We start from the raw sequence: 51,063 nt of genomic DNA, 5'->3' as shown, positions 1-51,063 counted from the left end.
CAGGAAATTCATATCAAAGTGATCCACATCTTGATTCAGCTGATTGAAAAAGAGATGGTTAAAGCTTAAGACGTCGTACGGGGGCACGGCCCCCGATGAGCTGTGGAGGTGTTGTATGTGCGAACTGCTCGGGATGAGCGCCAATGTGCCTACGGATATTTGCTTTAGTTTTACCGGGCTGGTTCAGCGCGGTGGAGGAACCGGGCCACATAAAGACGGCTGGGGTATCACCTTTTACGAAGGCAAAGGCTGTCGCACGTTCAAAGATCCGCAGCCCAGCTACAACTCACCGATAGCGAAACTGGTTCAGGATTACCCGATCAAATCCTGCTCGGTAGTGGCGCATATTCGCCAGGCTAATCGGGGAGAAGTATCGCTGGAGAATACGCATCCCTTCACCCGCGAGCTGTGGGGACGCAACTGGACCTACGCCCATAACGGCCAGCTGACAGGCTACAAATCGCTGGAGACCGGCAATTTCCGTCCGGTTGGCGAGACCGACAGCGAGAAGGCGTTTTGCTGGCTTCTGCATAAGCTCACCGCACGCTATCCGCGCACGCCGGGCAATATGGCGGCGGTGTTTAAGTACATTGCGACGCTGGCAGGGGAGCTGCGTGAGAAGGGCGTGTTCAACATGCTGCTGTCGGATGGGCGCTATGTGATGGCGTTCTGCTCGACCAACCTGTTCTGGATCACCCGCCGCGCGCCGTTTGGCGTGGCCAAGCTGCTGGACCAGGACGTTGAGATCGACTTCCAAAAAGAGACCACGCCTAATGACGTGGTCTCGGTGATCGCTACCCAGCCGCTTACCGGCAATGAAACCTGGCACAAAATCATGCCAGGGGAGTGGGTGCTATTTTGCCTCGGGGAGCGTGTAGTTTGATGCCAGCTGAGGCTGGATCGCGCCGTTGCTCTTAAGCGGCTTGCTCACCACGTAACGCCCGTTCACCACCGAGACCACCGGCGGCTGGTGAAGGGTATTGAAGTAGTCATAGCCGGGCTTCAGCTGATTCCAGAAGTCTGCATAGTACGAGTTCTTATGGCGCGCCATGTTGGCGTCGGTCATGCGGAACGGATAGATGCTAACCTGCACGCCCGGCTGACCAAAGACCAGCGCACCGGTCACAAACTGGAAGATCTCATCGATGCCGGAGTCGGTCATGGCGTAGCAGCCCACCGAGACGCATGCGCCGTGGATCATCAGATACTTACCTTCATAGCCGTGCGAGCGATCGTAGGCGTTAGGGAAGCCGATGTTGATCGCCTTATAGAACCGGCTGTCCGGTTTAAGCTGGCTGCGCTGAACGGTATAGAACCCTTCCGGGCTTTTGAAGTCGCCCTGGCGCTGTTTCGGACCGAGACCGCCGGAGTAGTTACAGATCCTGTAGCTATCCATCAGCTGATACTGCTCGCCCATCTTGACGTACAGCTCAAGCGTGCGCTCTTCCTTGAAGATCTGGATATAGACCGGGGAACCCATTAACTGCTGCTTATATTCTTTACTCACGGGCGTTGTTGAGCTATTGCTGCTGAGCAGGCCGGCAAACGAGACGCACGGTATTGTAAGCATCGCAATGAATAATGCGATTATGCGCATACTACTTGTTCCTTGATAAAGCGGTTACCACATTGCCAGGACGGCAAAAGAGACCCGAAATCAGACTAATCTGGATTAGGAGCGCTCACATTAGCACCCCGGTATTTTTTCGCAAGCCCGCCAGGCGGAGTTTACAAATTGTTTTGCTCAGGCCCCATCATACCGATATCAGCGGCCGTTGGCTAAGCTTCTGCATAAGCGATACTTCTCATTTGATCAACAAAGGCTGTATACTTATCCAGTGAGGGCAGAGACTTTCCAGGCAAAATAAGCAGATGCGAAAAATAATACACGTTGATATGGACTGTTTTTTCGCAGCGGTGGAGATGCGTGATAATCCTGCCCTGCGAGATATTCCTATCGCCATCGGTGGCAGCCGGGAGCGGCGGGGCGTAATCAGCACCGCTAACTACCCGGCGCGCAAGTTTGGCGTACGCAGCGCTATGCCTACTGGAATGGCGCTCAAGCTCTGCCCCCATCTTACCCTGCTGCCGGGTCGTTTCGATGCCTACAAAGCCGCCTCACGGCATATACAGGAGATCTTCTCCCGCTACACGTCGCGCATTGAACCCCTCTCGCTGGATGAAGCTTTTCTCGATGTGACCGACAGCGTGCACTGCCACGGCTCCGCGACCCTGATAGCGCAGGAGATCCGCCAGACAATCTTTAACGAGCTGCAGCTCACCGCCTCGGCGGGTATTGCGCCGGTGAAATTTCTGGCAAAGATCGCCTCGGATCTCAACAAGCCCAACGGCCAGTACGTCATTACCCCGGATGAGGTCCCGACGTTCCTCAAAACGCTACCGCTGTCAAAAATTCCGGGCGTTGGTAAAGTCTCGGCTGGCAAGCTGGAGAGTCTCGGCCTGCGCACCTGTGAGGACGTACAGAAGAGCGATCTCGCCATGCTCCTGAAGCGCTTTGGCAAGTTTGGCCGGGTGCTGTGGGAGCGCAGCCAGGGGATCGACGAGCGGGAGATCACCGGCGAGAGGCTACGCAAATCGGTGGGCGTGGAGCGTACTCTGGCAGAGGATATTCACGAGTGGGAGGAGTGCGTGGCGATCATCGAGCGCCTCTACCCGGAGCTGGAGCGGCGACTGGCGGTGGTTAAGCCGGATCTGCTCATCGCCCGTCAGGGGGTAAAGCTAAAGTTTAACGATTTTCAGCAGACCACCCAGGAGCACGTCTGGCCGCAGCTGAATAAAGAGGATCTGATCGCCACCGCGCGCAATGTGTGGGACGAGCGCCGGGGAGATCGCGGCGTGCGGCTGGTGGGGCTGCATGTGACGCTGCTCGATCCGCAGCTTGAAAGACAGTTAGTGCTGGGGCTGTAAAAAAGCCCGGTGGCGGCTTCGCCTTACCGGGCATTACTCAACTTACTTCGCCGGAATGGCTTTAAGCAGCTCGGTCAGCAGGGTCCAGTACTGGCCCACGCTCTCGATGTGAACCTGCTCATCCGGGGAGTGCGGACCGGTGATGGTTGGCCCGATAGAGACCATATCCATATCCGGGTAAGGCTTTTTAAACAGGCCACACTCGAGACCGGCGTGGATCACCTGGATGTTCGGCGTTTTGTCGAACAGGCGCTGATAGGTTTCACGTACCAGCTGCATTACCGGGGATTTCGCATCCGGCTGCCAGCCTGGGTAGCTACCTTTTGCCGAGGTCTGTGCGCCCGCCAGCGTGCCTAACGACTCCAGCATGCTGACCACGTACTCTTTACCGCTGTCGATCAGGGAACGGATCAGGCAGATGATCTCTGCGCTGTCGTCTTCCATAGTGACCACGCCCACGTTAAGGGAGGTTTCGACCACGCCTTTCGCTACGTCAGAGTTACGGATCACGCCGTTCGGGGTGGCGTTCAGCAGCTGCACGAAGGCGTCACGGGAAGCGGTCGTCAGCGCGGCTTTATCAGAGGCAACGCTCTCCAGCTGCACGGTCAGGTTCTTCTCTTTGATCGCCAGCTCGTTGCTGAGGATAGCCTGGTACGCCTCCGCCAGCGCCTTCAGCTGTTCAGCTTTGTCTGCTGCTACCGCAACGGTAGCGAAGGCTTCGCGCGGAATGGCGTTACGCAGCGTGCCGCCGTTAAAGTCCAGCAGGCGCAGATCCAGCTCGGCAGCGTGACCGGCCAGGAAACGCGCCAACAGCTTGTTGGCGTTGCCAAGACCGAGGTGAATATCGCCGCCGGAGTGACCGCCTTTCAGGCCCTTCAGGGTCAGGCGGAAGGTCTCAAAGCCAGCGGGAACGGCTTCGCGGGAGAGGGCCAGGGTGGAGATAAAGTCGATGCCACCGGCGCAGCCCATGTAGATCTCACCCTCTTCTTCAGAGTCGGTGTTGATCAGGATGTCGGCCTGTAACCAGCCAGCCTGCAGACCAAACGCGCCGTCCATCCCAGCCTCTTCGGTCATGGTCAGCAGCACTTCCAGCGGGCCGTGGGCCACGGTGTCATCAGCCAGCACGGCCAGCGCAGAGGCCATACCGATACCGTTATCCGCGCCCAGGGTGGTGCCACGGGCTTTCACCCACTCGCCATCAATGTAGGGCTGAATCGGATCGACGGTGAAGTCGTGCACGGTATCGTGGTTTTTCTGCGGCACCATATCCAGGTGCGCCTGTAATACGACCGGCTTGCGGTTTTCCATACCGGCGGTGGCAGGCTTGCGAATCAGGATGTTGCCAACCTGGTCGCGCTCGGCGTGAAAGCCTTTCTCTTTCGCCCAACCCATAACGTGTTCAGCGAGCTGTTCTTCATGATAGGAAGGATGGGGAATAGAGCAGATTTTGGCAAAAATATCCCACAGCGGCTGGGGGGATAGTTGAGACAGTTCAGACATAATGATTCTCCATGTCAATGGCCTGCAAAAAAGTGGGGCAGGGCACAGGATTAGCGATAACAGAGCATCACGCGCGATGCGGGTGAGATAAATGCAGAATACCACTTTATTGCTTGTCTGAGTGTGACACATGTAAAAAGCGCAGGGCGGGCCGCGTAACACTGGTTTTTAGTGCGTCAGATCTCTATAATCTCGCGCAACCCATTTTCCCCTGAACACATTTAAGCCGCTTTACAATAGGCTGGGACACTTCACATGAGCGAAAAATACGTCGTCACCTGGGACATGTTGCAAATTCACGCCCGCAAGCTGGCCGCGCGCCTGCTGCCGTCAGAACAGTGGAAAGGCATCATTGCCGTTAGCCGCGGTGGTTTAGTTCCGGCTGCCCTGCTGGCCCGTGAGCTGGGTATTCGCCATGTTGATACCGTTTGCATCTCCAGCTACGACCACGACAACCAGCGTGAGCTGAAAGTGCTGAAACGTGCTGAAGGCGACGGTGAAGGCTTTATCGTGATTGACGATCTGGTAGATACCGGTGGCACCGCAGTGGCTATCCGTGACATGTATCCGAAAGCCCACTTCGTGACTATCTTCGCTAAGCCTGCCGGCCGCCCGCTGGTGGATGACTATGTAATCGATATTCCGCAGGATACCTGGATTGAGCAGCCGTGGGATATGGGCGTGGTCTTCGTACCGCCTATCTCTGGCCGCTAAGCCGCTTTTTTCTAAACTTTACGCCCGGTTATGCCGGGCGTTCTGTTATTTAGCGCCTGGCAGGTTACAATAGAGGAAGTGACGTAATCATGGAGGCTGCGCGCAATGACCCAGGCTAACCTCAGCGAAACCCTGTTCAAACCCCGATTCAAACATCCCGAAACCTCGACGCTGGTCCGCCGTTTTCAGCGGGGCAATCCCCCGGCGATGGATTCCGCGCTGGACGGGGCCAGTGTTCCGCACTGGTATCGGCTGATCAACCGTCTGCTGTGGGTTTGGCGCGGGGTCGATCCGCGTGAAATTCTTGACGTGCAGGCGCGGATTGTCATGAGCCAGGCCGAGCGTACCGATAGCGATCTCTATGACACGGTGGTGGGCTATCGCGGTGGCAACTGGATCTACGAGTGGGCGACCCAGGCGATGAAGTGGCAGCAGAAGGCCAGCCAGACCCAGGATGATACCCTCAGTGGCCGCCAGTGGCTCCACGCCTCCAATCTCTACAGCATTGCCGCTTATCCACATCTGAAAGGCGATGACCTGGCCGAGCAAGCACAGGCGCTAGCGAACCGCGCCTATGAAGAGGCTGCTCGTCGTTTGCCGGGTAAGCTGCGCGAGCTGGAGTTCGCCATTCCCGGTGGCTCACCGCTGGTGGGCTTCCTGCATATGCCTAAAGGCGACGGGCCGTTCCCGACGGTGCTGGTATGCGGCGGTCTCGACAGCCTGCAAAGCGACTACTACAACCTGTTCGAGCGCTACTTTGCCCCGAACGGCATCGCGATGCTGACCCTTGATATGCCGTCGATTGGCTTCTCGTCGAAGTGGAAGCTAACTCAGGACTCCAGCATGCTGCATCAGCACGTGCTGAAAGCGCTGCCGGACATTCCGTGGATCGATCACACCCGGGTGGCCGCCTTTGGCTTCCGCTTTGGGGCCAACGTTGCCGTGCGTCTGGCCTACCTTGAGTCGCCGCGCCTGAAGGCGGTGGCCTGCCTCGGGCCGGTGGTGCACTCGCTGCTCACCGATCCTCAGCGCCTCAGCGGCGTGCCGGAGATGTACCTCGACGTGCTGGCCAGCTGTCTGGGCATGCATGATGCCTCGGACGAGGCGCTGCGCGTGGAGCTGAATCGCTACTCGCTGAAAACTCAGGGTCTGCTGGGACGCCGTTGTCCGACGCCAATGCTCTCCGGCTACTGGAAAAACGATCCCTTCAGCCCGGAAGAGGAGTCGCGGCTCATAGCCTCGTCTTCTGCCGACGGCAAGCTGCTGGAGATACCTTTTAAGCCGGTTTATCGCAACTTCGATAAGTCACTGCAGGAAATTACTGCCTGGATGAAGCATAGATTGCGTTAATGCGTTGCTTAATTCCATTGATTTGGTAAAACAGTTGCATCACAAAAGGAGATCGCAATGACGTTACCGAGTGGACACCCGAAAAGCAGACTGATCAAGAAATTTATGGCGCTTGGCCCCTATATCCGTGAGGAGCAGTGCGAAGGGAACCGTTTCTTTTTTGACTGCCTTGCCGTATGCGTCAACGTAAAGCCTGCTCCGGAAAAGCGTGAGTTTTGGGGATGGTGGATGATAATGGAAGCCCAGGAACAGCGCTTCACCTACACCTACCAGTTTGGCCTCTTTAACAAAGAGGGGCACTGGGAGCCTGTTGCTATTAAAGATGCAGAAGTGACCGATCGTCTTGAGCAGACGTTGCGGACTTTCCACGAGCGCGCGCGCGAGCTGCTGGCGTCGCTGGAATTAAAGCTGGAGCCTGCCGATGACTTTAAAAACGATCCGGTTAAACTCAGCGCCTGATTAATTAATCGCCATAAATAAAAAAGGCCCTTCACCGACATGAAGGGCCTTTTTATTATGCAGAATTAGAACTGATAGGTTACGCCCAGGGCAACGACATCGTCGTTGGTGGTAACCAGGCGGTTATCGTCATCAATCTGGTTAATTTTATAATCAACGAAGGCCGACATATTTTTGTTGAAGTAATAGGTTGCGCCGACATCAATATAGTTGACCAGATCTTCATCACCAAAGCCCTCAATATCTTTGCCTTTGGTCAGGACGTAGCCCACGGACGGACGCAGACCGAAGTCGAACTGGTACTGGAGCACGGCTTCGAAGTTATCTGCTTTGTTGGCAAAGCCAGCAGAGGAGGAGATTGGCGTCATGTTGTAAGACACGCCGTAGAAGGCAGCTGCGTAGACGTTGTTGGCGTCATATTTCGCCCCGGCAGCCCAGGCTTCAGCATTTGCGCCACGGCCAAGCGCCATGCGGTTCTGTGCGTCGGTGCGGTCAGAGTTAGCGTATGCGCCAACGATAGAGAAATCGCTGCCGCCGAAATCATAGGCCAGAGAGGTACCGAAGCCGTCACCGTTCTGTTTCACGACGCTGCTGCGGCCGTTTTCGTTTTTGCCCTGGTACTGCAGGGTCAGGTCCAGACCGTCCACCATGCCGAAGAAGTCGCTGTTACGGTAGGTCGCCACGCCGCTGGTGCGTTTGGTCATAAAATTGTCGGTACGGGCCAGGCCGTCACCGCCGAACTCAGGGAACATATCGGTGTAGGCGGCCACGTCATACAGCACGCCCAGGTTACGACCGTAGTCCAGTGAGCCAAAATCTTTAATTTTCACACCGGCAAATGCCAGACGGGTTTTCTGCCCGGAGGTGCTTTCGTCGTTATTACCGGCAAACTCCGCTTCCCAGCGACCGAAGCCCGTAATCTGATCGTTAATTTGGGTTTCGCCTTTAAAGCCGAAACGAACGTATGTTTTATCGCCGTCGTTGCTGTTGTCATCGCTGAAGTAGTGCATGGCTTTCACTTTGCCGTAAACGTCCAGCTTGTTGCCATTTTTATTAAAAACTTCTGCTGACTGTACAGATGCGGAAGCAACCAGACCCATTACCACTAATGCCAGAGTACTCTTTTTCATTTTGATTCCCGATTTAAACAAAAGACGCTCTAATATTCGCCAGGCTTATACCTGCTGAAAACAGAGAGGGTTTTAACGTTCGGAAATGAAAGATTTATGACAATGTCGGAATAATTTTAAAAATCCGTGTTTATTTATTTCTGCAATAAAACTGCAAAAAACTGCCGTTAGGCTTGCCGATCCTCGCAGCAATCTCTCACCCTTTTGACCGAGGTTATTGGCAAGCGGCCTCACTCCTGTTACAACGTCAGACTGACATCACATTTCCTTATTCGTAAAACGGCAGAGAATCATGAGTGACACCCAGACGCTGGTGGTAAAACTCGGCACCAGCGTGTTAACGGGCGGATCGCGCCGCCTCAACCGCGCCCATATTGTGGAGCTGGTACGCCAGTGTGCACAGCTGCATGCCGCAGGGCATCGTATTGTTATCGTCACTTCCGGGGCGATTGCCGCCGGACGTGAGCACCTGGGCTACCCTGAGCTGCCCGCCACCATCGCTTCCAAGCAGCTGCTGGCGGCAGTGGGGCAGAGTCGCCTGATCCAGCTCTGGGAGCAGCTCTTCTCCATCTACGGTATCCACGTCGGCCAGATGCTGCTGACGCGTGCCGACATGGAAGACCGGGAGCGCTTCCTCAACGCCCGCGATACCCTGCGCGCGCTGCTGGATAACAGCATCGTACCGGTGATCAATGAGAACGACGCCGTCGCTACCGCTGAGATCAAAGTGGGCGATAACGACAACCTCTCCGCGCTGGCCGCCATTTTGGGTGGAGCGGATAAGCTGCTGCTGCTCACCGACCAGCAGGGACTCTACACCGCCGATCCGCGTAATAACCCGGATGCGGAGCTTATCGCCGATGTTCACGGCATTGACGATGCGCTGCGCGCTATCGCCGGGGACAGCGTCTCCGGCCTCGGCACCGGTGGCATGGGCACGAAACTACAGGCTGCTGACGTCGCCTGCCGGGCGGGTATCGAGACCATTATCGCCGCCGGCAGCAGGCCGGGCGTTATCGGCGACGCGCTGAACGGCGTGCCGGTAGGGACGCGCTTCCATGCCCAGACCTCACCGCTCGAGAGCCGCAAGCGCTGGATCTTCGGCGCACCGCCTGCGGGTGAGCTTACCGTAGACGAAGGAGCAACGATGGCGATCCTCGAAAAAGGCAGCTCGCTGTTGCCAAAAGGGATCAAAAGCGTGACAGGTAACTTCTCCCGTGGTGAAGTGATCCGTATCCGTAACCTGGAAGGTCGGGACATTGCCCACGGCGTCTCCCGCTACAACAGCGACGCGCTGCGACGCATCGCTGGCCAGCACTCACAGCAGATCGACGCTATTCTCGGCTACGAGTATGGCCCGGTCGCCGTCCATCGCGACGACATGATCACCCGTTAAGGAGCAGACGTATGCTTGAACAGATGGGCATCGCTGCGAAAGCAGCCTCGTATAAGCTGGCGCAGCTCTCCAGCCGAGAAAAAAACCGCGTTCTGGAGAAGATCGCTGATTACCTGGAGGCCCAGGCTCACGACATTATCCAGGCTAACGATCAGGACGTGCTGGAAGCCCGGCGCAACGGCCTGAGCGAAGCGATGCTTGATCGCCTGGCGCTCAACCCTGAACGCCTGAAGAGCATCGCCGACGATGTGCGCCAGGTGTGCAAGCTGGCGGATCCGGTAGGCCAGATTATTGACGGCGGGCTGCTCGACAGCGGCCTGCGCATTGAACGCCGCCGGGTTCCTCTCGGCGTAATCGGCGTGATCTACGAAGCGCGGCCTAACGTTACCGTTGACGTCGCCTCCCTCTGCCTGAAGACCGGCAACGCAGCGATCCTGCGCGGCGGCAAAGAGACCTGGCGCACCAACGCTGCTACCGTGAAGGTGATCCAGCAGGCGCTGGAGGAGTGCGGCCTGCCGGCAGGCGCTGTCCAGGCAATTGAGAGTCCGGATCGTAAGCTGGTTAACGAGATGCTGCGCATGGATAAGTATATCGACATGCTAATCCCGCGCGGTGGGGCAGGGCTGCACAAGCTGTGCCGCGAGCAGTCAACTATTCCGGTGATCACCGGCGGTATCGGCGTATGCCATATCTACGTGGATGACACCGCCGAGATTGAACCCGCGCTGAAGATTATCGTCAATGCTAAGACCCAGCGCCCGAGCACCTGCAACACCGTAGAGACGCTGCTGGTGAACCAGCAGATTGCCGAGCGCTTCCTGCCCGCGCTGAGCGACAAGATGGCGCAGAGCGGCGTCACGCTGCACGCTGACGCGGCGGCGTTGAAAACGCTGCAAGGTGGCCCGGCGCACGTCGAGGCGGTGAAGCCGGAGCAGTATGACGACGAGTTTTTATCTCTCGATCTCAACGTCAAGCTGGTGGCCTCGCTCGATGAGGCGATCGAGCATATTCGCGAGCACGGCACCCAGCACTCGGATGCGATCCTCACCCGCACCCTGAGCAACGCCAACCGTTTCGTGAACGAGGTGGATTCGTCTGCGGTATACGTCAACGCCTCTACGCGCTTCACCGACGGCGGGCAGTTTGGCCTCGGCGCAGAGGTGGCGGTGAGTACGCAAAAATTGCACGCTCGCGGCCCGATGGGTCTTGAAGCCCTGACCACCTACAAGTGGGTTGGCTTCGGCGACGATACCATTCGTGCTTAAAACTGACCGGGTGATGCAAAAGTAGCCGCTTGATTGCCAAGGGCATTGACGCAACACCCGGTTAGATCTAACCTTCTACCCCATGGTTACGCTCGTAACCGGTCCCTCAGGGCCGATATAGCTCAGTTGGTAGAGCAGCGCATTCGTAATGCGAAGGTCGTAGGTTCGACTCCTATTATCGGCACCAGTTTAATCAATCACTTACCTGCTATTGATGTAAATCACGTTCTCCTCTTGTGCCATATTTGTGACATTGCGATTTAAAATCGCGTCAATTTTGCTCGCGTGCTCACTCAGATGACCTGTCGACAGGTGAGCGTATCGCTGTACCATTTCCAGAGTTTCCCACCCGCCCATTTCCTTCAGCGCCAGCAATGAAACGCCTGACTGAACCAGCCAACTGGCCCAGGTGTGTCGGAGGTCATGGAATCGGAAGTTGCTTATGCCTGCACGCTTAAGTGCTCCCTTCCATGCCTTGTTGCTGTCCGTTCGCATTTTCCTCACTGCTGCCGTCTTTGTTCCGTCATTGCGGTAAGCTGGAGTGGTGTGCACGAAAACCCATCGCTTATGTTTTCCCTGCTGTTTTGCGATTATCTGGCATGCCGTCTCGTTCAGTGGTACGCCAATTGCATTCCCCGCTTTTGTTTCATCCGGATGCATCCATGCCATCTTTTTATCCAGATCGACCTGTGACCATTCAAGATTGGTGACATTCGATCTGCGCAGGCCAGTAGTAATGGCGAAAACCACGACCGGGAAGAAGTGGGGCGCTATCTCTGCGAAAAGTCGCTTTGATTCTTCCTCTGTGAGCCAGCGTATTCGACCGTTCTTCACGCGAGGCGTGGATATCTTCGGTGCTTTATCCAGCCAGTGCCATTCAACCGCCATATTGAGGATCGCCCTCAGTATGGCCAGGTGACGGGTGCGGGTTCCTTTGGCTGCCAGTTTTTCTGTATACTCCGGCACAGGCTTCCCTAGCCTGACGCACCTGTCACGGGTCATTTCCCAGTTAAGCCGGTGGCGGCGGTTTTCCATCCCGTCAACCGCCTCCATTATTTTTGCTGCCGAGATGTCAGATAAGAGCCACCCGCCAAAGTGCATCATCCAGAAACTGATAATGCTCTTGTCGTCGTCCAGGCTTTTCTTTTCCTCCTTCTCCCTGATCCACCTGACACAGGCCTCATCAAACGTTTTTTTAGGTGCGTCACCCATCTTATCGACGCGCCATGCTTCCGCCTTCAGACTATCGTGAAGCTCCTGCGCCTGCCTTTTGTCCGTTGTTTCAAGAGAGCGTCTAATTCTGCTGCCGTTTGGCGCGACGAAGTCACAGTGCCATGTGTCGCCGCGTAGTTTGATTGACATGCTTTATCCCCCTGCATCTCAACCGCATTCACCGCGCTATTGTGTCTCGTTGACTTGAGCGCTGCAATGCAGTCTGACTTACAAATCCGGTACGGGCTTTTTGGTTTATCCGGGTTAATCTTTGCCGCCTGAAGGCGACCACTGCGGATCCACTGCGTTATGGTTCCTTTATCCAGCTTGAGGAACGCCGCGGCCTCCTCACGGGTGAAGATTTCTTCTTCCACTGCTTTCCTCCGGGCAAAATTTATAATTCGCTCTCATGCTTTTTCATAAAAGAAACATAAACTTCGTGAGCTTCAACTTCTTTTTTGAAGCGACCTAAGCTATACCTTTTACCTTTAATCCTTGCCTCGGCCTTCCATTTCTTCTGCTTAGCGTCGTAGGTGTATCCTGAAAATTTCCTCTTCCTTTCAAGGCGTATATGGGAATTCTTAGTGTTCTCACCTTGTGTCACGTCCCTCAAATTGACTATTCTGTTATCGCTACGAATGCCATTTACGTGATCAATAACTCCTGATGGATACCGGCCATGCGTAAGCAGAAAGGCCAGTCTGTGCGCTAAATATTTCCTTCCTTTCACAATAAAGAACCTGTATCCATTGCTCTGTCTTGTGCCCTGCGTCCAGTCTTTCCGGTACGAGCCAACACCTATCTTTCGGAAGAAAAATCCGGTTTCCGGGTTGTATTCAAAAAGAGAAGACATTTCCTCAAAAGAAACATTTTCAATTCTAGAAATGCACATATTCCCTCCAAAAAAACGCCCGCACAGTGGCGGGCTAAATAATCAATCCGAACTCCAACGCCAGTCTCCTGTGTCAGAGCGGTGCGGGATTGCACCCAACAGCCTACTCAGGGAGTGGGCTGTAAGTTGCCATCAACGTATCAGTCCGAGTTCATAATTGAGATACTCTAAGCATTCCCTGTCTTGCTCAAAGCAGTAATCCCAAGACTCCTGATCGAGACAATCACGAACTAATTGCCACTTCCAACCGCCGCTGTGCATAACGCGGCGAACCTTGCGTTTAACAATGGCGTCAAGGTCGAAAATCACACCACCACCTCCACCGATGCCGTTGCGTAAAACATCCAGATCAATCTCAATGACCCGGAATAGCTTCGGTAATTTCGGTAATTCCTCAATACGCATATTGCCTCCATTAAAAAAGCCGCTGTGTTAGCGGCTCATTCGTTAGCCATTCGGGCTAAATCATTTTCCAAATCCTCAATGCGCTCGAAGGCATCGTCAAAAGATACGGCCGATAGCTTGCCGCCCAGCACATCCATGTCTTTATGCACTGATGGCTCTTTGCCATCCTCAAAATCGACTACAAACGTCATCTTGCTCATTATCTTTCTCCTTTCCCCAGCGCGTCATACTGGTTAGGTGTGGTGTCGATGGGGTGGTTCATGGCGTCCTGCAATCTGTCCAAAAGAACATATTCCCGGATTGGGTATCCTTCCTTAGCCCATCCGTGAGCCTCAGAAGAGGATGCGGTGTAACAGTATGGTGAGCCACTCTTCAATTGCAGCTCATACAAGTCAGCTACCGGCACGAAAATGAAGCAGCTATCTGACGACTGCTTGAGGCGGTCTGCGATATCTCCAACCTCCTGTTCCAGCTTTTTAGCGCTGGCTAACAGCTCGCTATCCTGTCCCTGCTCAGCCTTAAGCGCCTCCCTGCTTGCCTGCCATGCCTCCCAACACACATCCAGAAGATACTTGTTTGGATAGTCTTCAGCATCCCAACCCGTATGCTCTTCAAACCACGCCTCAAACTGCTCGCGATCGCTCATTTGGCCTCCTGAAGCTGCAAGTAGACGATCATAGCTGCCAAAAGCGGGTTAGTGCTGCTGTGAGTGGCTGCTTGCTGATTTATCTTTCCATTCCGCAATGCCTGAAATGCAGTCCATTCCTGTTCGTGCTCGTCAAAGCCAACACCGATTCCTTCTCTATGCATGATCGGCCAGGCGTCAGATGCACTATGGCAATAATTTTTCTTTCCTTTAATTCTTCCCTTGTCATCCCGGAAAGTTATGCTGCCATCTTGATGGATGAAGTACGCCGTCCATCCGAAGCTCTCGCCAACCGCTATGTTAATAGCGTCAAAATGCATCATTCCATAATCCATCACACACCTTCCTTGTAGAGAGACCAGCCGTTGATGGCATCTACATAGCGGCGCTGCTTTCTCATGTTTCCATGCAAACCCATCCTTAAAGTTGCCTGGTTTCCTGTAACCTCAACCACTTTATAGATAAAGCCGCGAGGCGATTGCCAAACCTCACCAACCTGAAAGCGCTCACCTTTTTTAACTTCTCCTGTCATCACGACCACCTCTGCTTATTCTTCAATTCGATTAACTGCTGGCACGATGCGCACGTCCGGCATCCCGGCACAGCTTCGCGACGCGCCTGTGGTATCGCCTCATCACACTCGATACAGTGCGTCTCTGATACTGCGTTGCGGTCTATGCGCATAGCCTCTATTGCAAGCTCAAGGCGACGTTCGGTAAGTTCGTTTGCGGCATCTATAATCTCGGCAGTCATTGCAGTAACCCCAGCTTTGATGAAAGGAAAACACAGGCAACAAAAGCAATAACCAGCGCTATACATTCACCTGTGCTCATGGTGCCTCCCTACGTGCGATAACTCTCGCACCGAATTGCATTAGCTCATCCCGATCCACAGTTGCGAAGTGGCAGTGTGTGCGGGGGAATGGTCGCCAGATGATGAGCATCGAACCTTTGCTGTTGCCGCTCACTGGCTTACCGGATAGTGGGTTGATGAATGCCAGCCGGCCACCGGTAATAAAGCGCACTTCGCTTGCTGTCTCGATAGCCTCCCGGAACCAGCCGACGGAGGTATCAGCGGGAAGAAGCATCACGGTGCCGATCATGTTTTTGCTCTCGGCTGCTGCCTTCCTGACGAATGGGCCGATATCGCTGTATGGCGGGTTCATCCATGCATAAGCGCCGCTTTCCACGCTGTCGCTCCACGGAGTAACCAGAGTGTCCTGCTCGGAGCTGATGAATTTGCGGCAAAGTTTGTTTGTTGCAGATGCCGCGGCGTCAAGCTGGAACCAGAACTCTGCATTCAGAGCCTCGAAGATGGCGGGCGGAGTGGCCTATAAATCACGCTGCTCTGACGGGGTTGAGGTTGCAAAGGTGTAATCCTGCATCAGTCCATCCTCGTGTGACCGTAGCGGCCAATGTAGCGGCGATACTGCTCGCCAGCTTCAACAGGTCGGCGAGGGCCAGTGGTTTCCCATCTCGGCCTGAATGACGCCTCATAGTTGTCCTGCCAGACCCGGTTAGCCCACAACTCATCCATGAGCCGTTGCTCGCGCTGCTGCTTGCTCTCGACCTCGTACTGAGTGCCGAGCGTTTTAGTTAAGTGGGCATACAGGCCAGCCAGCACCTCTTCTTTGGTGCCGGAGCGTTTTGGTGGGCGCAGATATCCCGCCCCGGGTGAAGAGGTGATCATTGGAGACTCCAGTGGTTAAATGGCGTGAATGGTGTGGCGCGGGAACGGCAGGGTTACAGGCGCAAAGGGGATGTCGTCATCAAAGTCCATCGGTGGCTCACTGGCTGTAGGCTGCTGCTGCGGTCTTTGTGCGGTCCGTGGTTGCTGAGTAGTTCCCTGATTAGAGGCTTTCGGCGGCAGATCGATATCCCTGACCAGAATGGTAGGAGTCTGAGCCTGTGAGCCGTCGTTGCGCTTCCATTCCTCGATAACGAACTCTCCCGTAACCGTTACCTTTACGCCCTTCAGAATCGAAGCTGAGAGCTTCTCAGCCATCGCCCCAAACATTTTGCAGTTCAGCCAGGATGTTTTCTCGTTGTCGCCAAATCCGCTTTTGGCCGGGAGAGAGAATTGAGCGATATGCTTGCCGTTAGGGGTGACGCGGACGACCGCGTCTTTACCCACATTGCCGGAGATAGTGATAGTGTTGATTGCCATTTATGCCGCCTGAGTTTGTTGCTGGAGTTCGCGACCGCGAGTTTTGTAGGTTTCCTGAGCGCGAGCCTCATGCTCTTTAGAGCCGCCAAGCCTGCCCCAAGCTTCCTTAAATGCTGCCTGTAGCTCTGCTACCGACTGGCAGATCATTGCCTTATCAGCAAACTCTTTGAGAGCGTCATCAGCTGCCTGCGGTGTTATGTGATGAACTTCAGCATCAGCATCGATGGCCGTCTGCTCAGTAGGAATACAGAAGGTCTGGAATGCCGCGTATTTGTAGGCGATCGACATAGCCTTGTTAGTTGCCTTGTCGCCGCTATCCATCGCCTCCCCGTAAGTCACTACCGTGTGCCTGGTGCCGTCCTCTGTGGCCACGAAATCAAACTCAGCCTTTACGACGACATAGAACAGAACGCCGCCTTTCTGCGTCACCCGCTCTGTTACAGTTCGCTCGGTGATGCGTGGCAGTATGACCAGGCCATGTTTGGCCAGCATCGGAGCCAGCGCGTTATAGACCTGATCGATGCCCCGGAAAGAGAACCCCTGCTGCCTGTTCTCGCGGTCCTTGCTGATGCCTACCTCAGCCATGTCCCTGGCTACGGCGCTGATGGCTTTATAAACACTCATACATTCCCATCCTCACTGCTTGTTGCTCACTGTGGTAATCGGCAATGGCCTCCTGCGCTGCCAGTTCGTGGGTCATTTCAGGTTCGCCGATCACATCCTGCATCAGCCGCACAAACGCATCGTCATCCCATCGCTCTAACGCGCTCATGCTGCCTGCTCCTGTGCGATGACGGTGTAGCCTTGCTCTGCCAGCCACTCCAGCACCACAGCGCCGTCCAGCTGCATCAGAACCTCACGAGTGTCAACAGTGCCGTCGAGCACAACACCTTCCAGTTCGACTACCTGATTGCGCTGGCTATCGAGGTAGCCATGCACGCTGTCACATTTACATTTAATCTTCATAGCTCAACTCCTGGGTGAGCGAGGGCCGCCGCGTAGTGGCTGCCGGGGTGGAATAGGGTGGCGGGTTTTACTTGCCGAGGGCTTTGGCGATGGCAGAACGCGCTTTTTTTACGGCTCCATACCATTCCGGATAAGTGGTAGTGGCTCTGTTTTCGGCCTGCTTGAGAAGCAACTGGAGCGCATCAAGAAGCTCAGGAGCAGCTGCCATCAGGTTTGCATTGGCTTCATCAATATCTCCAGGTTTACGGCTGACGTAGCAAATGCTTCCACCTTTTTCAGCATCAACCCACCCGCCAACATTTATCCATTTCCCCGGCGTTCCTTTAAATTCTTCCATATCCACCTCAATGCGTCAGCGGAAGCCCGCGACCGTTTAGTAAGACCTCAACCACACCATCACGAATCTGAAGGCTCTCAAGCACCGTATGGATGTAGAGACACTTCTTGTCGTGCTTAACCGCTGATACGCGGTAGGTGCGTCCCTGATGGAGTACGTGCATGCCAGGCTCAACACACTGGCGGATGATTGGCATGTGGCCGTAGTGGCTATGCATTGCGAACCTCCGTTAAGTGCCCGAATCCAGCAAGCTCCATCTGCTGCCGATTGAGGCTTAACGTGTTGCGAGAGTTATTTACATCGGTAAGCAGCCAGCGATAGCCGCAAGAAAGCGGTGTGACGCGATACAGCGTGTTGAGGTGGGTGACGGTCATGATGCCTCCCGAGCACGGAGCATGGCGTCTGCCAAGAGGTATGCATTCTCAGCAACAGTATCCACTGTCCCAGAAAAAACTGGATGGCTGCGAGAATCCCCATAGGTTGAAAGCCATCCTTGCAAAGCCTTCGCCGCGAAGTAGTCACGCAGCGACATGCCACCATCAGTAATCACTTCTTCAATGCCGGGAGCTATTGACCTCCTGACGTGCGGAAAGGCTGGGCCGCCATTAATCTTGTTGGACATAATCATCTCCCCGCTTATCGCCGCGGCGCGGAACGTAACGTTGAACAATTAACTCGCGTGTCTGTTGCCAAAAAAGAAGCCCACTCGAAAGCAGGCTTTTGTTTGGGCAAAAAGAAACCCGCCGGAGCGGGTCTATTCAGTTGGTGCATCAGGAATACTCATCCAGTACTCAACTGTTGGTCGATAATTACATTTGCCTACCCAGCCGTCGCCGTTATGCCACGTCACGAATGGCGGCTCGCCTTTGTTGTGACCAACCACAAAATCAGCATCTTCTGGCAGCCGTTCACTGCTTTTCACCCACTCCATCCTCTTTCCCCTCTCTGTATAAGAAACCCGACCGGGCTAACCTTCGACTATTTCGAAGTTGTCGAAAAATTGGCAGACCGCTTTTTCGCCTACGTCGTCATTGTCAATCCAAAGCTCACCACGGAGTTGGACTTCATATCCATACGGGTCAATTTCTCCGTCGTCCGGTACGTAGGCATCGTATACTTTGCCAACAGTCATATCTCTACAGGTGTTAGCCTGAGGAAATTCATCAGCTTGCTTTACATACTTAACTTTTACTTTTTTGCCCATTTTTACCCTCCTCATCCCCTGCGTCGCCGCTATGAAATATTTGGTACTGGCGACTGAACCTGTTTCAAGTTCAGTATTTCAAGTCGCTTCTTAGTCCGACCCGAGCACTGATGGGTCTAAGCTCCACGACACGCCAGTCCAAATACCTCAGTAAAGCCGCGCTAGACGGCCTCATTCATCCACCTCTTCATCAATGTCGTAAATATTGTGATAGCACTCGTGGCATAGCTCCTCTTTGCCATCTCCACTGTGAATAGATTCCGATGCCATTTCTTTTCCGCACAGGTCGCATTTAGAATCCGGAACTTTCTGTCTAGCCATATCTCACCCTCTGTTAGATTTGCCGTCAGCCCCTGAGGAGCTGCTGTTGAAATGCTGACGCCTGGCATCGCGTATCTGTCTGAGTTGATGCTCTGTAGCGCCTTTGTGATGCTTGCTGATGTGACACACCGGTGTGCGTGGGTCGAACTCAACTCCGCATACCGGGCAACGAATAGCGTTTTTCATGGCTCACCTCAGATGAGAGGGATAGATTTGCCTTTCTGCTTCTGGCGTCCGACGCAGGTAACACCACGATCACCCGGCTTGCTGTACCATACCTTGTGATTCCTGCGCTCAATCGTGCTGGCGCGGTTTTCCAGCTGCTCCCGGTACTCAGCCAGCACCGTGAGGTCAATCGGGTTCACAGCGGCTTCTACGCGTGATTTGGGCTTGCGGCTCAGTGAAAGCACCGGGCGGCTATCAGGCTTAGCGCTCACCCCAACTAACAGGGGGTTTGCAGCTTTCCATTCGGCCTGTTTCTCAGCGCGGCGGTCACGGCGACGATCTTGTGCGTTCATACATCCTCCTGTCAGTTAGCTTTGGTGGTGTGGTGGTCGCTGTATTTTCAGCACCTGTCGTCGCCTAGGTCAGCCGTTACCTAACCTACTAGCTGGTAGGCGCGCTACCAGCACATCCACCACACCCCAAAGCTTTCTGCTTTGAACACTGCGCTTTTTCAGCGCCAGATTTTTAAGAGCTTCACCGTCCTGGTGAGTAGTGCGTCCTGCTGATGGGTTTAATTTAAGCGTTCTTAAGAAGTTGTGCAAGTGCTTTTCTTTAGAAATCTTAAATTAGTTGGTGTGGGTAATTTAAGTTTGTGAAAATTAAGACAATAAAAAACCCGCCGAAGCGGGTTTGATTTAAGAGTATGAGGGTTAACGCCTGCGGCGGTACTTCCTGTGCTCCATCATTGTGCCAACAATGCGGATCGGAACCGAGTCAGATCGGAGGGTGGGGTAATCATCATTTAATGGAACAAGTTCAAACACTTCCTGCCCATCAATGACGCCTCTTGGCCGGTACTTCTTGAAAAGCGCTTCCTCTTCACCATTTTTCGCTACAACGAAATCGCCTGGAAGTGGGTAGACATTAGGGTCGATAACGACCGCATCCCCCTCACTGAAATCAGGCTCCATAGAGCGGCCTTTGATGATCAGCGTGAAAGCAGCATCTGAAAGTTCCAGGTTGGTCTGCAAGTACTCGATGTTCCCCTCCAAATCCCTTATGGTCGATTCAGCGGTCCATTCTCCGGCCTGAACATAGCTCAGGATGGGGACAAGCTTTGTATCGGCAGCAGCTGGCTCTACATTTGACGGCGAGTCTTCACCGTACAGAATGTACTCCGGTGCGCACTGCAAAGCTTTTGCCAGGGAAAGAAGGTTGTCTCCTTTTGGATTCGTCTTGTCATCTTCCCATTGAGATATGGCACCGCCTTTGACCCCAACTTTCGTTCCTAGCGATACCTGTGTCAACCGCAATTCTTTTCTGCGCTTGCGTATGCGCGTGCCGATAGTTTCATTTTTCATAGTTAAGACATCTTAAGAGTTGTTGACTTAAGATTCCTTTTGTTGAATAATTTAAGAACGCTTAAGAGAAAGGACGTGGACATGTACAAGAAAGAAGTCATTGCCCACTTCGGGAGCCAACGAGCAGTAGCTCAAGCATTGCGGATCAGCGATGCAGCGGTTTCGCAGTGGAAAGAAGTCATCCCCGAAAAGGATGCGTACCGACTGGAGTCTATTACAGCCGGTGCATTGAAGTATCAGGAACAGTCCTACCGCAAGGTCGCCTAGCACTACCAGCTCTTACACATCTCTCGCTGAAAAAGCGATCACTACTAAAAGTCAAAATTCATGGCTTTGTCCGCACTGGGCAAGGCCTTAACTCATTTTAACCACAGCAATTAACTAACAGGAATTATCACAAATGGATAACGCAACTACCCGAAACAAAACGCAGGCTCGAAAAATCGAGTCGTGGATCCTGAATCAGATTGCGATTAAAGGCGCGTCAAACGTAGCCAAGGCAATCGGAATGGATAAATCAGGCATTACCCGCTGGAAAGAAAGCATGCTGCCTAAGCTGGCGATGCTCTTAGCCGTTCTGGAGTGGGGCGTCGTAGACGACGATATGGCGAGACTGGCAAAACAGGTTGCAGAGATTCTCACAAATGAAAAGCCCCAAACGAGCGGTAACTCGTTCGGGGCCTAAAACACTGTGTTATGTCAAACATCAGGAGCTAATTATGGCAAATCCAAAGCGTTTTTACCAGGACGAAGTTCATAAGAACGTCATCCGTGTTCGTTTCCTCCGAAATGTAAGCCAGGTAACCGCCGCGAAGCTGCGAGAACTCCTGACCAAGTGCAAATCCAAGAAGGAAGCGGATCATGAGTAACGTAGCCTATGACAACGTCGCATTGTTAAGGCCTCATCTGGAGGTCGTGGAGCGCAAAGTGGCTGACCTTGATGACGGTTACGCCAGACTTTCCAACATGCTTCTTGAAGAGTACGCCGGGGCTGATCTGACCAAGCGTCAGTTCAAGGTTCTGCTGGCAATCCTGAGAAAGACATACGGCTGGAATAAGCCGATGGACAGAGTCACTGACTCGCAGATCTCAGAGATAGCGAAACTACCTGTCAAGCGGTGCAATGAAGCCAAGTTAGAGCTTGTCCGGATGGGTCTCATCAAGCAGCAGGGCGGCATGTTTGGCCCCAACAAAAACATCTCAGAATGGCGCATCCCTCAAAACGAGGGAATATCCCCTAAAACGAGGGAGAAAACATCCCTCATTTTGAGGGAGTCACATCCCTCAAAACAGGGGGACACAAAAGACACTATTCAAAAGACAATAAAAACAAATACCCAAACCCACGATGCGGGTTTGGTTGCTGATGAGAAATCTCAAGCACCAACAGAACAAAAACCGCCTCGCACCAGAAAGCCAAAACCATCGACAGCACTTCCGGCTTTTGACCGTGAACGACTCAAGCAGACATGGAACACCAAGGCTAAGGCGCTAGGACTTCCAACCCTGCTAAGCGTAACGACCTCTGTCGAGAAAGGTTTATCCCGCCTGTGGGCATCGTACATCAAGCAGTGCAAGGAGCTTGGCAAAGAGCCTCGCGACGTGGACACGTTCATCAACGGTTACATCGAGTTTGGCTACAAGCCTACAGATTGGGCTTGTGGTGCCAATCCATCAGGCAGGAAGTACGGCATCGATACCGCGCTCCGGCAGGAAAAGATTGACCAGATTTTGGCGGAGGAGAACTGATGGAGAGTTACGAATTTGAATACCAGCTCATCGGTTCGATGATCATGAAGGGCGACCATATCGACTGCCGTGACATCGCCGGTAAGCTCCCAGCGGTAGCGTTTGATAACTTCCACCTTCGCAGCATGTACCAGGCAATCGTCACGCTGCTGAACAAGGCCGAGCCAATCGACATGTTCACAGTTCAGGGGGCGGTACCGGCGGCGACAAAGGACCTGGTGCTTGACGTAGCCACCAATACGATTAGCGCAGCAAACATCCGTGGATGGGCAAAGCGCGTTCGCCAGTGCTGGATGATCCGCAAGGGTGTTGAGGACTTGCAGAACGCGGCAAAGATTCTCGCAGCGGCAGGAACTCACGACATCAACGAACGCATTGCTGAGGCTACCGGCATCGTAGGCAGATTGCAGTTCGAAACCAACGACAGACTGCCACGGCGTATCGCAGATCTGATTCCCGACTATCTGGAGGTTCTGGAAGAGCGCCTGAAGGGTGAGGAGTCCGGGCTGTACCTCAAAACGGGCATTGAGCCGATGGACGCGGAGTACGGCGGATTTGACCGAACTGACCTGATCGTCATCGCCGGCCGACCTGGCATGGGTAAGACCGAGCTGGCAATCAACATCGCCAACTCAATCGGCCGGCAGAAAGGCGTTGGGCTTCTGATCTCGATGGAGATGTCTGAAACGCAGGTCGTTGAGCGTCATATCGCTGACCGTGGAGGCTTGTCAATCGGAGCGCTACGTAACCCTTTGGGAATGAGGCAGGAAGATTACACGAAACTGACAGCGGCTACAGGAATGCTTCTTGACGAAGATAACCACGTCCTTACCGGCTCGTTCACCACGGACGAAATCATCAGCCATGCAGAACGGATGAATATGGACGGCGGACTTAGCTTTCTCGCCATCGACTACCTGACGCTTATCGACATGCCTAAAGCCGAGCGTTCTGACCTGGCGATTGCTGAGGTTACCCGCAAGATGAAGCAGTTCTGCCTGCGAAACAAAGTGCCTGTAGTCCTTTTGGCGCAGCTAAACCGCAACGTTGATGGGCGAGGAGACAAGCGACCAAACATGGGTGACCTGGCTGGCTCAAGCTCCATCGAAAAGGATGCAGACGTCATCATCTTCCCGTACCGCGATGAGGTCTACAACGAAAACAGTGACCTGAAAGGACTTGCAGAAATAATCGTCGGGAAATACCGCTCCGGCCAGCCAAAGACCTTCTACATGGAATGGCGCAACGGCCACTTCGTGAACATCGATCAGCAGGATGCAGCTAACCGCTTTGCCGAGAACGAGCGACAGGCTGCCAAATCCAATTCCTCCAACTGGAGAGGCTAAATGAAACGAATTTCCTACCTTCAGCAAATTATTACCTACATCAGCGAGCATCCTGGCTGCCACTCAACCGACATCATCGCCGGCACCGGCCTGAATAAATCAACCGTTAACGGGACGTTAAGCAGGCTCGTAATCGATCAGCGCGTCCGCCGGGAAGGGTTTGAGAAGCAGCACCGCTATATCGCCTTAGATAAGCCTGCGCCACGCGGCAGGGTCAAGCCAGAGCCTAAGCCGGAGCCAGTAAGCATGCACGCTATGTTCAACACCCTTCTTCGCAGAGTCAGGGAGAGCAGAGCATGACAGAAGCACGCAACACCCGCGAAATCATCAACGAATGTTACCCAGAATTTCCGGAGACCATCCTGAACGCTGAACTCTGCCGCGCAATGGACCGTATCGAAGGCCGCAGCATCAAGCAGGCTCTCAAGGCGTTCGCCCGCGACCGTATAACCAAGGTCGAATCTAAGCCGCTTAAAGGGGCGCTGGAGCAGATGGCAGTCAGCATGTTCCCTGAGACTGAGATAGCACGTATACGCGCCTGTGTAGGCCGCATGGAGTCGGCACTGGTCAAGACATTCGGAGTTAAGAGAGCATGAGAATTTATATCGCCGGGCCGATGAGCGGACTGTCTGATTACAACCGGCCGGCTTTCTGGTTCATGGATATGACACTCAGTGCCAAAGGGCACACGGTGCTAAACCCTGCATCACTCCCTGACGGCCTCACGCAACCACAGTACATGGATATCTGCCTGGCAATGTTGCGCTGCGCAGAGGCTATCTACCTGCTTCGAGGTTGGGAAGAATCGGCCGGCGCGGTGGCAGAGAAGGCGCTCGCCGAGAAGTTGCAGCTGGAAATTATCTATCAGGACGGTGCGGCATGAAGAAACTAACAAAGCCTCAGTTCGCTTTCCTCATCTCCATCTACAAAGGCGCAGTAGAGCGCAATTCAGTCCACACCATCGGCAACACATTAAACAAACTAGGCCTGCTCAATTACTCCTACCCAAAACGTCAGTGGTACGTAACAGCAGCAGGCATTGAGCAGATTAGCAAGGGGGAAGAATAAGATGAACGTGACCGAAATTGATAACGTGTTTCATTGCGACTGTAGCTTCTCATGGCAGCGCGGAAAGAGTGGTGCGCATGATTGTACTGTAGGTCTTCGGGCGCAGCGTGACCAGCTGGCGGCGGAGAATGCGGGGATTAAAAAAAGCCGGGCAATCCTTGCGGAGAATACTCTTGAAGCCTGCAACGCTATTGCGTCAGCGGGATTTAGTCATGAAGCCATCATGCGCGGCTTATATGCATCAACAGGAAATGGAAATAAATATCCAAAACCAATCACGGCGCTGGTTGACGAGGCATTGCGTGAAGTGGAAACCCCAGCCACCGACTCCTGGCAGCGCGAGCAGATGGCGCGGGGTGTGGATGCAGCTATTGCTCACGCCTTCAAAGATGGTGTGCCGGATGACAGGATGCAGTTTATTGCGCGTATGACTTACTTCGCCGCCCAACTGCGCAACGGGGAGGCTGTATGAGCGACAAATACGCAGCGTTGAGAGCAACGGCTGAGGGTGGATTTTCTGCATGGTCTCGCAATGTGACGGTACCAACAAAAGAACTCCTCGCCCTGCTGGCAGAGCGAGATGCTGATAAGCGGCGGATAGCTGAGCTGGGCGAGGCGCTGGAGAATCGGAACGCAGAGCTTGGCAAATATGCCGGGAAACTGGAGGCGCGGACGCTCACCGTTAAGCTGCCTCCCGTCATGCGGATTGATGAGCCTGGAGTTTCGTTCAACGCTTATGGGCAGAGCGGTATCCAGAATGCGCTTTACGAAGCCTGCGCCGCCGCTGGCATCAGCCTGAAGATTGAGGGGGCGTGATGATCGCTGCAAATTATACGGTTCACATGTACTGCGCTGGCATCATCACTAAGGTGGAGTCTTTGGGAGGGAAATGTGAATGAGTTGGCTCTTTTCGCAGGCGCTGGCGGAGGAATACTCGGTGGGCACCTCCTTGGATGGCGAACAGTTTGCGCAGTTGAACGTGATGCCTACGCAGCACAAGTTCTCGCGCAACGACAAAACGATGGAATTCTCCGACCTTTCCCGATTTGGTCTGACGTGCGCAGTTTTGACGGCAAACCGTGGCGAGGAATTGTTGATGTCATTTCTGGAGGATTCCCGTGCCAGGCATTTAGCAAGGCATCAAGAGGAAGAATCACAGCAGAAAATATGTGGCCAGAGATGCGAAGAATTATCTCTGAAGTTAGACCAAAGTTTGTCTTTGCAGAAAATGTCTCCAGAGGTGCAATCGAAAGCGCAGCAAGCGACCTTCTTGGAATGGATTACAAAGCCCGAGCGATTAATCTCTCCGCGAAAGACTTGGGTGCAGACCATATACGGGAAAGATTTTGGTTACTTGCATACACCGACGACGAAAGCGAATTACTCGGCAGCATCAATGCAAAAGTGGGAGTCAGCAAGGAACTTCACCATGGTGTTTGGGATTCCTACTCCCCAGAACCAATCTTGGTTGATGGGGTTCCCTTTAGGATGGATAGATACAGAGCCATTGGAAATGCACAAATTCCAATCGTGGCAGCGGCAGCATTCTCCATGCTTAAACCAGATTGAGGACGCAGCATGAATACTTTCACCAAAGACCCATCCACTCACCCGGCCAACGGCCCGCTCACGGAAGAGCGGCTGATCCGCGTTCGTGAGGTGCTGGCGCTGCGGGATGCGGGGCAGGAGCCGGTGGCGTGGGTTAGATATTGCTCGGATGGGACCATTGACGGACCATTACTGAATTATCAGATTGATGATTGCAGAAAGTCCACATGGACGCCGCTCTACGCCGCGCCGCCAGCGCCGGTAGTCACCGCAGAACCTGTGCGCTACATGAACCGCCACACAGGGGCCTGTTACACGCAGGAGCAGCAGCCGGATGCAGCCACGGATACTGCTGTCTATGTGCCGCTGTTTACCGCGCAGCAAGCGCTGGTAGTTGACCGACAGGCGATCATCAACAAAGTGCAGGGGCTATGTAGCCGTCTACCCGGCGCGACTTTCTCAAATGCCGCTGAATTTGCGATAGATGAGATGCTCCAGTCGTTCGGTAATTCCGAACAACTCAACTCTCCGGCGGCTTCGGATGGTTGGGTTGCCGTACCTGCTAAGCACACGTCTGCAATGTATTACGCAGGAGGTGAATTGATATCAAAACATAACTTCAACCCTGGTGATATCTGGCAGGCAATGCTAGACGCAGCACCGAAGCATGATGGTTGGGCGATGATGCCTGCGGCGTATCTCGATTTGATATCAGCACCGAAGCAGGAGGAGGCCAAAGACAAAACCACTCAGCAGTTTGAGTCTTTGGGCTTCTTCGTTACCTCAGATGAACGGAAGATGGAGATTCCACGTTGTAGCAAGCATCCAGAAATCACTCTCCAGACGAATCCGTTCGAGTTACTTATGTCGTATCCTCCGCGTCCGGTAATGTACTGCCCTGAATGTGAGCCTTGGGTTGCTGAGCGGGTTGAGGTTGATAAGCAGCTTCGTCATAAGGGGGTGAGGTGATGTACGACAAATACACCCTCAACCGCTGCGACGCCATGGAGTGGCTTGCAGAACACTACCCAGTCTTTCCCGACAATATGCCAGACGTGCCTCTAAAGGCTGATTGGTGTAGCGCCAGTCTGTTTAGGGGGTGGAGCTTCATAATCCTGCTTGACGGTTCTCTGGCATTCGCTGACTGCTTATCTCCACCCATCCGTGCCGAAGATATGAACGGGTTCAGGCTGCCAACCTTGGCGTAATTACCATAGAAGCGATATGGAAATCCCCATATCGACATAACCGGCCTCTAAGGAGGCCTTTTTGTTTCTGCATTTTCAACGCGTAGGTTATAATTACCATGCACAGAGTCTGAACCACTTTGTGCATGGAGTCTGAACAACTCCCCCGGCCCGAACAGCCATAGCTCGTGTGTCATAGATGAGAACATATCTATGACGCAACTGAACGCAACATCTCTCCTGTCACAGATGGCGAAAGTCACCTGCGATTTTCTGCATTCTGCGGTCTCCTGTGTGGAGGCCGTATGAACCTGCAAAAAGACGGCATCCGTCTGCATAAATCAAACTTCAACGCTATCGGTCAGCAGATCCAGCCCATGCTGGAATCTGGCGACTGCTATCGCCTAATCATCAAGCCGTGGAAAGAAAAGCGCAGCCTGTCACAAAACTCGCTTATGTGGCTGTGGAATGGCGACGTCGCTACTGCAGTAAACCTGCACTCATCCAGCAATCTCACCGAAGAAGACCTGCACGAATTCCTCAAGGACATGTTTTGCCCGGCCAAGCCGGTGACCGTCCTTGGTGTCACCAAGATGGTGAAGTCCACCAAGCTTCTCGACACCGAAGAGATGACCTTCTACCTGCGCCGCATCGAAGTCTGGTGCATTGAGCGCGGCATCAAGCTGCGGATCCCCGCGAACTCCGAATATCACGCAAAAGGACATGATCATGTTTGAAAAAGAAGTTTGGATTCCGGTTCCGGGATATGAAGATCGCTTTGAAGTTAGCTCATTAGCGCGTGTTAAAAGCCTTCCAAGGAAAGTGACTACGTGCGGAAGAGACCGGAAGACATGGACTACCAGAACTATCGCTGGCCGGATTCTTAAGGGCTGTACGTCCTCGCAATACATTAGGGTGTCGCTATCTGGTAAGCACGAGATGCTGCATAGATTTGTGGCGCTCGCCTTTGTACCAAACCCGAACAACTACCCGCACGTTAACCACATTGATGGCAATAAGCATAACAACCTGCCAGAGAACCTGGAGTGGTGCACTCATGCGATGAACATGAAACACGCCAACGAAACGGGCCTGTCGAATAAGAATAAAACGCCTGTTATCGCCGAGCGTGACGGGTTCGGGTATTGGTTCCCTTCAATGCAGTCCACCAAGCATTACGGATGCAACCCTGCACTGGTGCATGCCTCAATTAATGGGCGGCAGAGTGAGCATAGGGGTATGCAATGGAGCTACTGTCCCTCGATTAGTCACTGCGAATATCAGCAGCTGCGCGATAAGCAGGAGGCATGATGCATAGCCCTCTCGCTCGCCTCATCGATCGCCATATCTACCGCGTGCGCAAAGAGAAGCGTAAGCCTTCTCCGCTGCAGTCGGAAATCCCAACTCTTAAAAACTACACCGCGAGCCTGTGGGACTCCCGCTGGGCGCGTCTGGCTGCCAGAAGGAAAACAGCATGAGCATCTATCAACGTATCAATGGCGCTGACTGGCGCAATATCTGGGTCGTTGGCGACCTGCACGGCTGCTACACCAATCTGATGAACCGTCTTGATGAGGTTGGCTTTGAGGCTGATAAAGACCTGCTCATCTCCGTTGGCGACCTGGTTGACCGAGGCACCGAAAACGTAGAGTGCCTGGACCTGATCAATCAACCGTGGTTCCGGGCTGTGCGCGGTAATCATGAGCAGATGATGATTGATGGCCTGTCAGAACACGGCAACGTTAACCACTGGATAGCTAACGGCGGGAGCTGGTTCTTCTATCTCGACTACGAAAAAGAGGTGCTGGCAAAGGCTCTGGTTTTCAAAGCGGCTCAACTGCCGTTGATCATCGAACTGGTGTCCGGATACCGGAAGGTAGTCATCTGCCATGCAGACTATCCACACGATGAATACGCATTCGATAAGCCGGTTCCTGAGGAAATGGTCATCTGGAATCGTGAGCGTGTCAGCGATGCGATGGATGGCAAGATAAGCGAAATCACTGGTGCCGATCTGTTTATTTTCGGGCATACCCCGGCGCGTAACCCGCTCAAATATGCCAACCAGATGTATATAGATACCGGTGCCGTATTCTGCGGAAACCTCACTCTTGTTCAGTTGCAGGGAGGCGAGTAATGGCTCTTAAACGTGATAAATACGACGCCATTTTTTCTGAGCTGGTTCGCGAACGTGCTAACTGGTGCTGTGAAAGTTGTGGTCGTGATTTCAATACAAACCGCGCATCTCTTCATTGCTCCCATATTAACGGACGCCGCCATGCAGCGACCCGCTGGCATCCATATAACGCGCTGGCCCACTGTGTTGGCTGTCATCGTCGTTTAGGTGAGGAGCCGATCCAGTTCGCCCGCCACGCTGAGTATGAATACGGCGTGATGACGGTTGAGCAGGTGGCCCGCGCCGCGCTGCACCCAATGAAGATTAAGCCGTGGCAGAAAGAGGAGATGTACCAGCACTACAAGCAGGAGTTGGTAAGACTGAAAGCTCTCCGCATCACCGGCATTCTTGGCCGCATCGAGTTCACCGCACCTGACTGGTATCAGCAGAGCATTACCTTGCGTATGGGAGAGGCAGCATGAGCATCGAAACCATTTACTGCATCGGCTACGTGGCCCTCATCGCCGCGCTAGTGTGTCGTGACTTCCTGTATAGCCGGAGGGTGTCGCAATGAGTACTCAAAACGCACTGGCGCTACTTAATTGGTACCGGTCCAAGAATGTCCATGCGGTTCGCACGCCTGCTGGAATCCAGTTGATGGGTATCCGAAATCTCACAGAGGAAGAGCGCCGTAAGCTGCTCTCCTTCTCACAGACTGAACTCGACGCAGCAATCAGGTGGCAGAAATGAACCGCCCTGACATCGAGCGCTACCAGCGCGAATCCATCCTCCGCGCCGGATTCGACATCAACCGACACGGCCCCGGTGGCACAGCACAGCAGATTATCCGCAACAGTGAGCGCCGCAAGGCAGAGAGAAAGCATAAGGCAGGAGAGACAGCATGACGGCTCAATATCTGGAATACGTACGCCAGCAACTCATCACTGCCACCGCCGACCTGAGCGGGGCAACAAAGGGGCAGCTCATGGCATGGCTGGAGAATGCGCAGTTCGACACCGGTACGCATAAGCGGAAGAAGATAAAAGTCCTGGATGAGGTAAGCGGGAAAATGATTACTCTGGATAACCCGCCGATCCCCGGCAAGCAGTCGCACGCTAAAGGCTCCTCTATCGCGCTGGTTCAACCTGTCGAGTTCTGCACTGCCTCATGGCGTCGAGCTGTGCTGGCGCTTGATGAGCACCAGAAGGCGTGGATTCTGTGGAGCTATAGCGAAGACACCGCATTCACGCACCAGGTGGCAATTACCCAATGGGCGTGGCAGCAGTTCAGCGAATACCTGGGCACTCGTAAAATTGCAAACAAAACGCTTAACCGGATGAAGGCGCTTATCTGGCTGGCCGCGCAGGATGTGAAGCAGGATCTGGCAGGTAAAGAGACATATGAGTGTCAGGAGCTGGCGCAACTGGTCGGCGTGAGTAAGTCCACCTGGAGCGAAACATATCAGCCTCACTGGCAGGAGATGAAAAACTCATTTATCCGGCTCGATAAAGGCGCTTTGCATTCAGCTTCGCGATCACGTTCACAACAAAAGGCGACAAATTCCGCATCAAGTATTGCAAAACCGAACTAAATGGGTTACTTTTAGTGAAAGTTTGATATCCTGCCAACTTTACGCATTTGGCAAAACAATACAAAAACACTCCCTCTGCCAGCCTTCGAGCTGGCTTTTTGTTTTGCGCCCGAGATAACTTTCCCCCTCTCGATACCGGCGCTTTTTTATTACAGCAGGCCGGAATGTTCCGGGCAGCCGGAGACGGCCTCATGGCGTTTGAGTTCATCACAAAGGAATTCCTGATCGGCGCTGGTAGCTCTTTAGCCTCAGCTGTCGCTGGATTCATGGCTTTCAGCCGATTCTGGGTAAGCAATAAAGCTCGCAATGCAAATGACGCTCAGCAGATTGACATGCTTGACCGTCAGGAGAGAGGGCTTGATCGCCTGGAGAAGGAAAACAGCGAGTTGCGGTCTCAAATTAAGGACCGCGACGAAGAGATCAGGAATTATTTCCGCGAACTATCTGTATCAAACGCAAAGCTACAAATCATTGAGCAGCAATTGCAAAACCTGAAAGAGCAAAATGAGCTTCTTTCAATTCAGGTAGGCCGCCTCACCGAAACCAACAAAGAGCTAGCCTCCGAGGTGGCTCACTTGCGTGCCACGATGAGGACATAAATATGACAGGCACTGCAAATCAAATACCAGATAAAGAGACTGACAAGCCCTGGTACAGGCACTGGCAAATGTGGGTAATTATCCTCATCGCGTCGTTCGGTATATATGTCGGTGGCGTCACATCAGGCTACTTCATGTTCCGGGCTGAAAGCCTGCAGCGCACGGAGCAGCGTGATAAGAAAGTAGACGAGATACAGAAGAAGCTCGACACCCTTCCTGAGCAAACCGCCAAAGAACTTAAAGCCACTGAGCAAGGTGATCCGAAATGACTAATGTTGATGCGGTCAATAAAGCGATTGACCAGACCATTGGCAAAGAGGGTGGTTACTCAAATAACCCTAACGACATCGGCGGCGCAACGATGTGGGGAATCACTCAAAAGGTTGCCCGCGCTCATGGTTACACTGGCGATATGCGGTACCTCCCGCGCAACACAGCCGTCGCTATTTATGAGGCTGACTACTGGACTGGCCCGCGCTTCGATCAGATTGCTGAGGTTTCTCAGGCTGTCGCCATTGAGTGCTTCGATACTGGCGTAAACATGGGGCCATCTGTACCGGCTAAGTTCCTGCAACGCTGGCTTACCGCTCTCAACAACCAGGGCAAGCTTTATCCTGACCTGACTGCCGACGGTATGATTGGCCCGCGCACTATCTCCGCCCTGAAAAGCTTCATCGCATTACGCGGTAAGAAAGGAGAGCAGGCACTGGTTAAGGCGCTCAACTGTAGTCAGGGTGCCCGCTATCTTGAGTTGGCAGAATCCCGCCCGGCTAACGAGGCATTCATCTACGGATGGCTGGAGCGTGTCGAATGCTAATGACATGGCTATTCATCATCGCACTGATCGTGATTGCTGTCCTGTTGCTGCAGCGCTTCACTAAGCTGGAGTTTGTCGCCCACGCCAAAATTCTGTTTAAAGCCTGGTCGGTATGGCTGAGCACCGCAGGCGCAACGCTGATGGTTTTCCTGATGAGTGCGCCGGATACACTGCTGAGCGCTTGGAACTCACTCCCTGAAGAGATTAAGAGCCTCATCCCGCCGGAATGGCTTTCCTACATCGGACCCGCGCTGGTAATGCTCGGAGTAGTATCTCAGTTCATCAGGCAGCGCAAATTGCTGGAAGAGAAACGCCAGATGGAGCGCAGGCTATGAGCGAGTTCCTCAACCCGTTTGGAGTCGTAACGGTGATCGGAGCGATTATCGCTTTCGCCGCGGCCTTTTTCGGTATCGGCCACCTGAAAGGGAAGTCCTCCGCTGAGAAGGCGTCTACTGAGCGTGAAACCAAAGCGATGCTCGACGATATCAAGAAGACATCCGAATCGCGTCAGCAGTCAGCCAGTGAGGCAAAAGATGTTTCAGAAAACGTTATTCGCATGTCTGATAGTGATGTCGATAGTCGCCTGCGGAACAAATGGCGATTACCGCCCGGCGAAGGTGATTGATACCGGCTGCGACTGGACCTCTTACATCTACCTCACTGACAGCGACATCACCAACCTGTCACCTCAGGCTAAGCGGCAAATCCTGACGCACAACGAAACCCGCCAGGCACGCTGCGAGAAGGAAACAAAGTGAGCTTCTACACGCTATGGAATATCGCTGCAGCGTTTGGCCTGGGCGTGCTCTTCTGGAATCTCCGGATGCAGTACAGAGACCGGGAGCACCTCAAAGAGATTCAGCGCCTCAATGAAGAGCACCTCCGCTCCATCAGTAAACTTCGGGATGATCACCTGAACAGCCTCAACAAGGCGATGGAAGACATCAAGAGCATCATGAGCAAGAAGTAGCCATTACAGAGGCTGTTCACGAGCAGCTTCGATAATGGTTAAAGGAGAATGTCATGGCATCTAAAGACGAAACGCTAACCACTGAGTGGAAGCAGATTACCGATGGCACTCAAAGTGTTTCTATCCAGGTAATAAGCGGTACCGCCTGGTTCCGCGACTCCCCAACTAAGCCTCCCGGCAACATTCAGGGCCATCCGGTTTCATCACCAAAATGGCTAGGCGTAACCCCTCCTCAGCAGATGTGGGGACGATCATCAGGCGGCGAAGCGAAAATAATCATCACGTGAGGCGACTATGGGACTCTTTCCGCAAGACGGCTTCTCTCCACCGCAGCGTGTAATGACAGACAAGGTGACCACTACCGAGCTTGAGATCGGCAAGGTGGTAACTAACCAGCCAGATCAGGGCGCAGGCGCGTCTATTACTGGCGATGCACCGAAGCAGAAACTAAACCTCGCCATCCCTAAAGGCGCAGACGGACAGTCTCCATCCCCTAACGCTTTGTCTATTGGGACAGTAATCACAGGGCAGCCTGCCACCCAGGCAGCAGCAAGCGTAACTGGTGAAGCTCCGAGTCAAATTCTCAACCTAACCATCCCCCAAGGCGCTACAGGCCCTGTTGGCCCGCAAGGCCCTACCGGACCACAGGGTGCAGCCGGTGCGCAAGGGCCAAAAGGCGATAAGGGTGATACTGGTTCTACAGGTCCCCAGGGGGCTACGGGACCTCAAGGCCCGGCAGGAACAAATGCGACGCCAGTCTATTTTGAAACGGTATCCGGGAAGGTTGTCACGGCTGGCACTGCTGTTTCTATCGTCTTTGCAAAGAAATACACCTCGCCGCCCCAGGTTAAGCCGGACCCAATCTGGAACGGAAACCAAATGGTCATCGGACAGGCTTCGGATATCACCGCAACTGGCTGCAAAGTCATAGTAAAACAATCCGTCGGAACGCTGTTATTAAACGGAAGCCCTTACGCAGACGCACCGGCAAACACTAATTTCAGCATGTTCGTTATCGGAAGCTAAGAGGAAACAACGATGTCCATCAAACGTTACCAGTTGCCGCTGTACAAAGGCAAAGACCATCAAGTCCGCGCTCTGAAGATTAAAGAAATCCATCAGGATCCGGACGGCGCTGCATATCTCACTCCGGAAGACGAATCCTACCCGCAGTTTCAGGTGTCGGCTGAGTTCATGAGCCAGAACAAGCCGAAAGAGGGCGGCTACTACGTAGAGTCGGTTGACGGCCAGCCGTACTACGTCGAAGCGAAAGACTTCACCAAAGAGTATTCACTGCTGAAGTGATCATTACAGAGCATCTCAAGGGGTGCTCGATAATGATAATGGAGAAATAAGATGGCAGAACTCACAGAGCAACAAGAGCGATTCTGTCAGGAGTACGTTGTTGATCTCAATGGCACTCAGGCAGCAAGCAGGGCAGGGTACAGTGAAAAGTCATGTCGCCAGATAGCTAGCGAAAACTTGTCAAAGCCGTACATCCGCGATCGCATATCCGAATTAGCTAAAGAGCGTAACGCCGCGGTAGGACTTAGCGCAGAGTTTGTGATCGAAGGTGTGATTAAAAATATCCGTCGGTGCGAGCAGGCTGAGCAGGTTTACGACAAACGCGGCGAGCCGGTAATGGTTGAAGGACCTGATGGCATCATGTCGCCAGTCTACAAGTACGACGCAAATGCAGCACTGAAAGGCTACGAACTGCTTGGTAAGCACCTGAAGCTGTTCACTGACAAAGTAGAGCACTCAGGCACCATCGAAACCATGTCAGACGAAGAACTGAACGCAAAACTCGCGAGGCTTGTAAATGCACAATCTGAATCGCGAGGAGAAGCTTGAGTTAATCCGTCTGCTGGAAGAGAAAGCCCGCCGCGCTGAGGTGTACCGGTACCGGAATTATTTCGAAACTCGTTACCCATGGCAGCGCAAATTCATATCTAAGACCGCAGAGTTCAGGCAATGCGCACTCATCGCTGCTAACCGTGTAGGCAAGACTGACACGGCAACGTACATCGATGCCATCCATCTGCTTGGTGAGTACCCGGAAGGCTGGGAAGGGCACAGGTTCGACCATGCGCCGCTAATGTGGTGCCTTGGTTATTCTGGCGAGAAGTGCCGAGACCTGTTGCAGGCTGCAATCCTTGGCAAGAAGGTTAACGGTGAGTTCAGTGGCGGACTCATACCTGCAGATCGCATCGTATCTACTGAGCCAATGACTGGCACACCAAACGCCGTACGCTCAGCTTACATCCGGCATAGCAGCGGCGACCTCAGTAAAGTGCAATTCTGGTCTTACACACAGGGGCAGCACGCCCTGATGGGGGATGACATCGACTGGTTCCACATCGATGAAGAGCCAGAAGACCAGACGATCTATCCTCAGGTTCTTACCCGTACCGCCACAGGCGATAAAGGCCGAGGCGGGCGTGGTATTCTGACGTTTACCCCGGAGAACGGACGCACAGAGCTAGTTATCAAGCTATTAGACGACCCTGCCGACTCGCAATTTTGCATGAACGTTGGATGGGATGACGCGCCGCACCTTACCGAAGAGACCAAGCGTAGCCTCCTGGAATCATACCCGCCCCATCAGCGCGATATGCGTACGAAGGGCATACCAATGCTCGGGCAGGGGCGGATATTTGACTTCAGCGAAGATCGGATCACCTGCGAGCCATTCCCGATACCGAAGCATTACATGGTTATCGACGGCATGGACTTCGGCTGGGACCACCCGCAAAGCCGCGTGCAACTTGCTATCGACATGGACAGCGAGACCTTCTACGTCACCAAAGCCTGGAAGGCCAGCAAGACTTCTCCTGCTGAAGCGTGGGGCGCTACTAAGGCATGGGCTAATCGTGTGCCTACCTCATGGCCCCAGGATGGCCTACAGACGGAGAAAGGTAGCGGACTGCAGCAGAAGTCCTACTATGCCGACGCTGGCTTCCTGATGCTTCCTGATGCTTCCTGAGCCTGCTCAGTGGCCTGACGGTTCAAGGTCAGTTGAGGCCGGACTATTTGAGCTTCACGACCTGATGAGTTCAGGTCGATTCAAAGTGTTTGCCGGTCTGCGTGACTGGTTCGAAGAATTCAACTTCTATCATCGTGACGACAAGGGGCGCATCGTGAAGACCCGTGATGACCTCCTCGACGCTACTCGTTATGCCTACATGATGCGGCGATTTGCCAAGCGCTACGGCGATATTGGCATCGTTAAAGAAAAAGTAATACCTGCACCAATTCGCCCAATCCCCCGGAGTAGATAAATGGCCGATACCAATGAGAAATTGCAGACCATTCTCCGGAAGTTTGACCGGGACTGGTCGGCAAGCGACGAGGCCAGGACAGAGGCAAGCAACGACCTATTCTTCTCCCGAGTTTCACAATGGGATGACTGGCTGAGCGACTACACAACGCTTCAGTATCGCGGACAGTTCGACGTTGTTAAGCCGAAGGTTCGCAAGCTCGTTGCTGAGATGCGTAAGAATCCAGTAGATGTGCTGTATAAGCCGAAAGACGGAGCCAGCCCTGACGCTGCTGACATCCTGATGGGGATGTACCGCACAGATATGCGCCATAACACTGCGAAGATCGCTGTCAACGTCGCAGTGCGTGAGCAGATAGAGGCGGGCGTTGGTGCCTGGCGCCTGATTACGGAGTACGAAGACCAGAACCCTACCAGCAATAACCAGATTATCCGGCGTGTTCCGATTCACGAGGCGTGTTCTCATGTAGTGTGGGACAGCAACGCCAAGCAGCTAGACAAGAGCGATGCGCTGCACTGCACGATCATCAGCGCGATGAGTAAAGACGGCTGGGATGCATTTGCTGAAGAGCATGGTCTTGACGCCGATGACTATCCGACCTTTCAGTCTCCTTCCTCCAACTGGATATTCCCCTGGGCAACCAGCGAGACATTCTATGTCGGCGAATACTACGAGGTGGAGGAGAAGAAAGAGACGGTATATATCTATCAGGATCCGCTGACAGGTGAGCCGGTTAGCTACTTCAAAGCCGATATCAAAGACGTTATCGATGAGCTGGCTGAAAAGGGCATGGAGAAGATTGGCGAGCGCAAGGTTAAGCGCCGCCGGGTCTACAAAAGCCTCATCACCATGACCGAAATCCTTAAAGACCGTGAGCGCATTGCTGGCGAGCATATCCCTGTTGTGCCAGTGTATGGCGAGTGGGCGTTTGCTGGCGACAAGGAAGTTTACGAGGGCATTGTACGTGGCACCAAAGACGGCCAGCGCCTGCGTAACATGATTATGTCGTTCAATGCTGACATTGTGGCAGAGAAGCCGCAGAAAGTGCCTTACTTCTATCCTGAGCAGGTGGCAGGGTATGAGCAAATGCACGATAGCGGCAATGCGTATCGATACAAGTTGCTGAATCGTACTGATGAGAACGGTAACGACCTGCCGCCTAATCCGATATATGTAGACCAGCCTGTGCAGGTCCCTCAGGCTAATGCCTACATGCTGGAAGCGGCCACCAATGCCGTTGAGCTAACATCCAGTGTTGGCCTTGATGCGAATGACATCGGCGGTCAGCAGGTAGCTTTCGAAACGGTCAACCAGATCAACATGCGTGCCGACCTGGACACCTATGTGTTTCAGGACAACCTTGCTACGGCTATGCGTCGTGACGGCGAGATTTACGCTGCGATGGTCAGTGATATCTACGACGTGCCGCGCAATGTCACCATGACGCTGGAAGACGGCAGCGAGAAGGAGGTTCAGCTCTATTCACAGGAGCTAGACCTCCAGACCGGCACAGTCGTTACGCTGAACGATATCCGTGGCCGCTATGAGTGCTATACCGATGTTGGGCCGTCGTTCCAGTCGATGAAAGAGCAGAACCGTGCTGAAATTCTGGAGTTACTCAGCAAGACAGATCCACAGGTAGACCCAGCAGAATACCAGTTGTTAAAACTTCAGTACTACTCGCTGCTTGATGGCAAGGGTGTTGAGCTGCTTAGAGACTATGCGAATAAGCAACTGGTAATACTTGGTGCTAAGGATCCGGAGACGCCTGAAGAAGAGCGGTGGGTTGCTGAGGCGCAGCAGCAACAGCAGCAACCTAATCCAGAGATGCTAGTTGCCCAAGGCCAGTACATGGCAGGACAGGCAGAGCTAATCAAAGCACAGAACGAGGACAAGAAGATCGCAGTTGAAGCGGCCAAGGTTGAAGCCCAGAACCAGTTGGCAGCAGCTAAGATTGCCGAAATCCTCAACGGCGTTGACCTGGATAAGCAGAAGGAATTCCGCCAGGCGCTCGAAACCATCTCCAAATTCCAGCAACAGAGCAGCAATGATGCACGCGCTAATGCTGAGTTAATCCTTAAGGGCAACAGTCAGGCGCACACCCAGCGCATGGACGTTGCCAGCATCCTGCAATCGCAGAGACAAACTTCACCCTCCGGCGGCGTAGCCGAGACACCTCAATAAGAGAGAGTTAATCATGACCGACACCACCGAAATTCAGGTAACTGAAGACTCACCCGTGCACGTCGATAATGCGGCGGCATCCGCAGTCGATACAGCGTCACATGCCAGTGATGATGGTGCGCACGATGAGGGCTTCGAGATTGTCCTGAAGGACGATGAGACCAAACCTAAGCAGGATCCGGCAGTCAATGCGCAATTTGCACAGCGCCGCCTTGAGCGCAAGCGTCAGCGTGAGCTTGAGCAGCGGGCAGAGGCCGTGCAGCGCGGAGAAATTCCGGAAGACCTGCGGGTAAACCCTGAGTTACCTCCTCAACCCAACGCCAGTGAATATTTCTCTGATGAAGCTCTGGAGAAGTATGGATGGGACACCAATCGCGCACAGGCTGCATTCACGCAGGCTAATAACGAATGGCTGCTCAAGGCGCAGGATGCGCGCAGCAATGCAGTAGCAGAGCAGGGACGCAAGACTCAGGAGTTTACCCGACATTCAGCACAAATCGTTGAGGCAGTACGTAAGCACTATGATACGGCAGAGAAATTAAACCTGCCTGATTATCAGGAGAAAGAGGAAGTGTTCCGCCAGGCTGTCCCGCCAGATGTGGACACAACCATTATGGACCTCTTCCCTGAGAAGTCGGCAGCGATCATCTATCACCTGGGTTCAAACCCGGAGAAATTACGCCGCATCTTAGCGCTGGACGGTCAGCGTGCGCTCATCGAACTTACCAGGTTATCTGAACAATTAACTCTCAAGCCTCGTGCTAATGCGAGATCTAACGCCCCTCAGGCAGATGAGCCTGTGCAGGGAAGTGTTGCCGCCGCGAACGTATCAGCCATTCAGAAGAAGATGGATGAAGCAGCGAAGAAAGGCGACACGGATGCTTATCGCAAGTACAAGGCTCAGCTTAAAGGAATCAAATAATGGCTCTTAATGAAGGTCAGATGGTAACTCTCGCAGTAGACGAGGTTATCGAAACAATGCAGAACATGATGCCGATGGTTGGCAAAGTCAGTAAATACTCGCCGCCGGGCCGTGAAATGCAGCGTGGTGACAACACGATCTGGATGCCTGTCGAGCAGGAAGCACCAACTCAGCGCGGCTGGGACCTGACCGACAAGGAAACCGATCTGCTGGAGTTGAACGTAAAAGTGACGCTCGACGACCCGGACAACGACTTCTTCGACATTCGCGCCGATGATGTTCGTGACGAAACCACTTATCGTCGCCGCATTGCCGCTTCCGCTAAGAAGCTGGCAAACAACGTTGAGAAAGAGATCGCTAACACAGCGGCAGAGATGGGGTCGCTGGTTGTTACCAGCACCGGGCCAATCGGCAATGCCAACACTGGCTGGGACTTCATCTCTGAAGCAGAATCACTAATGTTCTCCCGTGAGCTTAACCGCGACGCTGGGCTGAGCTTCTTCTTTAACGCCAATGACTACCGTGGCGCAGGTCGCGATCTGGCTGGAAAGGACTTCTACGGCCGCATTCAGGATGATGCCTATACCAAAGGCGTCATTCAGAAGCAGGTTGCTGGCTTCAATGATGTTCTGCGCTCGCCTAAACTTCCTACTCTGTTTGGCTCCACCGCTACCGGCGTTACCGTTTCAGGTGCGCAGAAGTTCAAGCCGCAGTCATGGCGCCTCAACGAAGACGCTTCCCGTGAAAACGTGGATAACCGCTTCGCTACGGTGAATGTTAGCTCCGGCACTGGCTTTAAGCGCGGCGATAAGATCTCCTTCGCTGGCGTCAAGTTCCTGGCGCAGATGGCGAAGAACGTTCTGGTACAGGACGCGACATTCTCCGTCGTAGCCGTGAACGGCAATGCTATCACCATAACGCCGAAGCCGATCGCACTGGACGACACCTCGCTGACCGCTGCTGAGCGTGCCTATGCGAACGTTAATACCTCGCTGGCAGCCGGTGCGGCAATCAACGTGCTGAACACCGACACCGCGCCGACCAACGTGTTCTGGGCTGATGACTCTATCCGCCTGGTATCGCAGCCGATCCCGCTGAACCATAACCTCTTTGCTGGCATGAAGTCCGAGGCGTTCAGCATTCCGGGTACCGGCCTGAACGGCGTTATCGCCTTCCAGGGTGATATCTCCACCTTCAGCGGGAAGTGCCGTATCGCGCTGTGGTACAAGTCTACCGCTGTGCGACCGGAAGCTATCGGTGTTGGTTTGGCGAATCAGGATGTAGCAACCGCCATTGAAGGCTGATGATAAGGGGCTTCGGCCCCTTTCTTACTGGAGAAAGTCATGAGCACAATGCTTTACAAAGAAGGCAAGGGAACGCGCATCTGGGGCAAGCAGTACAAAACCATCGTCGTGAAAGATGATGAAGTTCAGGAGCATCTTGCTGATGGCTGGCACAAGCACCCTGACGATGTTCATGCCCAGAAGGCTGAGCAGACCAAAATCAAGCGCACCCGTAAGACCAACGCCGAAGCGGCTGAAGAGGTAGATGATGGACATGTCGACGAAGGGCGATCTAGTTCTGGCGGCGCTTCGGAAGCTGGGAATAGCGTCTGATGCAACCCTAACCGATGTAGAGCCGCAGTCAGTCGAAGATGCTGTTAATGACCTCGAAATGATGATGGCGGAGTGGTATCAGGACGGCGCAGGCATTATCACCGGTTACGTTTTCTCCTCTGATGAAAATCCCCCGGCGACCGGTGACGAGCACGGCATGCGATCATCAAAAGTGAGCGCAGTCGTTTTCAATCTAGCCGTGAGAATTGCCCCTGATTATGCAGTCGAGCCATCAGCCAAAATAGTGATGAGCGCCCGGAATGGCAAGGAGTTGCTCTACAAATCCACCGCACTGACCCGGGCAGAAAGCTCAGGCCGCATCTGTTACCCCAATCGCATGCCAGTAGGTTCCGGAAATCGCGGCGCTACGCTGAGTAATATCAACTTCTACCACAGACGGGAAAAGAAAGATGCCGATAGTTCAACTCCCTCTGATGAAGGGTAATGCAAAAGACAGGTTTAGCGCTGACTATGTCGATTACCTTCCGGTGAACATGCTGGCTACGCCAAAAGAGATTCTGGATAGCAATGGGTATCTGCGGTCGTTTCCAGGGATCCAGTTGAGAACCTTTGTGGACGGCGCTTCAAGAGGGGTTAAATACAACACCACTCAGGACGCCGTCTACAGGGTGTGCGGTAATCGGTTATACCGGGCTGGCTATGAAGTTGCTCCTGTGTCAGGGACGGGCAGGGTAAGCATGGCTCACTCACGCGTAAGCCACGCGGTCATTATCGAGGGTCGTGTTACACAGTTTAAGTATGACGGTGGCGTGTCAGTAATAGATAACTGGCCCGAGTCATCAGGTTACGCCAGGTACGATATTGGCTCTGCAAGCGATATCGTAAGAGTCAGAGGCCGATATATTTGGGCAAAAAAAGGGTCTGATTCGTTCTTTATCTCTGACCTTGAAGATGAGACTAAGCCAGATCGCTATAGTGCTGAATACCGAGCGGAGTCTCAGTCAGATGGCATAGTTGGTCTGGATGTATGGCGGGACTTTGTGGTCTGCTTTGGCACAAACACTACGGAGTTTTTCGCACTGACGGGAAATAGTGGCGCTGGCGCTGCTGTGTATGTCAACAATCCGGCGTATTTCGTGCCCAAAGGAATAGCGGGGACGTACTGCAAGTGCAGTTTCATGGACGACTTTGCAATAATCAGCCATCCCGCCACTGGCTCACCTTCTATTTATCTGATGGGGAGCGGGCAGGTAAAAACCATCGCAACAGCAACGGTAGAGAAAATTCTCCGCAGCTACTCTCTTTCTGAGTTATCCCGGGGTGTACTTGAACCATTAAGGTTTGACTCTCACGAGTTGTTGATGGTTCACCTTCCAAGGCATGTGCTTATTTTTGATGCCTCAGCCAGCCAGAACGGGCCACAATGGACGATTTTGAAGACGGGCCTCAATGACGACGTTTACAGGGCTATTGATTTCGCTTACGAGGGGAATGACATCTCGTGTGGTGATAAATCATCTCCGTATGTTGGGCAGGTTAACTTTAACCTGTCCAGTCAGTACGACGTACCACAGGAGCATTTGCTCTACACGCCCATGTTCAAGGCAGATAACGCACGGGTGTTTGACCTCGAATTAGAGGCGGTGACCGGCGCGGCACAGATGGCGCAAAAAATATTTATCTCTGCAACCGCCGACGGAGTTACCCATGGAGAAGAGAAGTTGCTCCACTGGGATAAGCCCTTCCGATATGACAGGAGAGTCATCTGGAAGCGGGTGGGCAGGATCAGGAAAAATATCGCTTTCAAGATACGGGTCATAACTAATACGCCGGTGACTCTGTCGGGGTGCCAGGTGAGGGTTGAGTAATGGCTGACGACTCCCTTAAAAACCCTGTTAGTTTGAATGCCGCAAATCTTTCTGCCGCATCGCTTCCTTCGGGCCTTTCACGGGCATATGAGATCCACATCCTTACTCAGTCGCAGGACTTGACTGGCGTTGCAGAGAAAGCAAATCAGGCAGGTTTAGGCGCCTACGATGCTCAGGTAAAAAACGATGAGCAGGATGAGCAACTGGATGATCACGAAGGCAGGATATCAGCTAACACCAGTGCAATTGCATTGGTTGAGGTCAGGGTTACAACAGCTGAAGGAAAGATTGTAACACTCCGTAGCGATGTCGATTTCCTGCTTGATGAGGTGATCAACATTCAGTCGGCAGTCGCAGCAGCGGAAAATGACATAGACAACCTTCAGACTGACTATGTATCTAAGAAAGCAACAGCCATTCAGTCAATATCATCGCCAGTCTCAGTGACGACGTCGCTGTCTGTGAACGGGACAAAGGTCGTCGGCGCTCGCCAGACAGGATGGACTCCGGCAACAGGATCCGCACTTCTTGCCTCTTTTAATGCCAGCCAGACCTACAGCGCCAGCGCCACCTACAGCCAGGCAGAGATTAACGCTATCGCTACGGGGCTTGTTCAGGCGAGGCAGCGAATTAAGGCACTTGAGGACATGGCCAGGGCGCACGGACTAATCAACTAATGACCAGCATAGACAAAGTTACTGGATCACAGCTTATGAGGCTGTGGGGAGTGCCGTCGTGGCCTGAAACAGAAGGTGATTACCTGCTGTGGAATGGTGTTGCCATATTTGTGTGTCTTGATTTTGGCGAGAGGGTGGATTTGCACATGGCGATGAAGCCCGGAGAGCGGCACAGATGCAGAGAGGCTGTGCGCGACATTCTGGGTCTAATTGGTAACCGGGAAATACACGCCCCCGTGCGAATCGAGCACAAGCATGTGTGCAACCTGGCGCGTAAGTTTGGTTTCTCCGAACGATGGCGCGGTGTTGTCGAATATATTGACAACACGAGCGGCGAATTAATTTTGATGACGAGGTGCGCTACATGAGCGGCATTGCTAAAGGTATTGGTAACGTTGTGGGTAGTGTGGTTGGTGGCATTACCGGTTCTAACAAGGCTGCTGATGCACAGGTTAGCGCCGCCAAAGACTCCAACCAGATGGCCTGGAATATTTACCAGGATCAGAAACAAACAAACCAGCCATTTCTTAGTGCTGGACTCAGCGGCCTGACAGGATTAACCGGCATTGCTGGGCAACCAATAAACCGCAGTCAACTATTAACTGATTATTACAGCTCCCCTGAATATCAACTAATGAGCGACCAGGCTCGTTATCAGGCGTTAAATGCTGCCGAAGCAACTGGTGGACTAGGATCTACTTCGACGGCCAATAATCTGGCAGCAATTGCTCCGCAGCTTGGGCAGAATTACCTGTCAATGATGACAGACCAGCAGAATAACATGTATGGGCAGCTTCTCGGACTCACCAACGTTGGCCTTTCCGCTGCAGGCGCTAATAACGCGGCGGCTGGTAACTACTCCAACGCTTACGGACAAAACATGGGGCAGATAGGTGCGGCTCGTGCAGGCCAGGCCGTGGCTGGATTCAATACACTGGCCAATGGTGCGGCAGCATACTTCACTGGCGGAAAAAGCTTAATCGGTGGTGGCGGAGGTCTTTACTAATGGCGGATCCAATTGATTACACGTCAGGACTGAATCAGTCAATAATGACCGGTGCCAGGCTTGGAAGTCTGATGGGGCTGTATAAGCAGCAAGAAATTGAGAGCCAAAAAGCTCTGAGGCAAGAGGCACTGGCACAGCAGTTTCAAAGAGACTGGGGTGAGTCTTTTGGAGATCCGCAAAAGATGTCGGCTCTTGTTGCGAAATACCCAGGTCAAATAGATGCCATTAAACAAGGAATAGGCTTTCAGGATGAGCAGCATCAGTTAGCTCTGGGTAATGCAGCACGAGATCTGCGAATTGCCATGGCATCAGGCAATCCGCAGGCCATTGGTGCGGCCGCATCCCGCAACGCTGGCGTGCTCGGCACCATCAATTCATCTCCAGAGGAAATCCTGCAACAGTATCAGCAAGATCCTCAGGCTCTGGCTAGCATTGTAGATGCGGTAGGGCTTAGCGCTCTTGGTCCGAAAGATTACTATGGGGTTCAGAACGACCGGGCGCAACGCGCCAACGATCAGGAGACTCTCGCGGAGCGCATCCGCAGTAATCAGGCTGGAGAGGCTCTACAAGCCAGAGGGCAGGATATTCAGGTCAGGGGGCAAAATATATCTGCTCAGAACGCCAAGTTATCGGCAAGCGGAGCAACCAGTGACATGAAAAACTTTTCCGCATACTCCAGCTTGCTTAAAACAGATCCTGAGGCAGCCGCGCTCTTTGCTCAGGTGGCAGGAATTAATACTGGAGTAGGGGCAGGGAATAGACAGGTGCAGCTGTCTGACGGAAGGACAGTGTCGATAGGTGGGAAGTTGCATGGCGCGGGAGCGAATGCTTTCTATGAGGGGCGGGATAACAATGGAAACACTGTTCGCGTTCCGGCAAACGCAATAGCCTCGCCTGCAACATCGGCTGCTACAGCTCAGAATTATGCTATGAAGAAAGACATAGACACCATCGAAGCGGCCAGTCCAGATGATTTGAACTTCATCACCGGTGTGACTGGTGGTAATGGCACTCCTGCGCTAGGGGCCGACGTCAGAAGCAGAATCAGTGGTAAAGAGCAGAGGCAGATTTATAACGCGACGCAGCGTATTCAAGGACGAATGCAAAATCAGGGTATTGCGGCTGCGCGTGATATGGGGGCAAGTGGTATCAACACTGTAGCTGAAGCAAAAATGTATTTTCAGGGCATGCCACAAATTGATTTTTCTAGCCCGGAGTCAGCACAGCAATCAGTTAAAGACATCAAGACCTACACAGACAATTACAACCAGCAGTATAACGTCAATGTTGGTACGAGTCGCCAGCCAGTCAACCAGCAAAGCGCTCAACAATCAGCGGGTGGCATTCATACGTCTAAATCAGGAATCACATTCACGGTGAAATGATGGAAGTTACAGCTAACGGCAAAACGTTCAGTTTCCCTGACGGCACCAGCACTGAAGATATTGGTGCTGCGATTGATGAGTATTTCGCTGGACAGTCAAATCCTGAGCCAACAGCGACAACGCAGCAGAATCAGCCCGCGACGACAACACAAGAGCAATCAGAGCCATCTTTAGCACAGCAGGCTGCCGACTGGATCACTGGCGGGCAGAGCATTGGTCAGGCCGCAGAGCAGGCGGGTAGGGGGCTGGTAAATATCCCGTTCGATGTTTTACAGGGCGGTGCCAGCCTAATCAATGCGATCAGTCAGGGCCTTGGCGGGCCGCGAGTGCTTGACGATGTATACCGTCCGGTTGATCGCCCGTCAGATCATTATGCGCAGGCTGGAGAGGCAGTTGGTGGTTATCTAATTCCAGGCGCCGGTGTTGCTGGTAGCATGGCTTTAGGTTCGTTGGCAGAGGCAGCAAATCAGCAAGGTGATTTTGCCCAGAACGCAGCAACAAATGCGGCGGTAAACCTGGGTGCTCAGGGTGTACTTTCCGGTACAGCTAAGGCTATAGGCCGTGGCGTAACGGCTGTACGTGGAGAGATTGCACCGGAGGCTCAGCAGGCCATAAATTTTGCTGAAAAAAACAATGCACCTTTGTTGACCACTGACGTAGCACCCCCAGGTACATTCACTGGAAACTCAGCGCGGGCATTAGGGGAGAAAATCCCAGTTACAGGTACTGGAGCTTTGCGGCGCGGACAGCAGGAAGCAAGGAATGAAATAGTCCAGCGCTATGCGCAGCAGTTTGACTCGCCGGCACCTGAAGAAATTGTTCAGAGCTTACAGAGGCAGACGAGCAAGGTTAAACAGGCTGCCGGTGGGCGATTATCTTTGGTAAATGACGCCATGCAGTCCGCAGGTACTATAAATCCCACACAAGCTATTTCAGCAATCGACACTGAGATAAACAGGCTTTCACGGCTGGGCGGTGCGGCTGACACGCAGACCATTTCCAAGCTTGAAACCTACAGGGATGAACTGAATAAAGGTGCGGATTTTGGCTTGTTGAGAGATTTGCGTACCCAGTTCAGACAGGACGTAAAAGGTGATCGGACTGTATGGCCTAATCAGTCGCAGGCTGCTGTTAACAGAGTTTACTCTGCATTAACCAATGATGTGAACCAAGCTGTATCCGACACTCTCGGGGCGAAAATGGCGAGCAGGTATAAACAGGCAAATGCTGTATACGCCAATGAAGCGCAAATGGTTAACAACACACGCCTAAAAAATGTCCTGCAGAAGGGAGACCTGACGCCTGAGGTTGTCAATAACCTTTTGTTTAGCAACAAGCAAAGCGAAGTCAGGCAGCTATACAACTCCCTTGATAGCAAGGGGAGAGGAGCTGCCAGGGCGTCAGTCATTGGAAAGGCATATGAAAAGTCGGGAGGGAGTCCTGACAAGTTCCTCAATGAAGTTAACCGGCTTTCATCGCAGACGGGAATTTTGTTCAAAGGAGAGGAAAGGCAATACCTGCAAGGCCTGACAAAATATCTTGACCAGACAAGACACGCATCACGTGCCGGGGCGGTAACACCGACAGGACAGGAGTTGTTCCAGATCGCCGTCCCTGCAGGTGTGGCAACGGATGTTCTTGGTACTGGCGGGGTGGGGACAGCAGCAGGGTTAAGCTACGGTGCCGTGGCGCGGTTTTATGAAAGTAAGCCAATCAGGAATGCGATTTTGAGATTGGCTAACACTAAACCAGGCACGCCACAATATGAAAAGGCGCTAAGTCAGGCGGCTTTAATTGTAAGGCCATTTGTTGCAAATCATACAGAAAGTACGAATTGATTCACTTGGTGAAATATATTTTGTTATCGCAACTAAGAGAATTTATTTTACCACTTTCATTGATAGACGCAGATGCGCTTTCACAAGCTTCCCCAGCTTGATTAAAGAAAGAAATGGAAGAGTATTGCGAAGTGGAGTACACGCCTATCTTGCCTGAAACCTTTATTATGGCGTGGTTGTCTGTATCCCCAACAAACCAAAGCATTGCCATCTCCTTAGTCCCGAACTCATCCCGGTAAAGCATTGTAGGGACATGAGTTCTAGTAAACTCCATTGCTTTAGGGATAAGAATATCCTCGCGCTCTTTCTTTATTTTGTATGCCTGATACGCGCCGAATCCAAGCCATGCCACACCCATAGCCGAAACGACCAAGGCAATCACAAAGAGGTACTTCAGCACCTTTTTAATGTCATTGTAAGCATTTTCACCGAAGCTCTTTGATTTATCCAATTTCTACTCCTTTGGGGTATGGACGAATATAAAGCTGAAACCAAAACCTATCCAGCCCTGGCAGCCGCCGGGGCTTTTTTATGCCCGGAGTTTACAAATGGCAGATGTTACCGCAAACGCAGTTGTCAGTATGCCGAGCCAGCTATTTACCCTGGCGCGTTCGTTCAAGGCTAACGCCAATGGCAAGATTTATGTTGGTAAGATTGACACAGATCCATCCAACCCGGCAAACCAAATCCCTATTTATTTGGAGAGCGAATCTGGTGAAAACATCCAGGTGGCGCAGCCGATCCGGATTAACTCTGCTGGTTTCCCGGTATACAACGGTCAGATTGCCAACTTCCTGACTACCTCAAATTACAGCATGGCCGTTTACGATGCCTATGGAACTCAGCAGTTCTACTTTCCAAGGGTGACGGGTTCGTCAGGTGATTTGCTGGACTTCAAGGATCAACTGGCTTCTGCTGATGGCGTCAAGCTAGTCGGTAATGCCGTTGACAGGCGAGGTGACACGATGACCGGTGGATTGCGTGTGACCGGAAATGAAATAGCTAATTTAATCGTTGGTAACCTGCCCTTAGGTAATCCTGGGTCTGATGCTGTTCGTGATGGCGTTACTGTGGTTCGTCTGTTACAGAACTCACCAACTAACTGCCATGGCTTTGCAGATAAGACATTTATTGACACCGCTACAGACTACGGAGGGTACGGTGTATTTGATGCAACGCTAAACCTGAAAGGCGCGCATACGCATAACCACGTGTATAGCTTTCAGGACAGGACAACATATGCTGGCTCTGGCGTGCTGGAGTTAATGAAAGGCCTGATGTCTTCCCCCGTGCATCAGGGAACAGGACAAATCAACGACCGTGCGGGCGTCTATATTAACGACGTCCTCCTGCAGGGAACAGGAAATCTGCAGCAACAGAACGGCATTCTCATTGAGCATTTGCAGGCGGGAAAACAGGCCAACGTCGGTGTTCACATCAGGCAAATTACCGGACTGGCTTACTACGCACCTAATGGCGGTCGAATGTTCCAGAATGGCGTGGCCGGGTTCGGCGTTGATCCGAGTGTATCTAACTTTGCCATCAATTTCCGGGGAAGCGCCAGCAACCCTTTCTATGGGTTCGCCTCTACAGATGGCAACGGAATGGCCATCGGAGTTACTGGCGACACGAAAATGCAACTCGTTGCAGCAGGAGAAACGCGGCTTTTAGTTAAAACGGCTGCCACCTTCCAAAGGGCTGTGACGCCTGGCAATGACAACCTGACCCCCTGTGGCGACATGGTTAATCGCTGGAGCGTACTATTTGCTGGCACAGGAACTATTAACACCTCTGATGGCCGTGAGAAAACAGACCCTATCACCGTCGAAACCCTCTCTGGGTTGATGGGCCAGGACCCAGACGCCATTCTTGATGCTTGGGGTGATGTGTCGTTAATCGCTTTCCAGTGGCTGAACTCGATTCAGGAGAAAGGAGAGGATTCAGCTCGCTGGCACTTCGGGGTAATCGCTCAGCAGGTAAAAAAAGCGTTTGAAGAAAAAGGTCTCGACGGAACTCGCCTCGGCCTGCTCTGCCACGATGAGTGGGAAGATCAATTCGATATAGTGCCCGCGGAGGTCATTGAGCATGAACCGGAGTATTTAGATGCTCTTGATGGATCGCTGCAGCGCATTGTAACTAAAGATGCATGGACGGAAGTGGTCAAGCCTGAAAGCAAGATTCTCGTTACGCACGCAGGTGATCGCTGGGGCATCCGTTCAGATCAGTGCCTGTGGCTGGAGGCTGCTTATCAGCGCCGGGAGCGTCAACGGCTAGAGGATAGGGTTAGCAATCTGGAAAGGTTATTCGCGGACAAGTAGTCACACCCTATGCTTCCATAGCGAATACTCATCCCATAGCCATATAGCTATCATTGCTATGTCCAGGCTAACAAATCCCTTATCAGCAGATATGCCTGTGACCAGCATTAGCAGACATGCAACACCCATGGCACGGATAAACCAGTGAGCTAATTTTGTTAACAAGACCATGGCGCCACCATTTCTATGTAGATGGGCAGTGTAATGGTTGTTTAATGATCAATCAATAACCATGGGATTGGGGCGGAAATTGCCTTGAGAAACGCACAGCTCTGCACCCATGCAGGGCTTTGCGCTCTCTGTGCCATGTTTGTGACATGCACTCATTCACAACCTCCATCATCTTCCGTTTTGTGCCACTGACTTGATGGCTGTGAATGCGGTCAAGGCCAGTTAAAACAGTTAGTTAAATGTGGTGCTTCGGATTCGTAATGCGAAGGTCGTAGGTTCGACTCCTATTATCGGCACCAGTTTTCTCAGTTGGTTATCTGCTGTTGATGTAAATCCCCTTTCTTTATTTAGACATATTTCTGCTATTTAGAGTTTTTTCTATTTTCTTATTTTCTTATCTTCTTAACTGCTACTTTGTAATCCATTGG

77 protein-coding genes, 1 tRNA gene and 2 pseudogenes (1 of these 80 cut by a window edge) are annotated in these 51,063 nt (G+C 53.0%); 53 read left to right on the top strand and 27 right to left on the bottom strand.

Annotated elements, in window-relative coordinates:
• Both lpcA and RTN40_RS05760 read left to right on the top strand, forming a co-directional pair.
• Positions 1-69, top strand: partial view of a D-sedoheptulose 7-phosphate isomerase gene (gene lpcA, locus RTN40_RS05765; RefSeq protein WP_312227619.1) — the final stretch only. Its footprint begins 513 nt before the window's first position; the window shows 69 of its 582 coding nt (coding positions 514-582); its start codon lies off the left edge, out of view; the stop codon is at positions 67-69.
• Between the two features lie 46 nt (positions 70-115).
• Positions 116-883 carry a class II glutamine amidotransferase gene (locus RTN40_RS05760; protein WP_103821570.1) on the top strand — a complete coding sequence of 256 codons (768 nt, stop codon included), beginning with the start codon at positions 116-118 and terminating at the stop codon, positions 881-883.
• Here the strand turns inward: RTN40_RS05760 and dpaA are convergent.
• Entirely contained in the window at positions 854-1,597 is a 744-nt protein-coding gene (dpaA, locus tag RTN40_RS05755; protein ID WP_312227618.1) for a peptidoglycan meso-diaminopimelic acid protein amidase, read from the bottom strand. The two genes, RTN40_RS05760 and dpaA, sit on opposite strands and share 30 nt — an antisense overlap.
• Positions 1,598-1,872: 275 nt before the next feature.
• Between dpaA and dinB the strand changes: the two genes are divergently transcribed.
• Positions 1,873-2,928, top strand: a complete 1,056-nt coding sequence (gene dinB / locus RTN40_RS05750; RefSeq protein WP_312227617.1) for a DNA polymerase IV — start codon at positions 1,873-1,875, stop codon at positions 2,926-2,928.
• A gap of 42 nt (positions 2,929-2,970) precedes the next feature.
• Here the strand turns inward: dinB and pepD are convergent, their stop codons facing one another.
• Complete coding sequence (gene pepD / locus RTN40_RS05745) at positions 2,971-4,428, bottom strand: cytosol nonspecific dipeptidase (protein ID WP_312227616.1); 1,458 nt, start codon at positions 4,426-4,428, stop codon at positions 2,971-2,973.
• A 255-nt stretch (positions 4,429-4,683) separates the two neighbouring features.
• Here pepD and gpt point away from each other — a divergent pair, with 255 nt between their 5' ends.
• The 3 genes from gpt to crl all read left to right on the top strand — a co-directional run bounded on the left by gpt (position 4,684) and on the right by crl (position 6,951).
• Positions 4,684-5,142, top strand: a complete 459-nt coding sequence (gene gpt, locus RTN40_RS05740; RefSeq protein ID WP_312227615.1) for a xanthine phosphoribosyltransferase — start codon at positions 4,684-4,686, stop codon at positions 5,140-5,142.
• A gap of 105 nt (positions 5,143-5,247) precedes the next feature.
• Positions 5,248-6,492, top strand: a complete 1,245-nt coding sequence (gene frsA / locus RTN40_RS05735; protein WP_312227614.1) for an esterase FrsA — start codon at positions 5,248-5,250, stop codon at positions 6,490-6,492.
• A gap of 57 nt (positions 6,493-6,549) precedes the next feature.
• A complete protein-coding gene (gene crl, locus RTN40_RS05730) occupies positions 6,550-6,951 on the top strand; it encodes a sigma factor-binding protein Crl (RefSeq protein ID WP_312227613.1) in 402 nt (133 codons plus the stop codon).
• 65 nt (positions 6,952-7,016) lie between these two features.
• On the opposite strand, the gene phoE is transcribed toward crl, so the two are convergent.
• Positions 7,017-8,081 carry a phosphoporin PhoE gene (phoE, locus tag RTN40_RS05725; protein WP_312227612.1) on the bottom strand — a complete coding sequence of 355 codons (1,065 nt, stop codon included), beginning with the start codon at positions 8,079-8,081 and terminating at the stop codon, positions 7,017-7,019.
• 292 nt (positions 8,082-8,373) lie between these two features.
• Here phoE and proB point away from each other — a divergent pair, with 292 nt between their 5' ends.
• From proB to RTN40_RS05710, 3 genes are all read left to right on the top strand, one after another.
• A complete protein-coding gene (gene proB / locus RTN40_RS05720) occupies positions 8,374-9,477 on the top strand; it encodes a glutamate 5-kinase (RefSeq protein ID WP_042395298.1) in 1,104 nt (367 codons plus the stop codon).
• An 11-nt stretch (positions 9,478-9,488) separates the two neighbouring features.
• Entirely contained in the window at positions 9,489-10,742 is a 1,254-nt protein-coding gene (proA, locus tag RTN40_RS05715) for a glutamate-5-semialdehyde dehydrogenase (RefSeq protein WP_312227611.1), read from the top strand.
• 111 nt (positions 10,743-10,853) lie between these two features.
• Positions 10,854-10,929 (top strand) — tRNA-Thr (locus tag RTN40_RS05710).
• Between the two features lie 14 nt (positions 10,930-10,943).
• Here the strand turns inward: RTN40_RS05710 and RTN40_RS05705 are convergent.
• The 23 genes and pseudogenes from RTN40_RS05705 to RTN40_RS05595 all read right to left on the bottom strand — a co-directional run bounded on the left by RTN40_RS05705 (position 10,944) and on the right by RTN40_RS05595 (position 20,417).
• Positions 10,944-12,098 carry a site-specific integrase gene (locus RTN40_RS05705; RefSeq protein WP_312227652.1) on the bottom strand — a complete coding sequence of 385 codons (1,155 nt, stop codon included), beginning with the start codon at positions 12,096-12,098 and terminating at the stop codon, positions 10,944-10,946.
• Complete coding sequence (locus RTN40_RS05700; RefSeq protein WP_312227610.1) at positions 11,981-12,328, bottom strand: helix-turn-helix domain-containing protein; 348 nt, start codon at positions 12,326-12,328, stop codon at positions 11,981-11,983. The genes RTN40_RS05705 and RTN40_RS05700 overlap by 118 nt, the downstream gene beginning before the upstream one ends.
• Before the next feature lie 20 nt (positions 12,329-12,348).
• Complete coding sequence (locus RTN40_RS05695; RefSeq protein ID WP_312227609.1) at positions 12,349-12,846, bottom strand: HNH endonuclease; 498 nt, start codon at positions 12,844-12,846, stop codon at positions 12,349-12,351.
• A gap of 132 nt (positions 12,847-12,978) precedes the next feature.
• A complete protein-coding gene (locus RTN40_RS05690) occupies positions 12,979-13,251 on the bottom strand; it encodes a hypothetical protein (protein WP_312227608.1) in 273 nt (90 codons plus the stop codon).
• Positions 13,252-13,286: 35 nt separating this feature from the next.
• Positions 13,287-13,451 carry a hypothetical protein gene (locus RTN40_RS05685; RefSeq protein ID WP_312227607.1) on the bottom strand — a complete coding sequence of 55 codons (165 nt, stop codon included), beginning with the start codon at positions 13,449-13,451 and terminating at the stop codon, positions 13,287-13,289.
• On the bottom strand, positions 13,451-13,897 hold the full coding sequence (locus RTN40_RS05680) for a hypothetical protein (RefSeq protein ID WP_312227606.1): 447 nt from the start codon (positions 13,895-13,897) through the stop codon (positions 13,451-13,453). The genes RTN40_RS05685 and RTN40_RS05680 overlap by 1 nt, the downstream gene beginning before the upstream one ends.
• A complete protein-coding gene (locus tag RTN40_RS05675; protein WP_312227605.1) occupies positions 13,894-14,232 on the bottom strand; it encodes a phage protein NinX family protein in 339 nt (112 codons plus the stop codon). The genes RTN40_RS05680 and RTN40_RS05675 overlap by 4 nt, the downstream gene beginning before the upstream one ends.
• The gene (locus RTN40_RS05670) at positions 14,232-14,429 is read right to left on the bottom strand and encodes a hypothetical protein (protein WP_312227604.1); all 198 of its coding nucleotides are present in this window, start codon (positions 14,427-14,429) and stop codon (positions 14,232-14,234) included. The genes RTN40_RS05675 and RTN40_RS05670 overlap by 1 nt, the downstream gene beginning before the upstream one ends.
• Positions 14,429-14,650, bottom strand: coding sequence for a TraR/DksA family transcriptional regulator (locus tag RTN40_RS05665; protein ID WP_312227603.1), 222 nt, complete (start codon positions 14,648-14,650; stop codon positions 14,429-14,431). Before RTN40_RS05665 ends, RTN40_RS05670 begins: the two co-directional genes overlap by 1 nt.
• Positions 14,651-14,726: 76 nt before the next feature.
• Positions 14,727-15,281 (bottom strand): annotated as a pseudogene (locus RTN40_RS05660) (phage N-6-adenine-methyltransferase).
• Positions 15,281-15,586, bottom strand: coding sequence for a hypothetical protein (locus RTN40_RS05655; protein WP_312227602.1), 306 nt, complete (start codon positions 15,584-15,586; stop codon positions 15,281-15,283). The pseudogene RTN40_RS05660 and the gene RTN40_RS05655 overlap by 1 nt, the downstream one beginning before the upstream one ends.
• Positions 15,587-15,601: 15 nt before the next feature.
• A complete protein-coding gene (locus RTN40_RS05650; RefSeq protein WP_312227601.1) occupies positions 15,602-16,063 on the bottom strand; it encodes a single-stranded DNA-binding protein in 462 nt (153 codons plus the stop codon).
• Positions 16,064-16,687, bottom strand: coding sequence for an ERF family protein (locus tag RTN40_RS05645; protein WP_312227600.1), 624 nt, complete (start codon positions 16,685-16,687; stop codon positions 16,064-16,066).
• Positions 16,674-16,835, bottom strand: coding sequence for a hypothetical protein (locus tag RTN40_RS05640; protein WP_312227599.1), 162 nt, complete (start codon positions 16,833-16,835; stop codon positions 16,674-16,676). The genes RTN40_RS05645 and RTN40_RS05640 overlap by 14 nt, the downstream gene beginning before the upstream one ends.
• Positions 16,832-17,029 (bottom strand): hypothetical protein, encoded by a 198-nt coding sequence (locus tag RTN40_RS05635; protein WP_312227598.1) that lies wholly within the window; start codon positions 17,027-17,029, stop codon positions 16,832-16,834. Before RTN40_RS05635 ends, RTN40_RS05640 begins: the two co-directional genes overlap by 4 nt.
• A gap of 67 nt (positions 17,030-17,096) precedes the next feature.
• Positions 17,097-17,366: a hypothetical protein gene (locus RTN40_RS05630; RefSeq protein ID WP_312227597.1), complete on the bottom strand. Its 270-nt coding sequence runs from the start codon at positions 17,364-17,366 to the stop codon at positions 17,097-17,099.
• Positions 17,367-17,373: 7 nt separating this feature from the next.
• Complete coding sequence (locus RTN40_RS05625; RefSeq protein ID WP_312227596.1) at positions 17,374-17,529, bottom strand: cell division protein FtsZ; 156 nt, start codon at positions 17,527-17,529, stop codon at positions 17,374-17,376.
• 46 nt (positions 17,530-17,575) lie between these two features.
• Complete coding sequence (locus RTN40_RS05620) at positions 17,576-17,740, bottom strand: hypothetical protein (RefSeq protein WP_312227595.1); 165 nt, start codon at positions 17,738-17,740, stop codon at positions 17,576-17,578.
• Positions 17,737-17,988, bottom strand: a complete 252-nt coding sequence (locus RTN40_RS05615) for a hypothetical protein (protein ID WP_312227594.1) — start codon at positions 17,986-17,988, stop codon at positions 17,737-17,739. The genes RTN40_RS05620 and RTN40_RS05615 overlap by 4 nt, the downstream gene beginning before the upstream one ends.
• A gap of 132 nt (positions 17,989-18,120) precedes the next feature.
• Positions 18,121-18,297 (bottom strand): hypothetical protein, encoded by a 177-nt coding sequence (locus RTN40_RS05610; RefSeq protein ID WP_312227593.1) that lies wholly within the window; start codon positions 18,295-18,297, stop codon positions 18,121-18,123.
• A gap of 36 nt (positions 18,298-18,333) precedes the next feature.
• Positions 18,334-18,570, bottom strand: coding sequence for a hypothetical protein (locus tag RTN40_RS05605; protein WP_312227592.1), 237 nt, complete (start codon positions 18,568-18,570; stop codon positions 18,334-18,336).
• 515 nt (positions 18,571-19,085) lie between these two features.
• On the bottom strand, positions 19,086-19,409 hold the full coding sequence (locus RTN40_RS05600; RefSeq protein WP_312227591.1) for an antitermination protein N: 324 nt from the start codon (positions 19,407-19,409) through the stop codon (positions 19,086-19,088).
• 357 nt (positions 19,410-19,766) lie between these two features.
• Positions 19,767-20,417: a S24 family peptidase gene (locus RTN40_RS05595; RefSeq protein ID WP_312227590.1), complete on the bottom strand. Its 651-nt coding sequence runs from the start codon at positions 20,415-20,417 to the stop codon at positions 19,767-19,769.
• A gap of 81 nt (positions 20,418-20,498) precedes the next feature.
• On the opposite strand from RTN40_RS05595, the gene RTN40_RS05590 reads away from it, so the two are divergent.
• The 43 genes and pseudogenes from RTN40_RS05590 (at position 20,499) to RTN40_RS05385 (ending at position 48,146) form a co-directional block, all read left to right on the top strand.
• Entirely contained in the window at positions 20,499-20,684 is a 186-nt protein-coding gene (locus RTN40_RS05590; RefSeq protein ID WP_312227589.1) for a Cro/CI family transcriptional regulator, read from the top strand.
• A 133-nt stretch (positions 20,685-20,817) separates the two neighbouring features.
• The gene (locus RTN40_RS05585; RefSeq protein ID WP_312227588.1) at positions 20,818-21,102 is read left to right on the top strand and encodes a CII family transcriptional regulator; all 285 of its coding nucleotides are present in this window, start codon (positions 20,818-20,820) and stop codon (positions 21,100-21,102) included.
• Between the two features lie 34 nt (positions 21,103-21,136).
• Entirely contained in the window at positions 21,137-21,286 is a 150-nt protein-coding gene (locus RTN40_RS05580) for a hypothetical protein (RefSeq protein ID WP_312227587.1), read from the top strand.
• Complete coding sequence (locus RTN40_RS05575; protein WP_312227586.1) at positions 21,279-22,166, top strand: replication protein; 888 nt, start codon at positions 21,279-21,281, stop codon at positions 22,164-22,166. Before RTN40_RS05580 ends, RTN40_RS05575 begins: the two co-directional genes overlap by 8 nt.
• A complete protein-coding gene (locus RTN40_RS05570) occupies positions 22,166-23,512 on the top strand; it encodes a replicative DNA helicase (RefSeq protein WP_312227585.1) in 1,347 nt (448 codons plus the stop codon). Before RTN40_RS05575 ends, RTN40_RS05570 begins: the two co-directional genes overlap by 1 nt.
• Positions 23,513-23,812 carry a helix-turn-helix domain-containing protein gene (locus tag RTN40_RS05565; RefSeq protein ID WP_312227584.1) on the top strand — a complete coding sequence of 100 codons (300 nt, stop codon included), beginning with the start codon at positions 23,513-23,515 and terminating at the stop codon, positions 23,810-23,812. It begins immediately after the preceding gene.
• On the top strand, positions 23,809-24,108 hold the full coding sequence (locus tag RTN40_RS05560) for a hypothetical protein (RefSeq protein WP_312227583.1): 300 nt from the start codon (positions 23,809-23,811) through the stop codon (positions 24,106-24,108). Before RTN40_RS05565 ends, RTN40_RS05560 begins: the two co-directional genes overlap by 4 nt.
• Positions 24,105-24,395 carry a DUF4406 domain-containing protein gene (locus RTN40_RS05555; protein WP_312227582.1) on the top strand — a complete coding sequence of 97 codons (291 nt, stop codon included), beginning with the start codon at positions 24,105-24,107 and terminating at the stop codon, positions 24,393-24,395. The genes RTN40_RS05560 and RTN40_RS05555 overlap by 4 nt, the downstream gene beginning before the upstream one ends.
• Positions 24,392-24,580, top strand: a complete 189-nt coding sequence (locus tag RTN40_RS05550) for a hypothetical protein (protein WP_312227581.1) — start codon at positions 24,392-24,394, stop codon at positions 24,578-24,580. The genes RTN40_RS05555 and RTN40_RS05550 overlap by 4 nt, the downstream gene beginning before the upstream one ends.
• Before the next feature lies 1 nt (position 24,581).
• Entirely contained in the window at positions 24,582-25,052 is a 471-nt protein-coding gene (locus RTN40_RS05545) for a hypothetical protein (RefSeq protein ID WP_312227580.1), read from the top strand.
• Positions 25,049-25,396, top strand: coding sequence for a hypothetical protein (locus RTN40_RS05540; RefSeq protein ID WP_312227579.1), 348 nt, complete (start codon positions 25,049-25,051; stop codon positions 25,394-25,396). The genes RTN40_RS05545 and RTN40_RS05540 overlap by 4 nt, the downstream gene beginning before the upstream one ends.
• Before the next feature lie 75 nt (positions 25,397-25,471).
• Positions 25,472-26,149, top strand: coding sequence for a DNA cytosine methyltransferase (locus RTN40_RS05535; RefSeq protein WP_312227578.1), 678 nt, complete (start codon positions 25,472-25,474; stop codon positions 26,147-26,149).
• A gap of 9 nt (positions 26,150-26,158) precedes the next feature.
• Positions 26,159-27,097: a hypothetical protein gene (locus RTN40_RS05530; protein ID WP_312227577.1), complete on the top strand. Its 939-nt coding sequence runs from the start codon at positions 26,159-26,161 to the stop codon at positions 27,095-27,097.
• Between the two features lie 523 nt (positions 27,098-27,620).
• Positions 27,621-28,052, top strand: coding sequence for a hypothetical protein (locus RTN40_RS05525; RefSeq protein ID WP_312227576.1), 432 nt, complete (start codon positions 27,621-27,623; stop codon positions 28,050-28,052).
• A pseudogene (locus RTN40_RS20990) lies at positions 28,039-28,230 on the top strand (NUMOD4 domain-containing protein); the annotation flags it as partial. The gene RTN40_RS05525 and the pseudogene RTN40_RS20990, both read left to right, overlap by 14 nt.
• Before the next feature lie 24 nt (positions 28,231-28,254).
• A complete protein-coding gene (locus tag RTN40_RS05520; protein WP_312227575.1) occupies positions 28,255-28,626 on the top strand; it encodes an HNH endonuclease in 372 nt (123 codons plus the stop codon).
• On the top strand, positions 28,626-28,793 hold the full coding sequence (locus tag RTN40_RS05515) for a NinE family protein (RefSeq protein WP_312227650.1): 168 nt from the start codon (positions 28,626-28,628) through the stop codon (positions 28,791-28,793). Before RTN40_RS05520 ends, RTN40_RS05515 begins: the two co-directional genes overlap by 1 nt.
• Positions 28,790-29,452, top strand: a complete 663-nt coding sequence (locus tag RTN40_RS05510) for a metallophosphoesterase (RefSeq protein ID WP_312227574.1) — start codon at positions 28,790-28,792, stop codon at positions 29,450-29,452. The genes RTN40_RS05515 and RTN40_RS05510 overlap by 4 nt, the downstream gene beginning before the upstream one ends.
• Complete coding sequence (locus RTN40_RS05505; RefSeq protein ID WP_312227573.1) at positions 29,452-29,913, top strand: hypothetical protein; 462 nt, start codon at positions 29,452-29,454, stop codon at positions 29,911-29,913. The genes RTN40_RS05510 and RTN40_RS05505 overlap by 1 nt, the downstream gene beginning before the upstream one ends.
• Before the next feature lie 264 nt (positions 29,914-30,177).
• A complete protein-coding gene (locus RTN40_RS05500; protein ID WP_312227572.1) occupies positions 30,178-30,336 on the top strand; it encodes a hypothetical protein in 159 nt (52 codons plus the stop codon).
• Entirely contained in the window at positions 30,333-31,022 is a 690-nt protein-coding gene (locus tag RTN40_RS05495) for a bacteriophage antitermination protein Q (RefSeq protein WP_312227571.1), read from the top strand. The genes RTN40_RS05500 and RTN40_RS05495 overlap by 4 nt, the downstream gene beginning before the upstream one ends.
• 191 nt (positions 31,023-31,213) lie before the next feature.
• Positions 31,214-31,621, top strand: coding sequence for a hypothetical protein (locus RTN40_RS05490; RefSeq protein WP_312227570.1), 408 nt, complete (start codon positions 31,214-31,216; stop codon positions 31,619-31,621).
• A gap of 2 nt (positions 31,622-31,623) precedes the next feature.
• On the top strand, positions 31,624-31,890 hold the full coding sequence (locus RTN40_RS05485) for a hypothetical protein (RefSeq protein WP_312227569.1): 267 nt from the start codon (positions 31,624-31,626) through the stop codon (positions 31,888-31,890).
• Positions 31,887-32,438: a putative peptidoglycan-binding domain-containing protein gene (locus RTN40_RS05480; RefSeq protein WP_312227568.1), complete on the top strand. Its 552-nt coding sequence runs from the start codon at positions 31,887-31,889 to the stop codon at positions 32,436-32,438. The genes RTN40_RS05485 and RTN40_RS05480 overlap by 4 nt, the downstream gene beginning before the upstream one ends.
• Complete coding sequence (locus tag RTN40_RS05475) at positions 32,432-32,773, top strand: hypothetical protein (RefSeq protein WP_312227567.1); 342 nt, start codon at positions 32,432-32,434, stop codon at positions 32,771-32,773. The genes RTN40_RS05480 and RTN40_RS05475 overlap by 7 nt, the downstream gene beginning before the upstream one ends.
• Positions 32,770-33,063 carry a hypothetical protein gene (locus RTN40_RS05470; RefSeq protein WP_312227566.1) on the top strand — a complete coding sequence of 98 codons (294 nt, stop codon included), beginning with the start codon at positions 32,770-32,772 and terminating at the stop codon, positions 33,061-33,063. Before RTN40_RS05475 ends, RTN40_RS05470 begins: the two co-directional genes overlap by 4 nt.
• Before the next feature lie 129 nt (positions 33,064-33,192).
• A complete protein-coding gene (locus tag RTN40_RS05465; RefSeq protein ID WP_312227565.1) occupies positions 33,193-33,408 on the top strand; it encodes a hypothetical protein in 216 nt (71 codons plus the stop codon).
• Between the two features lie 53 nt (positions 33,409-33,461).
• The gene (locus RTN40_RS05460) at positions 33,462-33,695 is read left to right on the top strand and encodes a hypothetical protein (RefSeq protein WP_312227564.1); all 234 of its coding nucleotides are present in this window, start codon (positions 33,462-33,464) and stop codon (positions 33,693-33,695) included.
• Between the two features lie 52 nt (positions 33,696-33,747).
• Positions 33,748-34,434 carry a hypothetical protein gene (locus RTN40_RS05455; RefSeq protein ID WP_312227563.1) on the top strand — a complete coding sequence of 229 codons (687 nt, stop codon included), beginning with the start codon at positions 33,748-33,750 and terminating at the stop codon, positions 34,432-34,434.
• A 12-nt stretch (positions 34,435-34,446) separates the two neighbouring features.
• Positions 34,447-34,713, top strand: a complete 267-nt coding sequence (locus RTN40_RS05450) for a hypothetical protein (RefSeq protein ID WP_312227562.1) — start codon at positions 34,447-34,449, stop codon at positions 34,711-34,713.
• Positions 34,714-34,764: 51 nt separating this feature from the next.
• A complete protein-coding gene (locus tag RTN40_RS05445; RefSeq protein WP_312227561.1) occupies positions 34,765-35,262 on the top strand; it encodes a terminase small subunit in 498 nt (165 codons plus the stop codon).
• On the top strand, positions 35,231-36,394 hold the full coding sequence (locus tag RTN40_RS05440; RefSeq protein ID WP_312227560.1) for a terminase large subunit domain-containing protein: 1,164 nt from the start codon (positions 35,231-35,233) through the stop codon (positions 36,392-36,394). The genes RTN40_RS05445 and RTN40_RS05440 overlap by 32 nt, the downstream gene beginning before the upstream one ends.
• Positions 36,384-36,689 (top strand): hypothetical protein, encoded by a 306-nt coding sequence (locus tag RTN40_RS05435; RefSeq protein WP_312227559.1) that lies wholly within the window; start codon positions 36,384-36,386, stop codon positions 36,687-36,689. The genes RTN40_RS05440 and RTN40_RS05435 overlap by 11 nt, the downstream gene beginning before the upstream one ends.
• Positions 36,690-38,873, top strand: a complete 2,184-nt coding sequence (locus RTN40_RS05430; RefSeq protein WP_312227558.1) for a portal protein — start codon at positions 36,690-36,692, stop codon at positions 38,871-38,873. It abuts the gene before it with no gap.
• A gap of 13 nt (positions 38,874-38,886) precedes the next feature.
• Entirely contained in the window at positions 38,887-39,795 is a 909-nt protein-coding gene (locus RTN40_RS05425) for a scaffolding protein (RefSeq protein WP_312227557.1), read from the top strand.
• Positions 39,795-41,099, top strand: a complete 1,305-nt coding sequence (locus RTN40_RS05420) for a P22 phage major capsid protein family protein (protein ID WP_312227556.1) — start codon at positions 39,795-39,797, stop codon at positions 41,097-41,099. Before RTN40_RS05425 ends, RTN40_RS05420 begins: the two co-directional genes overlap by 1 nt.
• Before the next feature lie 39 nt (positions 41,100-41,138).
• Entirely contained in the window at positions 41,139-41,411 is a 273-nt protein-coding gene (locus tag RTN40_RS05415) for a hypothetical protein (RefSeq protein WP_312227555.1), read from the top strand.
• Positions 41,347-41,856, top strand: coding sequence for a packaged DNA stabilization gp4 family protein (locus RTN40_RS05410; protein ID WP_312227649.1), 510 nt, complete (start codon positions 41,347-41,349; stop codon positions 41,854-41,856). Before RTN40_RS05415 ends, RTN40_RS05410 begins: the two co-directional genes overlap by 65 nt.
• The gene (locus RTN40_RS05405) at positions 41,822-43,240 is read left to right on the top strand and encodes a packaged DNA stabilization protein (RefSeq protein ID WP_312227554.1); all 1,419 of its coding nucleotides are present in this window, start codon (positions 41,822-41,824) and stop codon (positions 43,238-43,240) included. Before RTN40_RS05410 ends, RTN40_RS05405 begins: the two co-directional genes overlap by 35 nt.
• Positions 43,240-43,917, top strand: coding sequence for a phage tail protein (locus tag RTN40_RS05400; protein WP_312227553.1), 678 nt, complete (start codon positions 43,240-43,242; stop codon positions 43,915-43,917). The genes RTN40_RS05405 and RTN40_RS05400 overlap by 1 nt, the downstream gene beginning before the upstream one ends.
• 364 nt (positions 43,918-44,281) lie before the next feature.
• Positions 44,282-44,923 (top strand): DNA transfer protein, encoded by a 642-nt coding sequence (locus RTN40_RS05395; protein WP_312227552.1) that lies wholly within the window; start codon positions 44,282-44,284, stop codon positions 44,921-44,923.
• Entirely contained in the window at positions 44,923-46,308 is a 1,386-nt protein-coding gene (locus RTN40_RS05390) for a phage DNA ejection protein (RefSeq protein ID WP_312227551.1), read from the top strand. The genes RTN40_RS05395 and RTN40_RS05390 overlap by 1 nt, the downstream gene beginning before the upstream one ends.
• Positions 46,308-48,146 (top strand): DNA transfer protein, encoded by a 1,839-nt coding sequence (locus RTN40_RS05385; RefSeq protein WP_312227648.1) that lies wholly within the window; start codon positions 46,308-46,310, stop codon positions 48,144-48,146. The genes RTN40_RS05390 and RTN40_RS05385 overlap by 1 nt, the downstream gene beginning before the upstream one ends.
• A gap of 1 nt (position 48,147) precedes the next feature.
• Here RTN40_RS05385 and RTN40_RS05380 read toward each other — a convergent pair whose 3' ends face one another.
• Positions 48,148-48,597 carry a hypothetical protein gene (locus RTN40_RS05380; RefSeq protein ID WP_312227550.1) on the bottom strand — a complete coding sequence of 150 codons (450 nt, stop codon included), beginning with the start codon at positions 48,595-48,597 and terminating at the stop codon, positions 48,148-48,150.
• A 97-nt stretch (positions 48,598-48,694) separates the two neighbouring features.
• Between RTN40_RS05380 and RTN40_RS05375 the strand changes: the two genes are divergently transcribed.
• On the top strand, positions 48,695-50,464 hold the full coding sequence (locus RTN40_RS05375; protein WP_312227549.1) for a phage tailspike protein: 1,770 nt from the start codon (positions 48,695-48,697) through the stop codon (positions 50,462-50,464).
• Positions 50,465-51,063: the final 599 nt, after the last annotated feature.

This window comes from Pseudescherichia sp. (assembly GCF_031987975.1).
Taxonomy (GTDB): domain Bacteria; phylum Pseudomonadota; class Gammaproteobacteria; order Enterobacterales; family Enterobacteriaceae; genus Pseudescherichia.
Note: the sequence above shows the minus strand (reverse complement) of the source record. Positions and strands in the feature narration are given on the sequence as shown.

What these genes read in the sequence shown, in the direction of transcription:
- RTN40_RS05485 (WP_312227569.1), top strand. Translation starts at nt 31,624, where the DNA reads ATGACAGGCACTGCAAATCAAATACCAGATAAAGAGACTGACAAGCCC.
- RTN40_RS05440 (WP_312227560.1), top strand. Translation starts at nt 35,231, where the DNA reads ATGCACAATCTGAATCGCGAGGAGAAGCTTGAGTTAATCCGTCTGCTG.
- RTN40_RS05570 (WP_312227585.1), top strand. Translation starts at nt 22,166, where the DNA reads ATGGAGAGTTACGAATTTGAATACCAGCTCATCGGTTCGATGATCATG.
- RTN40_RS05435 (WP_312227559.1), top strand. Translation starts at nt 36,384, where the DNA reads ATGCTTCCTGAGCCTGCTCAGTGGCCTGACGGTTCAAGGTCAGTTGAG.
- RTN40_RS05445 (WP_312227561.1), top strand. Translation starts at nt 34,765, where the DNA reads ATGGCAGAACTCACAGAGCAACAAGAGCGATTCTGTCAGGAGTACGTT.
- RTN40_RS05630 (WP_312227597.1), bottom strand. Translation starts at nt 17,366, where the DNA reads ATGGAAGAATTTAAAGGAACGCCGGGGAAATGGATAAATGTTGGCGGG.
- RTN40_RS05520 (WP_312227575.1), top strand. Translation starts at nt 28,255, where the DNA reads ATGCTGCATAGATTTGTGGCGCTCGCCTTTGTACCAAACCCGAACAAC.
- RTN40_RS05490 (WP_312227570.1), top strand. Translation starts at nt 31,214, where the DNA reads ATGGCGTTTGAGTTCATCACAAAGGAATTCCTGATCGGCGCTGGTAGC.
- RTN40_RS05655 (WP_312227602.1), bottom strand. Translation starts at nt 15,586, where the DNA reads ATGATCACCTCTTCACCCGGGGCGGGATATCTGCGCCCACCAAAACGC.
- RTN40_RS05395 (WP_312227552.1), top strand. Translation starts at nt 44,282, where the DNA reads ATGAGCGGCATTGCTAAAGGTATTGGTAACGTTGTGGGTAGTGTGGTT.
- RTN40_RS05645 (WP_312227600.1), bottom strand. Translation starts at nt 16,687, where the DNA reads ATGAGTGTTTATAAAGCCATCAGCGCCGTAGCCAGGGACATGGCTGAG.
- RTN40_RS05560 (WP_312227583.1), top strand. Translation starts at nt 23,809, where the DNA reads ATGACAGAAGCACGCAACACCCGCGAAATCATCAACGAATGTTACCCA.
- RTN40_RS05675 (WP_312227605.1), bottom strand. Translation starts at nt 14,232, where the DNA reads ATGGATTATGGAATGATGCATTTTGACGCTATTAACATAGCGGTTGGC.
- RTN40_RS05500 (WP_312227572.1), top strand. Translation starts at nt 30,178, where the DNA reads ATGAACCGCCCTGACATCGAGCGCTACCAGCGCGAATCCATCCTCCGC.
- RTN40_RS05375 (WP_312227549.1), top strand. Translation starts at nt 48,695, where the DNA reads ATGGCAGATGTTACCGCAAACGCAGTTGTCAGTATGCCGAGCCAGCTA.
- RTN40_RS05620 (WP_312227595.1), bottom strand. Translation starts at nt 17,740, where the DNA reads ATGACCGTCACCCACCTCAACACGCTGTATCGCGTCACACCGCTTTCT.
- RTN40_RS05580 (WP_312227587.1), top strand. Translation starts at nt 21,137, where the DNA reads ATGGCAAATCCAAAGCGTTTTTACCAGGACGAAGTTCATAAGAACGTC.
- RTN40_RS05455 (WP_312227563.1), top strand. Translation starts at nt 33,748, where the DNA reads ATGACAGACAAGGTGACCACTACCGAGCTTGAGATCGGCAAGGTGGTA.
- RTN40_RS05450 (WP_312227562.1), top strand. Translation starts at nt 34,447, where the DNA reads ATGTCCATCAAACGTTACCAGTTGCCGCTGTACAAAGGCAAAGACCAT.
- RTN40_RS05665 (WP_312227603.1), bottom strand. Translation starts at nt 14,650, where the DNA reads ATGACTGCCGAGATTATAGATGCCGCAAACGAACTTACCGAACGTCGC.
- RTN40_RS05415 (WP_312227555.1), top strand. Translation starts at nt 41,139, where the DNA reads ATGAGCACAATGCTTTACAAAGAAGGCAAGGGAACGCGCATCTGGGGC.
- RTN40_RS05635 (WP_312227598.1), bottom strand. Translation starts at nt 17,029, where the DNA reads ATGAAGATTAAATGTAAATGTGACAGCGTGCATGGCTACCTCGATAGC.
- RTN40_RS05610 (WP_312227593.1), bottom strand. Translation starts at nt 18,297, where the DNA reads ATGGAGTGGGTGAAAAGCAGTGAACGGCTGCCAGAAGATGCTGATTTT.
- RTN40_RS05385 (WP_312227648.1), top strand. Translation starts at nt 46,308, where the DNA reads ATGGAAGTTACAGCTAACGGCAAAACGTTCAGTTTCCCTGACGGCACC.
- dinB (WP_312227617.1), top strand. Translation starts at nt 1,873, where the DNA reads ATGCGAAAAATAATACACGTTGATATGGACTGTTTTTTCGCAGCGGTG.
- RTN40_RS05515 (WP_312227650.1), top strand. Translation starts at nt 28,626, where the DNA reads ATGCATAGCCCTCTCGCTCGCCTCATCGATCGCCATATCTACCGCGTG.
- gpt (WP_312227615.1), top strand. Translation starts at nt 4,684, where the DNA reads ATGAGCGAAAAATACGTCGTCACCTGGGACATGTTGCAAATTCACGCC.
- pepD (WP_312227616.1), bottom strand. Translation starts at nt 4,428, where the DNA reads ATGTCTGAACTGTCTCAACTATCCCCCCAGCCGCTGTGGGATATTTTT.
- RTN40_RS05410 (WP_312227649.1), top strand. Translation starts at nt 41,347, where the DNA reads ATGGACATGTCGACGAAGGGCGATCTAGTTCTGGCGGCGCTTCGGAAG.
- RTN40_RS05475 (WP_312227567.1), top strand. Translation starts at nt 32,432, where the DNA reads ATGCTAATGACATGGCTATTCATCATCGCACTGATCGTGATTGCTGTC.
- RTN40_RS05565 (WP_312227584.1), top strand. Translation starts at nt 23,513, where the DNA reads ATGAAACGAATTTCCTACCTTCAGCAAATTATTACCTACATCAGCGAG.
- RTN40_RS05505 (WP_312227573.1), top strand. Translation starts at nt 29,452, where the DNA reads ATGGCTCTTAAACGTGATAAATACGACGCCATTTTTTCTGAGCTGGTT.
- RTN40_RS05480 (WP_312227568.1), top strand. Translation starts at nt 31,887, where the DNA reads ATGACTAATGTTGATGCGGTCAATAAAGCGATTGACCAGACCATTGGC.
- RTN40_RS05670 (WP_312227604.1), bottom strand. Translation starts at nt 14,429, where the DNA reads ATGACAGGAGAAGTTAAAAAAGGTGAGCGCTTTCAGGTTGGTGAGGTT.
- RTN40_RS05400 (WP_312227553.1), top strand. Translation starts at nt 43,240, where the DNA reads ATGGCTGACGACTCCCTTAAAAACCCTGTTAGTTTGAATGCCGCAAAT.
- dpaA (WP_312227618.1), bottom strand. Translation starts at nt 1,597, where the DNA reads ATGCGCATAATCGCATTATTCATTGCGATGCTTACAATACCGTGCGTC.
- RTN40_RS05625 (WP_312227596.1), bottom strand. Translation starts at nt 17,529, where the DNA reads ATGCACGTACTCCATCAGGGACGCACCTACCGCGTATCAGCGGTTAAG.
- RTN40_RS05695 (WP_312227609.1), bottom strand. Translation starts at nt 12,846, where the DNA reads ATGTGCATTTCTAGAATTGAAAATGTTTCTTTTGAGGAAATGTCTTCT.
- RTN40_RS05430 (WP_312227558.1), top strand. Translation starts at nt 36,690, where the DNA reads ATGGCCGATACCAATGAGAAATTGCAGACCATTCTCCGGAAGTTTGAC.
- RTN40_RS05540 (WP_312227579.1), top strand. Translation starts at nt 25,049, where the DNA reads ATGAGCGACAAATACGCAGCGTTGAGAGCAACGGCTGAGGGTGGATTT.
- RTN40_RS05590 (WP_312227589.1), top strand. Translation starts at nt 20,499, where the DNA reads ATGTACAAGAAAGAAGTCATTGCCCACTTCGGGAGCCAACGAGCAGTA.
- RTN40_RS05390 (WP_312227551.1), top strand. Translation starts at nt 44,923, where the DNA reads ATGGCGGATCCAATTGATTACACGTCAGGACTGAATCAGTCAATAATG.
- RTN40_RS05420 (WP_312227556.1), top strand. Translation starts at nt 39,795, where the DNA reads ATGGCTCTTAATGAAGGTCAGATGGTAACTCTCGCAGTAGACGAGGTT.
- RTN40_RS05680 (WP_312227606.1), bottom strand. Translation starts at nt 13,897, where the DNA reads ATGAGCGATCGCGAGCAGTTTGAGGCGTGGTTTGAAGAGCATACGGGT.
- phoE (WP_312227612.1), bottom strand. Translation starts at nt 8,081, where the DNA reads ATGAAAAAGAGTACTCTGGCATTAGTGGTAATGGGTCTGGTTGCTTCC.
- RTN40_RS05595 (WP_312227590.1), bottom strand. Translation starts at nt 20,417, where the DNA reads ATGAAAAATGAAACTATCGGCACGCGCATACGCAAGCGCAGAAAAGAA.
- RTN40_RS05690 (WP_312227608.1), bottom strand. Translation starts at nt 13,251, where the DNA reads ATGCGTATTGAGGAATTACCGAAATTACCGAAGCTATTCCGGGTCATT.
- RTN40_RS05405 (WP_312227554.1), top strand. Translation starts at nt 41,822, where the DNA reads ATGCCGATAGTTCAACTCCCTCTGATGAAGGGTAATGCAAAAGACAGG.
- RTN40_RS05585 (WP_312227588.1), top strand. Translation starts at nt 20,818, where the DNA reads ATGGATAACGCAACTACCCGAAACAAAACGCAGGCTCGAAAAATCGAG.
- RTN40_RS05550 (WP_312227581.1), top strand. Translation starts at nt 24,392, where the DNA reads ATGAAGAAACTAACAAAGCCTCAGTTCGCTTTCCTCATCTCCATCTAC.
- RTN40_RS05605 (WP_312227592.1), bottom strand. Translation starts at nt 18,570, where the DNA reads ATGGGCAAAAAAGTAAAAGTTAAGTATGTAAAGCAAGCTGATGAATTT.
- RTN40_RS05545 (WP_312227580.1), top strand. Translation starts at nt 24,582, where the DNA reads ATGAACGTGACCGAAATTGATAACGTGTTTCATTGCGACTGTAGCTTC.
- proB (WP_042395298.1), top strand. Translation starts at nt 8,374, where the DNA reads ATGAGTGACACCCAGACGCTGGTGGTAAAACTCGGCACCAGCGTGTTA.
- RTN40_RS05600 (WP_312227591.1), bottom strand. Translation starts at nt 19,409, where the DNA reads ATGAACGCACAAGATCGTCGCCGTGACCGCCGCGCTGAGAAACAGGCC.
- RTN40_RS05460 (WP_312227564.1), top strand. Translation starts at nt 33,462, where the DNA reads ATGGCATCTAAAGACGAAACGCTAACCACTGAGTGGAAGCAGATTACC.
- RTN40_RS05575 (WP_312227586.1), top strand. Translation starts at nt 21,279, where the DNA reads ATGAGTAACGTAGCCTATGACAACGTCGCATTGTTAAGGCCTCATCTG.
- RTN40_RS05615 (WP_312227594.1), bottom strand. Translation starts at nt 17,988, where the DNA reads ATGTCCAACAAGATTAATGGCGGCCCAGCCTTTCCGCACGTCAGGAGG.
- RTN40_RS05555 (WP_312227582.1), top strand. Translation starts at nt 24,105, where the DNA reads ATGAGAATTTATATCGCCGGGCCGATGAGCGGACTGTCTGATTACAAC.
- RTN40_RS05495 (WP_312227571.1), top strand. Translation starts at nt 30,333, where the DNA reads ATGACGGCTCAATATCTGGAATACGTACGCCAGCAACTCATCACTGCC.
- crl (WP_312227613.1), top strand. Translation starts at nt 6,550, where the DNA reads ATGACGTTACCGAGTGGACACCCGAAAAGCAGACTGATCAAGAAATTT.
- RTN40_RS05640 (WP_312227599.1), bottom strand. Translation starts at nt 16,835, where the DNA reads ATGAGCGCGTTAGAGCGATGGGATGACGATGCGTTTGTGCGGCTGATG.
- RTN40_RS05760 (WP_103821570.1), top strand. Translation starts at nt 116, where the DNA reads ATGTGCGAACTGCTCGGGATGAGCGCCAATGTGCCTACGGATATTTGC.
- frsA (WP_312227614.1), top strand. Translation starts at nt 5,248, where the DNA reads ATGACCCAGGCTAACCTCAGCGAAACCCTGTTCAAACCCCGATTCAAA.
- RTN40_RS05425 (WP_312227557.1), top strand. Translation starts at nt 38,887, where the DNA reads ATGACCGACACCACCGAAATTCAGGTAACTGAAGACTCACCCGTGCAC.
- RTN40_RS05525 (WP_312227576.1), top strand. Translation starts at nt 27,621, where the DNA reads ATGAACCTGCAAAAAGACGGCATCCGTCTGCATAAATCAAACTTCAAC.
- RTN40_RS05530 (WP_312227577.1), top strand. Translation starts at nt 26,159, where the DNA reads ATGAATACTTTCACCAAAGACCCATCCACTCACCCGGCCAACGGCCCG.
- RTN40_RS05470 (WP_312227566.1), top strand. Translation starts at nt 32,770, where the DNA reads ATGAGCGAGTTCCTCAACCCGTTTGGAGTCGTAACGGTGATCGGAGCG.
- RTN40_RS05685 (WP_312227607.1), bottom strand. Translation starts at nt 13,451, where the DNA reads ATGAGCAAGATGACGTTTGTAGTCGATTTTGAGGATGGCAAAGAGCCA.
- proA (WP_312227611.1), top strand. Translation starts at nt 9,489, where the DNA reads ATGCTTGAACAGATGGGCATCGCTGCGAAAGCAGCCTCGTATAAGCTG.
- RTN40_RS05510 (WP_312227574.1), top strand. Translation starts at nt 28,790, where the DNA reads ATGAGCATCTATCAACGTATCAATGGCGCTGACTGGCGCAATATCTGG.
- RTN40_RS05650 (WP_312227601.1), bottom strand. Translation starts at nt 16,063, where the DNA reads ATGGCAATCAACACTATCACTATCTCCGGCAATGTGGGTAAAGACGCG.